Annotated in this window: 50 protein-coding genes, 1 tRNA gene and 2 pseudogenes (1 of these 53 running past the window's edge); 35 read left to right on the top strand and 18 right to left on the bottom strand. The window is 60.0% G+C overall.

The genetic code is table 11. The annotated features are described in order from the left end of the window. Nucleotides 1-276: 276 nt before the first annotated feature. The 4 genes from AACU78_RS24475 to AACU78_RS24490 are packed head-to-tail and all read right to left on the bottom strand — an operon-like array spanning nt 277 to nt 2,991. Nucleotides 277-888, bottom strand: a complete 612-nt coding sequence (locus AACU78_RS24475; RefSeq protein WP_106578255.1) for a hypothetical protein — start codon at nt 886-888, stop codon at nt 277-279. Then, a complete protein-coding gene (locus tag AACU78_RS24480) occupies nt 888-2,156 on the bottom strand; it encodes a sialidase family protein (RefSeq protein WP_106578256.1) in 1,269 nt (422 codons plus the stop codon). The genes AACU78_RS24475 and AACU78_RS24480 overlap by 1 nt, the downstream gene beginning before the upstream one ends. Before the next feature lie 23 nt (nt 2,157-2,179). Continuing rightward, complete coding sequence (locus AACU78_RS24485) at nt 2,180-2,725, bottom strand: cytochrome b/b6 domain-containing protein (RefSeq protein WP_106578257.1); 546 nt, start codon at nt 2,723-2,725, stop codon at nt 2,180-2,182. Further along, a complete protein-coding gene (locus AACU78_RS24490) occupies nt 2,725-2,991 on the bottom strand; it encodes a PepSY domain-containing protein (RefSeq protein ID WP_106578258.1) in 267 nt (88 codons plus the stop codon). Before AACU78_RS24490 ends, AACU78_RS24485 begins: the two co-directional genes overlap by 1 nt. Nucleotides 2,992-3,137: 146 nt before the next feature. Between AACU78_RS24490 and AACU78_RS24495 the strand changes: the two genes are divergently transcribed. Together AACU78_RS24495 and AACU78_RS24500 are read left to right on the top strand one after the other, a co-directional pair. Continuing rightward, a complete protein-coding gene (locus tag AACU78_RS24495; protein WP_106578259.1) occupies nt 3,138-3,800 on the top strand; it encodes a response regulator in 663 nt (220 codons plus the stop codon). Continuing rightward, entirely contained in the window at nt 3,797-5,179 is a 1,383-nt protein-coding gene (locus AACU78_RS24500) for an ATP-binding protein (RefSeq protein WP_106578260.1), read from the top strand. Before AACU78_RS24495 ends, AACU78_RS24500 begins: the two co-directional genes overlap by 4 nt. Here the strand turns inward: AACU78_RS24500 and AACU78_RS24505 are convergent. From AACU78_RS24505 to AACU78_RS24515, 3 genes and pseudogenes are all read right to left on the bottom strand, one after another. Further along, the gene (locus AACU78_RS24505; RefSeq protein ID WP_106578261.1) at nt 5,136-5,606 is read right to left on the bottom strand and encodes a hypothetical protein; all 471 of its coding nucleotides are present in this window, start codon (nt 5,604-5,606) and stop codon (nt 5,136-5,138) included. The two genes, AACU78_RS24500 and AACU78_RS24505, sit on opposite strands and share 44 nt — an antisense overlap. Nucleotides 5,607-5,610: 4 nt before the next feature. Next, complete coding sequence (locus AACU78_RS24510) at nt 5,611-5,895, bottom strand: colicin E3-like toxin immunity protein (RefSeq protein WP_106578262.1); 285 nt, start codon at nt 5,893-5,895, stop codon at nt 5,611-5,613. A 14-nt stretch (nt 5,896-5,909) separates the two neighbouring features. Then, nucleotides 5,910-7,081 (bottom strand): annotated as a pseudogene (locus tag AACU78_RS24515) (S-type pyocin domain-containing protein). Between the two features lie 122 nt (nt 7,082-7,203). On the opposite strand from AACU78_RS24515, the pseudogene AACU78_RS24520 reads away from it, so the two are divergent. Both AACU78_RS24520 and AACU78_RS24525 read left to right on the top strand, forming a co-directional pair. Then, nucleotides 7,204-7,458, top strand: a pseudogene (locus AACU78_RS24520) (DUF3077 domain-containing protein); the annotation flags it as partial. A 225-nt stretch (nt 7,459-7,683) separates the two neighbouring features. Then, nucleotides 7,684-8,319 (top strand): LysE family translocator, encoded by a 636-nt coding sequence (locus AACU78_RS24525; protein WP_106578263.1) that lies wholly within the window; start codon nt 7,684-7,686, stop codon nt 8,317-8,319. Nucleotides 8,320-8,327: 8 nt separating this feature from the next. Here AACU78_RS24525 and AACU78_RS24530 read toward each other — a convergent pair whose 3' ends face one another. Continuing rightward, on the bottom strand, nt 8,328-8,657 hold the full coding sequence (locus tag AACU78_RS24530; RefSeq protein WP_106578264.1) for a hypothetical protein: 330 nt from the start codon (nt 8,655-8,657) through the stop codon (nt 8,328-8,330). A 94-nt stretch (nt 8,658-8,751) separates the two neighbouring features. After that, a tRNA-Leu gene (locus AACU78_RS24535) sits at nt 8,752-8,836 on the bottom strand. A gap of 108 nt (nt 8,837-8,944) precedes the next feature. On the opposite strand from AACU78_RS24535, the gene queA reads away from it, so the two are divergent. From queA to AACU78_RS24565, 6 genes are all read left to right on the top strand, one after another. Then, on the top strand, nt 8,945-10,009 hold the full coding sequence (queA, locus tag AACU78_RS24540) for a tRNA preQ1(34) S-adenosylmethionine ribosyltransferase-isomerase QueA (RefSeq protein WP_106578265.1): 1,065 nt from the start codon (nt 8,945-8,947) through the stop codon (nt 10,007-10,009). A gap of 5 nt (nt 10,010-10,014) precedes the next feature. Further along, entirely contained in the window at nt 10,015-11,130 is a 1,116-nt protein-coding gene (gene tgt, locus AACU78_RS24545; protein ID WP_003175976.1) for a tRNA guanosine(34) transglycosylase Tgt, read from the top strand. 43 nt (nt 11,131-11,173) lie between these two features. Next, nucleotides 11,174-11,512, top strand: coding sequence for a preprotein translocase subunit YajC (gene yajC, locus AACU78_RS24550; protein WP_003175975.1), 339 nt, complete (start codon nt 11,174-11,176; stop codon nt 11,510-11,512). 62 nt (nt 11,513-11,574) lie between these two features. Further along, on the top strand, nt 11,575-13,443 hold the full coding sequence (gene secD, locus AACU78_RS24555; RefSeq protein WP_106578266.1) for a protein translocase subunit SecD: 1,869 nt from the start codon (nt 11,575-11,577) through the stop codon (nt 13,441-13,443). Between the two features lie 9 nt (nt 13,444-13,452). After that, a complete protein-coding gene (secF, locus tag AACU78_RS24560) occupies nt 13,453-14,367 on the top strand; it encodes a protein translocase subunit SecF (RefSeq protein ID WP_106578267.1) in 915 nt (304 codons plus the stop codon). Nucleotides 14,368-14,490: 123 nt separating this feature from the next. Beyond that, on the top strand, nt 14,491-15,033 hold the full coding sequence (locus AACU78_RS24565) for a glycine zipper 2TM domain-containing protein (protein WP_015885750.1): 543 nt from the start codon (nt 14,491-14,493) through the stop codon (nt 15,031-15,033). A gap of 204 nt (nt 15,034-15,237) precedes the next feature. On the opposite strand, the gene suhB is transcribed toward AACU78_RS24565, so the two are convergent. After that, complete coding sequence (suhB, locus tag AACU78_RS24570; RefSeq protein ID WP_003175971.1) at nt 15,238-16,053, bottom strand: type III secretion system regulator SuhB; 816 nt, start codon at nt 16,051-16,053, stop codon at nt 15,238-15,240. A 145-nt stretch (nt 16,054-16,198) separates the two neighbouring features. Between suhB and trmJ the strand changes: the two genes are divergently transcribed. The 21 genes from trmJ (at nt 16,199) to AACU78_RS24675 (ending at nt 35,012) form a co-directional block, all read left to right on the top strand. After that, a complete protein-coding gene (gene trmJ / locus AACU78_RS24575) occupies nt 16,199-16,969 on the top strand; it encodes a tRNA (cytosine(32)/uridine(32)-2'-O)-methyltransferase TrmJ (RefSeq protein WP_003210307.1) in 771 nt (256 codons plus the stop codon). Nucleotides 16,970-16,971: 2 nt separating this feature from the next. After that, nucleotides 16,972-17,757 carry a serine O-acetyltransferase gene (gene cysE / locus AACU78_RS24580; RefSeq protein ID WP_106578268.1) on the top strand — a complete coding sequence of 262 codons (786 nt, stop codon included), beginning with the start codon at nt 16,972-16,974 and terminating at the stop codon, nt 17,755-17,757. A 285-nt stretch (nt 17,758-18,042) separates the two neighbouring features. Then, nucleotides 18,043-18,534 carry a Fe-S cluster assembly transcriptional regulator IscR gene (gene iscR / locus AACU78_RS24585; RefSeq protein WP_003194020.1) on the top strand — a complete coding sequence of 164 codons (492 nt, stop codon included), beginning with the start codon at nt 18,043-18,045 and terminating at the stop codon, nt 18,532-18,534. A 50-nt stretch (nt 18,535-18,584) separates the two neighbouring features. Next, entirely contained in the window at nt 18,585-19,799 is a 1,215-nt protein-coding gene (locus tag AACU78_RS24590; protein WP_057723964.1) for an IscS subfamily cysteine desulfurase, read from the top strand. 99 nt (nt 19,800-19,898) lie between these two features. Then, complete coding sequence (iscU, locus tag AACU78_RS24595; RefSeq protein WP_003175965.1) at nt 19,899-20,285, top strand: Fe-S cluster assembly scaffold IscU; 387 nt, start codon at nt 19,899-19,901, stop codon at nt 20,283-20,285. Nucleotides 20,286-20,313: 28 nt separating this feature from the next. Next, nucleotides 20,314-20,637, top strand: a complete 324-nt coding sequence (gene iscA, locus AACU78_RS24600; RefSeq protein WP_003209680.1) for an iron-sulfur cluster assembly protein IscA — start codon at nt 20,314-20,316, stop codon at nt 20,635-20,637. Between the two features lie 8 nt (nt 20,638-20,645). Further along, a complete protein-coding gene (gene hscB, locus AACU78_RS24605) occupies nt 20,646-21,167 on the top strand; it encodes a co-chaperone HscB (RefSeq protein ID WP_106578269.1) in 522 nt (173 codons plus the stop codon). A gap of 48 nt (nt 21,168-21,215) precedes the next feature. Then, complete coding sequence (gene hscA / locus AACU78_RS24610) at nt 21,216-23,078, top strand: Fe-S protein assembly chaperone HscA (RefSeq protein ID WP_106578270.1); 1,863 nt, start codon at nt 21,216-21,218, stop codon at nt 23,076-23,078. 3 nt (nt 23,079-23,081) lie between these two features. Further along, complete coding sequence (fdx, locus tag AACU78_RS24615) at nt 23,082-23,423, top strand: ISC system 2Fe-2S type ferredoxin (protein WP_015885743.1); 342 nt, start codon at nt 23,082-23,084, stop codon at nt 23,421-23,423. A 14-nt stretch (nt 23,424-23,437) separates the two neighbouring features. Then, entirely contained in the window at nt 23,438-23,638 is a 201-nt protein-coding gene (gene iscX / locus AACU78_RS24620; RefSeq protein ID WP_003238461.1) for a Fe-S cluster assembly protein IscX, read from the top strand. A gap of 92 nt (nt 23,639-23,730) precedes the next feature. Further along, on the top strand, nt 23,731-24,156 hold the full coding sequence (gene ndk, locus AACU78_RS24625) for a nucleoside-diphosphate kinase (protein WP_003175956.1): 426 nt from the start codon (nt 23,731-23,733) through the stop codon (nt 24,154-24,156). Between the two features lie 29 nt (nt 24,157-24,185). Continuing rightward, nucleotides 24,186-25,334, top strand: a complete 1,149-nt coding sequence (gene rlmN / locus AACU78_RS24630; RefSeq protein WP_005791178.1) for a 23S rRNA (adenine(2503)-C(2))-methyltransferase RlmN — start codon at nt 24,186-24,188, stop codon at nt 25,332-25,334. Between the two features lie 12 nt (nt 25,335-25,346). Then, on the top strand, nt 25,347-26,105 hold the full coding sequence (gene pilW / locus AACU78_RS24635; protein ID WP_106578271.1) for a type IV pilus biogenesis/stability protein PilW: 759 nt from the start codon (nt 25,347-25,349) through the stop codon (nt 26,103-26,105). After that, a complete protein-coding gene (locus AACU78_RS24640) occupies nt 26,105-27,094 on the top strand; it encodes a RodZ domain-containing protein (RefSeq protein WP_106578272.1) in 990 nt (329 codons plus the stop codon). Before pilW ends, AACU78_RS24640 begins: the two co-directional genes overlap by 1 nt. Before the next feature lie 2 nt (nt 27,095-27,096). Next, on the top strand, nt 27,097-28,206 hold the full coding sequence (ispG, locus tag AACU78_RS24645; RefSeq protein WP_071485714.1) for a flavodoxin-dependent (E)-4-hydroxy-3-methylbut-2-enyl-diphosphate synthase: 1,110 nt from the start codon (nt 27,097-27,099) through the stop codon (nt 28,204-28,206). Between the two features lie 21 nt (nt 28,207-28,227). Then, nucleotides 28,228-29,517: a histidine--tRNA ligase gene (gene hisS, locus AACU78_RS24650; protein WP_106578273.1), complete on the top strand. Its 1,290-nt coding sequence runs from the start codon at nt 28,228-28,230 to the stop codon at nt 29,515-29,517. A 65-nt stretch (nt 29,518-29,582) separates the two neighbouring features. Beyond that, the gene (locus AACU78_RS24655; protein WP_177410102.1) at nt 29,583-30,200 is read left to right on the top strand and encodes a tetratricopeptide repeat protein; all 618 of its coding nucleotides are present in this window, start codon (nt 29,583-29,585) and stop codon (nt 30,198-30,200) included. After that, the gene (bamB, locus tag AACU78_RS24660) at nt 30,193-31,344 is read left to right on the top strand and encodes an outer membrane protein assembly factor BamB (protein WP_106578274.1); all 1,152 of its coding nucleotides are present in this window, start codon (nt 30,193-30,195) and stop codon (nt 31,342-31,344) included. The genes AACU78_RS24655 and bamB overlap by 8 nt, the downstream gene beginning before the upstream one ends. A gap of 134 nt (nt 31,345-31,478) precedes the next feature. Next, complete coding sequence (gene der / locus AACU78_RS24665; protein ID WP_106578275.1) at nt 31,479-32,948, top strand: ribosome biogenesis GTPase Der; 1,470 nt, start codon at nt 31,479-31,481, stop codon at nt 32,946-32,948. Between the two features lie 136 nt (nt 32,949-33,084). Next, nucleotides 33,085-34,233 (top strand): pyridoxal phosphate-dependent aminotransferase, encoded by a 1,149-nt coding sequence (locus AACU78_RS24670; RefSeq protein WP_106578276.1) that lies wholly within the window; start codon nt 33,085-33,087, stop codon nt 34,231-34,233. Further along, on the top strand, nt 34,221-35,012 hold the full coding sequence (locus AACU78_RS24675) for an amidohydrolase (RefSeq protein WP_106578277.1): 792 nt from the start codon (nt 34,221-34,223) through the stop codon (nt 35,010-35,012). Before AACU78_RS24670 ends, AACU78_RS24675 begins: the two co-directional genes overlap by 13 nt. A gap of 164 nt (nt 35,013-35,176) precedes the next feature. Here the strand turns inward: AACU78_RS24675 and leuA are convergent, their stop codons facing one another. The 4 genes from leuA to AACU78_RS24695 all read right to left on the bottom strand — a co-directional run bounded on the left by leuA (nt 35,177) and on the right by AACU78_RS24695 (nt 40,390). Beyond that, nucleotides 35,177-36,856 (bottom strand): 2-isopropylmalate synthase, encoded by a 1,680-nt coding sequence (leuA, locus tag AACU78_RS24680; protein WP_106578278.1) that lies wholly within the window; start codon nt 36,854-36,856, stop codon nt 35,177-35,179. 428 nt (nt 36,857-37,284) lie between these two features. Beyond that, a complete protein-coding gene (locus tag AACU78_RS24685) occupies nt 37,285-38,106 on the bottom strand; it encodes a peptidoglycan DD-metalloendopeptidase family protein (protein WP_106578279.1) in 822 nt (273 codons plus the stop codon). 3 nt (nt 38,107-38,109) lie between these two features. Further along, nucleotides 38,110-39,489, bottom strand: coding sequence for an exodeoxyribonuclease VII large subunit (xseA, locus tag AACU78_RS24690; protein WP_106578280.1), 1,380 nt, complete (start codon nt 39,487-39,489; stop codon nt 38,110-38,112). 10 nt (nt 39,490-39,499) lie between these two features. Further along, nucleotides 39,500-40,390, bottom strand: coding sequence for a LysR family transcriptional regulator (locus tag AACU78_RS24695; protein WP_106578281.1), 891 nt, complete (start codon nt 40,388-40,390; stop codon nt 39,500-39,502). Between the two features lie 99 nt (nt 40,391-40,489). On the opposite strand from AACU78_RS24695, the gene AACU78_RS24700 reads away from it, so the two are divergent. The 4 genes from AACU78_RS24700 (at nt 40,490) to guaA (ending at nt 45,178) form a co-directional block, all read left to right on the top strand. Continuing rightward, nucleotides 40,490-41,257, top strand: a complete 768-nt coding sequence (locus AACU78_RS24700; protein WP_106578282.1) for a sulfite exporter TauE/SafE family protein — start codon at nt 40,490-40,492, stop codon at nt 41,255-41,257. 136 nt (nt 41,258-41,393) lie between these two features. Beyond that, nucleotides 41,394-41,942, top strand: a complete 549-nt coding sequence (locus AACU78_RS24705) for a sugar ABC transporter ATPase (protein WP_106578283.1) — start codon at nt 41,394-41,396, stop codon at nt 41,940-41,942. Between the two features lie 104 nt (nt 41,943-42,046). Continuing rightward, nucleotides 42,047-43,516 (top strand): IMP dehydrogenase, encoded by a 1,470-nt coding sequence (gene guaB / locus AACU78_RS24710; protein ID WP_016977684.1) that lies wholly within the window; start codon nt 42,047-42,049, stop codon nt 43,514-43,516. An 84-nt stretch (nt 43,517-43,600) separates the two neighbouring features. Continuing rightward, the gene (gene guaA, locus AACU78_RS24715) at nt 43,601-45,178 is read left to right on the top strand and encodes a glutamine-hydrolyzing GMP synthase (protein WP_065930366.1); all 1,578 of its coding nucleotides are present in this window, start codon (nt 43,601-43,603) and stop codon (nt 45,176-45,178) included. A gap of 470 nt (nt 45,179-45,648) precedes the next feature. Here guaA and AACU78_RS24720 read toward each other — a convergent pair whose 3' ends face one another. The 4 genes in view from AACU78_RS24720 to AACU78_RS24735 are tightly spaced (at most 44 nt apart) and all read right to left on the bottom strand, a layout consistent with a single transcriptional unit that may run on beyond the window. Further along, complete coding sequence (locus AACU78_RS24720; RefSeq protein WP_017134671.1) at nt 45,649-46,554, bottom strand: PoNe immunity protein domain-containing protein; 906 nt, start codon at nt 46,552-46,554, stop codon at nt 45,649-45,651. After that, nucleotides 46,551-55,649 (bottom strand): hemagglutinin repeat-containing protein, encoded by a 9,099-nt coding sequence (locus AACU78_RS24725; RefSeq protein ID WP_106578285.1) that lies wholly within the window; start codon nt 55,647-55,649, stop codon nt 46,551-46,553. The genes AACU78_RS24720 and AACU78_RS24725 overlap by 4 nt, the downstream gene beginning before the upstream one ends. 44 nt (nt 55,650-55,693) lie before the next feature. Next, nucleotides 55,694-56,212 carry a toxin-activating lysine-acyltransferase gene (locus tag AACU78_RS24730; protein WP_106578286.1) on the bottom strand — a complete coding sequence of 173 codons (519 nt, stop codon included), beginning with the start codon at nt 56,210-56,212 and terminating at the stop codon, nt 55,694-55,696. Nucleotides 56,213-56,223: 11 nt separating this feature from the next. Next, nucleotides 56,224-57,448, bottom strand: the 3' portion of a protein-coding gene (locus AACU78_RS24735) for a ShlB/FhaC/HecB family hemolysin secretion/activation protein (protein WP_106578498.1). The gene runs 479 nt beyond the window's last position; the window shows 1,225 of its 1,704 coding nt (coding positions 480-1,704); the start codon falls outside the window, past its right edge; the stop codon is at nt 56,224-56,226.

A 57,448-nucleotide genomic window follows, 5' to 3' on the forward strand; every position in this document is an offset into this window, starting at 1 on the left:
CAGGAGCGGACCGCCATCGGTGACCCTTCCCCAATCTCCAAAACGACGCTGATCAAAGGTGGGAGCGGGCTTGCCCGCGAAAGCGGTTTATCAGTGCCAAAGTTGTTGCCTGACACGCCGCATTCGCGAGCAAGCCAGCTCCCACAGTTTGGATCGTGTTAACTCAGTGACTACGCAGTAGCCCGCCAGGAGCGGACCGCCATCGGTGACCCTTCCCCAATCTCCAAAACGACGCTGATCAAAGGTGGGAGCGGGCTTGCCCGCGAAAGCGGTTTATCAGTGCCAAAGTTGTTGCCTGACACGCCGCATTCGCGAGCCAGCCCGCTCCCACAGGTTGAGTTGCATTAACCCGGCGATTACGCAATAGCCCGCCAGGAGCGGATCGATCAGGTAATCCCAATAGTTCTCCGACGCCTTGAGCCGCAGTGCGAAGGCCAGGGTGCCCACTGCCAGCATCCACACCGCCAGCGTGTTGCGCAGCCAGAGCAGCAGCAACGCCGCCGCGCCCACCAGCACAATCATCGGCCGCGGGTTGAAGCCCCAACGGTAAGGGTCGTAATACGTCAGGCCCATCGTGGCGGGATACAGCAGCAGGCTCAGCGCGCCAAACAGCACCAGCAGCTGCACTTGATGTGGGCGATTAACCGGTTGCACCACGCCCAATCGGCACAGCGTTACCCACGCCAGCAACACCAAGGTGCTGATCGCCAGGTCATCGGTAAAGCTGCGCACGTACGCCGCCAATGGCAGTTTATTCACCGGGATAAAACTCAGCACCACCAGCATCGGCAGCAGCCATGGCCGCCAGGGTGCGGTAAAGCGAACCCTGCTCAGGAGCACAAACCCCAGCAGCACAAAACACAAATGGGCCTGCCACACAGAAACCATCACAAATGCTCCGCCAGCCAGGCTTCGTTGAAGCTGACATGTTTGATAAAGGTGTTATTCCACGAGTACACCACGTGGTACATGCCGTCCGGGCTACGGCTGAGATACGGATACTCGTACTCGAAATCACAGCCGCGCGGTTTGCACACGCGGTAATCCAGGTTGCTCAGAAAACGTTGTTCCAGCGCCAAGCGCTTGGCGCCGCTGGAGGCGCGAAAGCCCTCGCCGATGATTTCTTTGTAAGCCGCGTGGGAGAACGGCTGGCCGAGCGGGTCGGGCGACTGGTCCAGTTCCACCACCGTGCGCCATTGGCTGAACTGGGCGTTGGTCCCGTAAAGGCTGAGCTTGAAGCGACCGTCTTGCAGGTCGTTGAGGGCCACCAGCAAACCGTCATCCTCGGTTGCCACTGCCGCCAGGGATGAGTTGGGGTTGGCCGGCTCCAACGGGTACGGCTCGCTCCAGGTTTGCCCGGCATCGATGGTGCGGCTGGCGAGCACGCGGTGATGGGTTTCGCCGGCGTAGCGCAACATCGCCACGGCGCGCTGGCCGTCCTGCGCCACGATGGTCGGCTGCAGGGAGTGCTTGCCGCGGCTGATGCGAAATTTGTCGATCACCGCGCCGTCGGGGCTCAAATACAGGTACTCGGCAAACTTGCCCATGAACTCGTGATACACCGGCAAGCCAATCGAACCGTCGGCGTGAAACACCGGCGCGGCGCGCACCAGCGTGCTGATATTAAAGAACGGTGAGGTCACCAATTGCCGCGGTGTCGACCAGTTTGCGCCGAGGTCAGTGGAGACCATCACGTTGATCGCACTGGTGGCCCAGCCGCCGACCGACACCGACACATAAAACATCCACAGGCGTTTATCCGGCCCCAGCGCAATCACTGGGTTACCCAGTTTGCGAATGTAGCGCTGCGTGCCGTCGCGGGTACTTTCGCGCGTGGCCAGCACCTGCTCGGCGCCCCATTCGCCGCTGCGCGCATCAAACCGTGCGGTGCGCACCTGCACATCGGCGGCGCCTTCGCGGCTGCCGGCAAACCACACGGCCATCAAGTCGCCGCCAGGCAGGGCGGTGACGGAGGAAGCGTGCACAAAGTCGGTGAGTTGCGAGGACACAAAGCGGCTGGTGTATTGCGGCGCCGTCGAGACCTTGGATGTGCTCGGGCTCGCCTGGGCAAACGGCGCCAGCACGTGCGGCGGATGGCTTTGCCAGGCGGCGAAAAACACCGCGAGCAGGCTGCAGATCAGTAAGGCGGAGCGCATAGAGAACCTGTTGGGGAAAAGGATTACTGCGCACGCTCATCCGGCAGGCGTTTCCTGCGACCGGTGAGCATGGATAACGGCAGGTTGTCCTTCACCTGGAGACTTTCATACACGGCGGCCAGCACATGCACACAGACCAGACCCAGCAGCACATTGGCGGCGGTTTCGTGGACCTGCAGCGGCCAGTCGGCGCCCCATAACGCGTCGACTTCCTGCATCAGGAAACCGCTGATACCGAGGGTCAGCAGCGCCGACATCATCAACAGCATCACCAGCGCGCCGATGGGCGAATGACCGAGGCGGTGCAGCCCTCGTCCGTCCAACACCCTACGCACATGGGCACTGAGTCGAGCAGCCGATGGCCAGAAATCCGACCAACGTGCACTGCGCGGTCCTACGAACCCCCACACCAGTCGCACCAGCAACCAGGCCATGGCGTAGTAGCCCAGCCACACATGCCAGTCGTCGCCCGCTTCGTTAAAGAAGTAGTTGGCGACGAAAACCCCGGCGATAGACAGATGAAACAGCCTCACCAACGGGTCCCACAGGCGCAGGGATTCGCCTGCCATCAGCCCTTGATCTCAGTCTTCACGGCCTTGCCGGTGACCGGGTCGTGGTAGATCTCGACCTTGCGCTTGTCCTTGTCGAAGCCGTAGATCTCGTAGCAGTTGCCGTCGGTGACCTTGAACTTGCTGATCTCATACCCTTGAGCCTTGAGCGTGTCCTGGAAGGCTTTTTCGTCTTGCCACTGCGAGCGTTCGGCGGTGGTGCACTGAGGGCCGGCGAGGGCCATGGGGCTGGCGATAACCAGGGACAGCAGGAGAATTTTGCGCATGGAAAAGCTCTCAGCAGATGTGGGAGATTTCACAGTGCAAAACCAACCTTAGCGCAACCTTAGTTGGCAACGCGCCGTAACATCTTTCCCCGAAGGGGCCGCTGCAGAACCGGCATCATTCCGCCGTTTCCTACAGAGATTCCGCAATGCGCCTACTCCTAGTCGAAGATGATCGTGCCCTCGGCCAGGGCATTCGCGTGGCATTGGGCGCTGAAGGCTACACCCTGGATTGGCTGCAGGATGGCCTCAGCGCCCTGCACGCACTGCGCACCGAAAGTTTCGATTTGCTCCTGCTCGACCTCGGCCTGCCGCGCCTCGATGGGCTCGACCTGTTGCAGCAACTGCGCGCCGGGCAATACGACTTGCCGGTGCTGATCCTCACCGCCCGCGACGGCACCGCCGAACGTATCGCCGGCCTGGACGCTGGCGCCGACGACTACCTGATCAAACCCTTCGACGTCGAAGAACTCAAAGCCCGCGTGCGCGCCCTATTGCGACGCAGCCAGGGCCGTGCCCAGCCAATGCTGGAGCACGCTGGCGTCAGCCTCGACCCGGCCACCCAGCAAGTGCGTTATCAGGATCAAGGCATCATCGTCACCCCGATGGAATACCAGCTGCTGCACCAACTGATGGTGCGCCCCGGCAAAGTCGTGACCCGCGAGCGCCTGTCTCGCGCGCTGTATGGCTGGCAGGACCGGGTGGAGAGCAACACCCTGGAAGTGCTGATCCATAACCTGCGCAAAAAGTTATCCACCGAGCTGATCCGCACCGTGCGCGGCGTCGGCTACGTGCTGGCGCTCAACCCATGACTTCCGTTCGCGCACGCATCCTCATTCCGGTGCTGGTGTTTATTTTGCTCGGCGACGCGCTGATCAGTTGGCTGGTGCTGCGCGACAGCCACCATGAAATCGAGGAAGTCTACGACGCTCAACTCGCCCAAAGTGCGCGCCTGCTGCAAGGCGTACTGCGCCAGCGCGACCCAGGCGAAGCGGATTGGGACAGGTTGTATCAGGCGTTCGACCAGGCCATGAGCCGCGTCGGTGAAGACGGCGTCGCGCATCCGTATGAAACCCGCTTGACCTTCCAGGTATGGCGCACCGACGGTCAACTCCTCGTGCGTTCCGCCGAGGCGCCTGTGCTGGCTGCGCCGCCGACTACCCTCGGCTCCCACGACATAATGGAGAACGGCAACGACTGGTGCGCCTTCCTCCTCGCCGACCCGCAGCAGGGCTTGCTGATCTGGGTGGGCGAGCGCGACGACATTCGCCAGGACCTGATCGAACGCATCGTGCGCCACACGCTCTGGCCCACCTTGATCGGCGTGCCGCTGCTGACCGTGTTGATCTGGCTGACCATCGGCTGGGGCCTCAAACCCCTGCGCGCCATGGTGCTGTCGATTCGCGGGCGCAACACCGACACCTTGCAACCGCTGCACCTCAAGCCGCTGCCGACTGATCTGGAACCGATGCAAACCGCGCTTAATCGGTTGTTGGTGCAGATGGATGACCTGCTCGAGCGTGAACGCCGCTTTATCGCGGATGCAGCGCATGAACTGCGCACGCCGCTGGCGATTTTGCGCATTCACGCGCAGAACGCTCAAAGCGCTGCGACCGAAGAGCAACGGCGCGAAGCATTGGATTTTTTGGTGAACGGAGTGGATCGCGCTACGCGAATTGGCAGCCAGTTGCTGACCATGGCGCGCATCGAGCCGCAACTGAACAACCCCGTGTGTAAGCCTGTGCAACTGACGGAACTGGTGCGCGAAGAACTGGCTGAGCTGACGCCACTGGCGATGGAAAAGGGTGTGGAGCTGGTGCTGGAAGGTGAAGAAGAATGCTGGGTGCAAACCGAGCCGGTGGCGTTGGCGATTGCGCTGCAGAACCTGGTGACCAATGCGCTTAACTTTTCGCCTGCGGGCAGTGAAGTGAAAGTGGTGATCGGCGCTGACTGCTTGAGCGTGGAAGACCAAGGTCCGGGGATTGATGAAGCGGAAATGGAGCGGTTGTTTGAGCGTTTTTATAGCCGGGATAACGCTAACGGCGCGGGGTTGGGGTTGGCGATTGTGGAGATGATTGTGGGGAAGATTGGATGCAGGCTTACGCTGCAAAATCTGGAGCAGGGCGGTCTGCGCGCGCGGCTGAGCTTCACGGCTTGCGCGCAAGTGCCTTCGGGAATACCACACCGTTGAACGTGTGGGTGCAGCAGTCACAACTTGGCTTCATCTGTTCGGGCGTCAATTGGGGGTTAACCTTTTGCAGTAAGCCCGACTCGTCGACCCACAAACCGCTGTAATAGCTGGAGTCGCCTAACAGCACATACTCGTCTTTGTCGCTTTCATGCAGCGCAACTATCCAGAACACGGGCTCCGAGCGATCCAGTCGAGCGTTGGCTTCGCTGAATACCTTGTCCCATGGCTGACCAACTTTGGACAGGAGAAATCGGAATAGCGGTGTGTAGTCAAAACCATGTCGTTGATGGCTGTGCATTGAACCGCGGGTGGACAGTGAGCGCTTTGCTTTTTTGGTATGCCGTTCATAGCGATAAGCGAAACAGCTACCGTGGCGCACGCCGTGGGTGCGCGTGTTGACTGAGCGGTAGAGGAGGTTTTTTTTCATTGCATCAGTATTCCTTCCTAGGCTGCTTTGGAGGTGGCGGCCAAGCACCTTGGTAGTGGAAGGAAATTTGGTAGTCGAAAAGGCTTGGCTCTATCAAATGCCGGAAGTGTGGCTGAATAATTGTTATCCAATTTGGGAGAACGTTGAATCCCCCGGAAAAAATTTGAGGCTCATTGTGTAAGTCGAGTGATTTGAGAATGCTGTCCTCCTCAACGTTGGCTGAGTATTCATCCGCCTCCAAGTTTTCGGTTAGTTTGTCGAACCATTCCAGCCGTACCTTCATCACCATAATCAAATCTCCGTTTATTTTTCTATGCGTCGTTCGTCTTTTGCCGGACCTCGTTGCTCTCCGGTGTAGGGATCAAATGAGCCTAGGTGGCTGATATCGCTGTATCGATAGACCTCCAGCTCACCTTTTTCTGAGTCCCACTCGAAGAGCTTTCGCCCTTTGGCATCCTTCCAGCGCTCACGAAGGCCGCCGCCGTTCCGTTTTCGAGTCTTTTTCTTTTGTGCTATCAAACCTGGGAAGCCAGTGATGTCCTCGGTTCTTGGGGCAGGAAAGTAATCATGATCCGGGTTTTTCAACCCCTTCCGCGGCTCATTAACCACCACATACAGCGGCCGAACCCCCGATTCCACCGGGAATACCAGAATAAAATCCCGATACTGCGGCGGATAAATCGGGTTCACCAGAATCTGCGCGGCCTTCTCCGTCGGCGGGTAAATCCAAATCACCGGCGCTTGCGGCGCAGCTTCCAATGCCGGAATACCCAGCGTATCCCTCGATCAACCGCAGGCGTCCAGATCAGCTCCACGCCCTCACCCAAATCCGCCACAAACTGGTCGCCACGGCTTTGGAATTGCACCACATCAATCATCTGCCAATCGGCATGGTTGCCCGTGTAAAACCCATACCCCTTGAGCGTGCCGTCCTCACGCTGCTCCACATGCAAACGCATCTGCGACCGCGCCCGTGGCAGCGAACGCAATTGCTCCTCGCTGTAGAGCGCGCTATCACCCAGCTCCGACGGCCAAGCCAGCGCCACCAAACCGGCCAATAATCCACCGGCTACAGTGCCAGCAGCGGTGGCTGCGGTGGCTGCGGATTCCACCACCGCCGAGCGCAACGCCAACTGCCCTAACCCAACGGGCAGGGCGCTGCCGCTGATCTTGCGCAAAGCAACCGCGCCTCGGCTGTCCACCTCGCGCCCACCCAACAGGCTGAAGTGGCCGTAATCCTTGATCAGCTCCAGCGGTACGTAACCGGTGGGGTCGTTGTAGCGAATGATGCCGTCGGGCAGTTGGCAGGGTTTGGTGAACACGCAGCCCGGAAGCTTTACGGGCGTAGGCGCCGGGGCAGGTGCCGAGTTGAATAAGTCTATCGGCGGCGAATAGGGCTCCCGTTTCGGCTGCGGAATCAGGATTCGCCGTTTGAGTTGTTCTTCTTCGGTGATGGGGTACGCGCGTTCTGACATGACGGGCTCACTTCCTTGTGCGAGGGAGTGAGCGTACGAGGGGGGATCAGAGGTTGATGTCGGGTTTGTTCGGTGGTTTGCGTGGGAAAAGTCATCCTGTTAGCGACGATAATTAAAAAGGGGGCCAACAGCCCAACCTCCACCGCGTATTCCGCGTCAACTCCGGCGTACCCATCCGCGATGCCCTCGAGCACGCCTCCGAGCTGCTGCACTGTTCCAAAATGCTCGCGTTGGATGCCGCCAAGAACAACAGCGCGGATCGCTACGCCTGGGCAGCGGATTATTTGGGGGAGATGGCGAAGGCGGTGGTGGATGATTTGGCCAATGGGATGTTGCCGAATGGGGTGATGGAGGAGGGTGACGCTGTTGGTGTGTAGGCGGGTGAGTTGAGGGTGTGGCTGCTGGCGTCTTCGCAGCAAGCCAGCTTCCACATTGGAGGGTGTGCATCCGTTGAGTCAGTGTTAGCAGTAAAAGAGACCTTGGGGCGCCAAGGTCTCTTTTTTTGTCTATGTGTATGACGTTTTGCTCGCGGATCTGTATCTAACGGCCTGCTTTTCAACGCCCTACCATGGTGCCCAGCACAACTCTTAAGGAGCGACACCATGCCCGAACTGTCCAGCTGGCTGGCCTACGGCCTGATCTCACTCGGCATGGTGCTCACGCCTGGGCCGAACATGATTTACCTCATTTCCCGCTCGATTTGCCAGGGGCGCGCGGCCGGGTTGATCTCACTGGGCGGCGTTGCGTTGGGCTTCCTTGTTTATATGTTTTGCGCGGCATTGGGGATTACCGCGTTGGTGATGGCGGTGCCGTTTGCCTACGACGCGCTGCGGCTCGGCGGGGCGTTGTACCTGGTGTACCTGGCCTGGCAGGCGGTCAAGCCGGGTGGTCGTTCGTCGTTTCAGGTTCGGGATTTGCCCCAGGACAGCCCGCGCAAGCTGTTCATGATGGGCTTTGTGACCAACCTGCTGAACCCTAAAGTGGCGGTGATGTATTTGTCGTTGCTGCCGCAGTTTATCGACCCTAACGGGCATGGCAGCGTGCTGACGCAATCGCTGATTTTGGGCTTTACGCAGATTGCCATCAGCGTGAGCGTCAACTCGGTGATTGCCGTTATGGCGGGCTCCATCGCGGTGTTCTTCGTCACCCGCCCGGTTTGGCAGGTGGCGCAGCGCTGGGTGATGGGCTCGGTGTTGATGGGGTTGGCGGTGCGAATGGCGGTTGAAGGGCGGCGGTAAGTAGCGCGTCACAGGATGGCTTTGAGGTAGGCCTTGAGTGCGTTGAGCGGGGCGTCGAGTGCTTCGAGTGTCGGTGCTTGGCGCACGTCCACCGCGAGCCGTTGCAGCTCACGCCCCATCACCGTGTTTGGGCCGCCCAGGGAGTCGAGTGCTAACGTCAGGCATTCATCAAGCTTGAGCTGAATCGTGGCCAAATCCCCCTGACGTACCAACAACCCAAACACTTCCCGCTCATACCCATCCATGACCAAGTCATCGCGCAGAATCGGGCTCGCGCCTTCGGTCTCATACACCAGCTTGAGAGCAAAAAGGGCAACAGCTTCCAGCGTCAATTCCATGGTCCCTGCTCCTTAAGATCTGCGTTCGTCTGTGCCTGCTCACTTTTTCACAAGCGAAAAAAAAGACCTTGAATTTCAAGGTCTTTCTTTAAGATGGTGCCCCGAGGGAGACTCGAACTCCCACTCCTTTCGAAAACGGATTTTGAATCCGCCGCGTCTACCAATTCCGCCATCAGGGCTCAATGGCGGCGAAGTATAGAGATGAGATTACCGTTGGTCAATCACGTTTCATGGTCTATTTTCACTATTTCCGCTAGACTTCCCGGCCCTGCTAGACGAACCCCATCATGCGCGTTGCTGACTTTACTTTTGAGCTCCCTGATTCGCTGATCGCTCGCCACCCTTTGGCCGAGCGTCGCGCCAGTCGACTGCTGACCCTGGACGGGGTGAGCGGTGCCCTCGCACACCGTCAATTCACTGATTTGCTTGAGCATTTGCGCCCAGGCGATTTGATGGTGTTCAACAATACCCGGGTGATTCCGGCACGGCTGTTTGGCCAGAAAGCGTCCGGCGGCAAGCTGGAAGTTCTGGTCGAGCGGGTACTGGACAGCCATCGTGTGCTGGCCCATGTGCGCTCCAGCAAGTCGCCGAAACCGGGTTCGAGCATCCTCATCGATGGCGGTGGCGAGGCCGAGATGGTCGCGCGCCATGACGCGCTGTTCGAACTCAAGTTTGCCGAAGAGGTGTTGCCGCTGTTGGAACGCGTCGGCCATATGCCGTTGCCTCCTTATATAGACCGCCCCGACGAGGACGCGGACCGCGAGCGCTATCAGACGGTGTACTCGCAGCGCTTGGGTGCGGTTGCCGCGCCGACGGCCGGGCTGCACTTTGACCAGCCGCTGCTGGATGCGATTGCTGCCAAGGGCGTCGAAAGTGCCTACGTGACCCTGCACGTGGGGGCCGGCACGTTTCAGCCGGTGCGTGTGGATAACATCGAAGACCACCATATGCACAGCGAGTGGCTGGAAGTCAGCCAGGAAGTCGTGGATGCGGTAGCGGCGTGCAAGGCGCGCGGCGGTCGTGTTGTGGCGGTGGGCACCACCAGCGTGCGGTCGCTGGAGAGTGCGGCGCGTGATGGCGTGCTCAAGCCGTTCAGCGGCGACACCGATATCTTTATCTTCCCGGGCCGGCCGTTTCATGTGGTCGATTGCCTGGTCACCAACTTCCATTTGCCGGAATCCACGCTGTTGATGCTGGTGTCGGCATTTGCCGGTTACCCGGAAACCATGGCCGCTTATCAAGCTGCCATCGCCAACGAGTACCGTTTTTTCAGCTACGGTGATGCGATGTTTATCACCCGAAACCCTGCGCCGACTGCTCCTAAAGAAGCGGGCCCTGAGGAACAACTATGAGTCGTATGTCGTTTGAATTGTTGGCCACGGATGGCAAGGCTCGTCGTGGTCGCCTCACGTTTCCGCGCGGCACCGTCGAAACCCCGGCCTTCATGCCCGTGGGCACCTACGGCACCGTCAAAGGCATGCTGCCGCGTGACATCGTCGCCACCGGCGCCGAAATCATCCTCGGCAACACCTTCCACCTGTGGCTGCGCCCGGGCACGGAAGTGATCAAGAAGCATGGCGACCTGCATGACTTCATGAAGTGGCAGGGCCCGATCCTCACCGACTCCGGTGGTTTCCAGGTGTTCAGCCTGGGCGCCATGCGCAAGATCAAGGAGGAGGGCGTGACCTTCGCCTCGCCGGTCGACGGTTCCAAGGTGTTCATGGGCCCGGAAGAGTCGATGCAGGTGCAGCGCGACCTGGGCTCCGACATCGTGATGATCTTTGACGAATGCACGCCGTACCCGGCGGACGAAGACGTGGCGCGTATCTCCATGGAGCTGTCGTTGCGCTGGGCTCAGCGTTCGAAGAATGCCCACGGCGACAACACCGCGGCGCTGTTCGGTATCGTTCAGGGCGGCATGCACGAAAGCCTGCGCAAGCGCTCGCTGGAAGGCCTGGACAAGATTGGCTTTGACGGCCTGGCCATCGGCGGTTTGTCGGTGGGCGAGCCCAAGCACGAGATGATCAAGGTGCTGGACTACCTGCCGGGCCTGATGCCGGCTGACAAACCTCGTTACCTTATGGGCGTTGGCAAACCGGAGGATCTCGTAGAGGGTGTGCGCCGCGGTGTGGACATGTTCGATTGCGTGATGCCAACCCGTAATGCCCGCAATGGGCATCTGTTCATCGATACAGGCGTGCTGAAGATCCGTAACGCGTTCCATCGCCATGATGATTCGCCGCTGGATCCCACCTGTGACTGCTACACCTGCCAGAACTTCTCGCGCGCTTATCTGCACCATCTGGACAAGTGCGGGGAAATGCTGGGTAGCATGTTGAATACCATCCACAATTTGCGTCACTACCAAGTCCTGATGGCTGGTTTGCGCGAGGCTATTCAACAGGGTACATTGGCCGCCTTCGTCGATGCCTTCTATGCCAAGCGCGGGCTCCCTGTGCCGCCCTTGGACTGAGTTTTCCGACCCTAAGATTCACTATTTGCAACTGGAGTGCTAAATGAGCTTTTTTATCTCTAACGCCATGGCTGACGCCGCTGCGCCTGCCGCTGCCGGCCCTATGGGCGGTGGTTTTGAGTGGATTTTCCTGGTCGGCTTCCTGGTTATTTTCTACCTGATGATCTGGCGTCCACAGGCCAAGCGCGCCAAAGAGCAGAAAAACCTGCTGGGCAGCCTGCAAAAAGGCGACGAAGTTGTGACCACTGGCGGCATCGCCGGCAAGATCACCAAGGTTTCCGATGCTTTCGTGGTTCTGGAAGTCTCCGACACCGTAGAAATGAAGTTCCAGAAGGGCGCCATCGCCGCCACGTTGCCAAAAGGCACGCTCAAAGCGATCTGAGTAACAACCTTTACCAATCGACGGGGCGCGCAAGGCGCCCCGCGTTATAAGCGGGCGGCGTGATGCTGAACAAATACCCTCTGTGGAAATACGTACTGATCCTGGCGGTGCTGGCGATCGGTTTTATTTATTCCGCTCCCAATCTTTATCCTGATGACCCTGCGATCCAGATCACGGGCGCCAGCACTTCGCTGCAAGTCAATCAGGCTGACCTGGAACGCGCGAGCAAAGCGCTCACCGACGCGGGCATTCAGGTTAAAGCGGCAACATTGGCGGCTGATGCGAAGGGCGGCTTGTTGCGTCTGACCAAGGCAGAAGACCAATTACCGGCCAAAGACGTTGTGCGCAAGGTCATGGGTGACGACTACGTTGTCGCGCTGAACCTGGCACAGACCACGCCAAAATGGCTGCGCAGCATTGGCGCGCACCCGATGAAGCTGGGTCTGGACTTGTCCGGTGGTGTGCACTTCCTGTTGGAAGTCGACATGGACAAAGCCCTCGACGCACGCCTGAAAGTCTACGAAGGCGATGTGAAGAGCCTGCTGCGCAAAGAGAAGTTGCGTTATCGCAGCCTGCCGCAGCTCAACGGTGCCATCCAGCTGGGCTTCTCTGACGAAGCGTCCCGCGAACAGGCCCGTGCGCTGATCCGCAAGAACTTCAACGATTTTGACATCGTGCCGGCCGACCTCAATGGTCAACCTGTACTGCGTCTGGCGATGACCCCAGCCAAGCTGGCGGAAATCCGCGAATACTCCATCAAGCAGAACTTGACCACGGTACGTAACCGCGTCAACGAGCTGGGTGTGGCTGAGCCGATTGTTCAGCGTCAAGGCGCCAACCGCATTGTGGTTGAGCTGCCGGGCGTGCAGGACACTGCTGAAGCCAAGCGTATCCTGGGTAAGACCGCCAACCTGGAGTTCCGTCTGGCTGCTGAGCCGGGTGCTTCTCGCGCGACTGCCGAAGAGTTCGAGTTCCGTGAAGGTAACCGTCCTCCAGCGTTGATCGAGCGTGGCTTGATCATCACCGGCGACCAGGTCACCGATGCCAAGGCAGGTTTTGGCGAGCACGGCACGCCTGAAGTGAACATTCGTCTGGATGGTCACGGCGGCGAATTGATGAGCCGTGCCACGCGCAGCAACGTTGGTCGCAGCATGGCGGTGATCTTCATCGAGCAGCGCCCGATCACCACCTACACCAAGCAAGTGGTCAACGGCGTCGAGAAAGACGTGCCGGTGCAGACCTTCAAGGAAGAGAAGAAGATCATCAGCCTGGCGACCATCCAGTCGCCGCTGGGTGCTCAATTCCGCATCACGGGCCTGAACGGCCAGGGCGAATCGTCCGAGCTGGCACTGCTGCTGCGTGCCGGTGGTCTGGCGGCGCCGATGTACTTCGCTGAAGAGCGCACCATTGGCCCGAGCCTGGGTGCTGACAACATCACCAAGGGTATCGACGCAGCCTTGTGGGGCATGCTGTTCGTGTCGCTGTTCATCATCGCCATCTACCGCTTCTTCGGCATCATCGCCACCGTGGCCCTGGCGGGCAACATGGTCATGCTGCTGGCGCTGATGTCGCTGCTGGGCGCTACACTGACCCTGCCAGGCATCGCCGGTATCGTACTCACCATGGGTATGGCGGTAGACGCCAACGTTCTGATCTTCTCGCGGATTCGTGAAGAGATCGCGGCGGGCATGACCGTACAACGTGCAATCAACGAAGGCTTCGGCCGGGCATTTACCGCGATTCTCGACTCCAACTTGACCACTTTGCTGGTCGGCGGGATTCTCTTTGCCATGGGCACCGGCCCGGTCAAAGGTTTTGCGGTCACCATGTCCCTCGGTATCTTTACCTCGATGTTCACGGCCATCATGGTGACCCGCGCAATGGTCAACCTGATCTTTGGCGGGCGTGACTTCAAGAAGTTGTGGATTTAAGGGGCTGCCATGTTACGTACAATCAACTTCATGGGCGTTCGCAACATTGCGTTCGGCGTCACTGTGCTCCTTACCGTTCTGGCGCTGTTCAGCTGGTTCCATAAGGGCCTGAACTACGGTCTGGACTTCACCGGCGGTACGCTCATCGAGCTGACCTACGAGAAGCCGGCCGACGTTACCCTGGTGCGCAACGAGCTGGTCAAGGCCGGCTATCACGAAGCCATCGTGCAGAGCTTTGGTGCGACCACCGACCTGCTGGTGCGTATGCCAGGTGAAGACCCGCAACTGGGTCACCAGGTAGCCGAAGCCTTGCAGAAGGTCGGTGGTGACAACCCGGCGTCGGTCAAGCGCGTTGAGTTCGTAGGCCCGCAGGTGGGTGAAGAGCTGCGCGACCAGGGCGGCCTCGGCATGCTGATGGCGCTGGTCGGCATCATGATCTACCTGGCGTTCCGCTTTCAGTGGAAGTTCGGCGTCGGCGCGATTGTGTCGCTGATCCACGACGTGATCGTGACCGTGGGTATCCTCGCGTACTTCCAGATCACCTTCGATCTGACGGTGTTGGCGGCGGTGCTGGCGATCATTGGTTACTCGCTCAACGACACCATCGTGGTATTCGACCGGGTGCGTGAAAACTTCCGCGTACTGCGCAAGGCGTCGCTGATCGAGAACATCAACGTCTCGACGACCCAGACCCTGCTGCGGACCATGGCGACATCGATCTCCACCTTGCTGGCGATTGCTGCGTTGATGATCTTCGGTGGCGACAACCTGTGGGGCTTCTCCCTGGCGCTGTTTATCGGCGTTCTGGCGGGTACCTACTCGTCGATCTACATCGCCAACGTGGTGCTGATCTGGCTGAACCTCAACAGTGAAGACTTGATCCCTCCTGCCGCTACCGGCAAGGAGGTCGACGACCGCCCTTGACGGGCGCTTGTTGACACGCTGTTACAAAGAAGGCGCGAGTATTGAACTCGCGCCTTTTTTTTTGCTCCAAGGCTGGGTATAGCGCGGACGTTTCGGTCCGTTTGTGATGGTCAGGAGGTTCACGTGAACAAGTCGTTGCTGGTTGGTGCGGTATTGGGTGCTGTCGGTGTGACTGCCGGGGGTGCTGTTGCCACCTACAGCCTGGTAAAAAGCGGCCCTGAGTATGCGCAAGTGCTGGCGGTGCAGCCGGTGAAAACCCAGATTAAAACCCCGCGCGAGGTCTGCAAGGACGTCGCCGTAACCCGGCAGAAGCCGGTGCAGGATCAACATCAAATCGTCGGCACCGTGGTTGGTGCGCTGGCCGGTGGCCTGTTGGGCAACCAGGTCGGTGGCGGTAATGGCAAGAAGCTGGCGACTGTAGCCGGTGCGGTGGGTGGCGGTTACGCCGGTAACAAGGTTCAGGAAGGCATGCAGAACCGCGATACCTACACCACCACACAAACCCGTTGTAACACCGTCAACGACATCAGCGACAAGGTTGTCGGCTATGACGTGCGGTACACCCTGGATGGCAAAGAAGGTTCGGTGCGCATGGACCGTGATCCAGGTGGCCAGATTCCAGTGGATAAAGAAGGTCGTTTGGTCCTGGGTCAAAACCAGCAGTAATTCCAGGCCGAGCGCGGTTCAAAATGTGGGAGCGGGCTTGCTCGCGAACGCGGAGTGTCAGTCAACAGATTTATTGACTGGCTACCGCTTTCGCGAGCACGCCCGCTCCCACATTGGGTATGGGTTGACGCTGGAATTGCCGTATCGCCCAAATGACAGGCATAAAAAAAGCACCCCTCGGGGTGCTTTTTTGTGCCCGCTCGCTTAGCGCTTCAGCGAAGCCGGCAGGTGCGGCTGGATCGCCGTCAGTACTGCCTTGAAGCACTTGGTGTTACCGGCAACGACGTGGCCTTTCTCAAGGAAGTCGTGGCCGCCAGTGAAGTCGCTCACCAAACCGCCAGCTTCTTGAATCAGCAGGGCGCCTGCGGCCATGTCCCACTCGGACAGGCCCGACTCCCAGAACGCATCAAAACGACCGGCAGCTACATAGGCCAGGTCCAGGCTGGCTGCGCCAGCGCGACGGATACCGGCGGTCTGGCCAACCAAGGCGCGGAACATGCCCAGGTAGTTTTCCAGGTTGTCCATCTGGTCGTCACGGAACGGGAAGCCCGTGCCCAGCAGGGCGCCGTCCAGGCTGGTGCGACCGCTGACACGCAGACGGCGACCATTCAACTGGGCCCCACGGCCGCGGCTGGCGGTAAATTCTTCCTGGCGAACCGGGTCCAGAACCACTGCGTGTTCCAGGCGGCCGCGGTATTTGCAGGCAATGCTCACGGCAAAGTGTGGAATGCCGCGCAGGAAGTTGGTGGTGCCATCCAGTGGGTCGATGATCCACAGGTAGTCTTCGCCTTCGCCGCTGCCTTTGTGCAAACCGGTTTCTTCGCCGAGGATGCCGTGGGTAGGGTAGGCCTTGCGCAGAGCGTCGATGATTTTCTGTTCGGCGGCGCGATCCACCTCGGACACATAATCCTTGGCGTCTTTTTCGTCGACCTTGATGGTATCCAGGCGCTCGATGGAGCGGAAGATCAATTCACTGGCGCTGCGGGCGGCGCGCAGCGCGATATTCAGCATGGGCTGCATGGATGTGTCACCTAAGGTTGTTAAAGAAAGCCGGGCATTCTAGCAGAAACTTTCTTCAGGTGAAGGACGACGTTAGCTTTCATGGCATAACCTTAGGCTGTTCTGTAAGATTTGCTCCCCTTTCCCGTGTCCGAGAGCGCCTCCCTTGCTGCAAAACATTCGTGTCGTTTTGGTCAATACCAGTCATCCCGGCAACATCGGCGGGGTGGCGCGAGCCATGAAAAACATGGGGCTGACGCGCCTGGTGCTGGTCGAGCCGCGCGTGTTCCCGCACCACGAGGCCGATGCCCGTGCATCCGGCGCCAATGACATCCTGGAAAAAGCCCAGGTCGTCGCCACGCTGGAAGACGCCTTGGTCGGCTGCAACCTGGTGCTCGGCACCAGCGCCCGCGACCGTCGCATCCCCTGGCCGCTGCTGGATCCGCGCGAGTGCGGCACCAAAGTAGTGGAAGAAGCTGCCGGCGGCGCAGAAATCGCCTTGGTATTCGGCCGTGAAGACTCCGGCCTCACCAATGAAGAGCTGCAGCGATGTCATTACCACGTGCACATTCCATCAGACCCTGAATTCAGTTCGCTGAACCTCGGGGCGGCGGTGCAGGTATTGAGTTATGAAGTGCGCATGGCCTGGCTGGCCGCTGAAGGTCAGCCGAGCAAGGTAGAAAAGGATGAAGTCGCATCGACCAAGAGTGGCGAACTGGCCACGATGGACGAGCTGGAGCGATTCTATGAGCACCTGGAGCAAACCCTGGTGGCCATCGAATTCCTCGATCCGGAGAAACCACGGCACTTGATGGCGCGCCTGCGTCGCTTGTACGGGCGCAGCTCGGTCAGTCGAGCAGAGATGAATATATTGCGTGGCATCCTCACGGAAACCCAGAAAGCGGCCCGTGGCGAGCTGCTTAAGCGGAAGGATTAAAAATGTTCGAGCGTTTGCGAGAAGATATCCAGAGTGTTTTTCACCGTGACCCGGCGGCGCGCAACGCCTTTGAAGTGCTGACCTGCTACCCGGGCATGCACGCGATCTGGATTCACCGCCTGTCCGGCGCGTTGTGGGGCATGGGCTGGAAATGGCTGGCGCGCGTGGTGTCGAACTTCGGCCGCTGGTTGACCGGCATCGAGATTCACCCGGGTGCCAAGGTGGGGCGTCGCTTCTTTATCGACCATGGCATGGGCATTGTGATTGGCGAGACCGCCGAAATCGGTGATGACGTGACCCTGTATCAAGGCGTGACGCTGGGCGGCACCACCTGGAATAAAGGCAAGCGCCACCCGACTTTGGGTGATGGCGTGGTGGTAGGGGCGGGCGCAAAGGTGCTCGGCCCCTTTACGGTGGGTGCCGGTGCCAAGGTAGGTTCCAATGCTGTGGTGACCAAGGCCGTGCCGCCTGGCGCCACCGTTGTGGGCATTCCTGGGCGGATCATCGTCAAGCCGGAAGTCGGCGATGAGCAGGAAGCCAAGCGCAAGGCCATGGCTGAGAAGATCGGCTTCGATGCTTACGGCGTCAGCGAAGACATGCCTGACCCCGTGGCGCGTGCCATTGGGCAATTGCTTGACCACTTGCAGGCAGTCGACGGCAAGCTGGACGGCATGTGCGGCGCGTTGAAGGAGCTGGGCAGCAGCTATTGTGCGAAAGATCTGCCTTCGCTGCGCGAAGAAGACTTCGCTGAGATCAAGAGCGAACACGCCACAACCAAGGCTGGGTGAGCGCGGCCCCTGTGGGAGCTGGCTTGCCTGCGATAGCGGTCTGCCAGCCACCCTCTCATTGCTGATCCACCGCTTTCGAGGGCAAGCCAGCTCCCACATTTGATCTCCACTGGTCTTGGGATAAGGCTTGGGCCCTGTTCCCGCTGTTCGATCCCACCCCATCCTGCTATGATTCGCGCGCCCTTTTTACGGGTAATCCTGACTAAAGTACTAGGTCTTATAGTTGACTTAAATACTCGGGAATCGCATACTTGCTCCCATTCTGAAACACCTTGGTACTTGTCCATGAGACTGACTACAAAAGGCCGATACGCGGTAACCGCCATGCTTGACTTGGCCTTGCACGCGCAAACTGGGCCGGTGTCCCTGGCCGATATCTCCGAGCGCCAAGGCATTTCCCTGTCCTACCTCGAACAGCTGTTTGCCAAATTGCGCCGTAGCAATTTGGTTTCCAGCGTACGTGGGCCGGGTGGTGGCTACCAACTGTCCCGCGACATGCAGGGCATTCAAGTAGCCCAGGTGATTGACGCGGTCAACGAATCCGTCGATGCCACCAAATGCCAGGGTTTGGGTGATTGCCACGCCGGCGACACCTGCCTGACGCACCACTTGTGGTGTGACTTGAGCCTGCAGATCCATGAGTTTTTGAGTGGTATCAGCTTGGCTGATCTTGTGACTCGCCGTGAGGTGCAAGAAGTAGCCCAGCGTCAGGACCAGCGCCGTTGCAACACCAAGGCGCCGCGTCTGGACAAGATCGAAGCGTCCGCCGTCGAGTGACAGCCGCAGAGCTAACGGCACGCCAGCCAGCCTGATTTAGGAGAAAGTCCATGAAATTGCCGATTTACCTTGATTACTCAGCGACCACCCCGGTTGATCCGCGTGTCGCGCAAAAGATGAGCGAATGCCTGCTGGTTGACGGAAACTTCGGCAACCCGGCCTCCCGTTCCCACGTGTTCGGCTGGAAAGCCGAGGAAGCGGTCGAGAATGCTCGTCGCCAGGTTGCTGACCTGGTGGGCGCCGACCCACGCGAAATCGTCTGGACCTCCGGTGCTACCGAGTCCGACAACCTGGCAATCAAGGGCGCGGCGCATTTCTACGCGACCAAAGGCAAACACCTGATCACCACCAAGATTGAGCACAAGGCTGTCCTCGACACCATGCGCCAACTGGAGCGTGAAGGTTTTGAGGTCACCTACCTCGAGCCAACCACCGACGGCATCGTCACGCCGGCCATGATCGAAGCCGCGCTGCGTGAAGACACCATCCTGGTTTCCGTGATCCACGTGAACAACGAAATCGGCACCATCAACGACATTGAAGCCATCGGCGAGCTGACCCGTTCCAAGGGCATCCTGCTGCATGTCGACGCGGCTCAGTCCACCGGCAAGGTCGACATCGACCTGTCGAAACTGAAAGTCGACCTGATGTCGTTCTCCGCCCACAAGACCTACGGTCCTAAAGGCATCGGCGCGCTGTACGTGAGCCGCAAGCCTCGCGTGCGCATCGAAGCCACCATGCACGGCGGCGGTCACGAGCGCGGCATGCGTTCCGGCACCCTGGCGACCCACCAGATCGTCGGCATGGGTGAAGCCTTCCGTGTAGCCAAAGAAGACATGGCTGCCGAAAATGTGCGCATCAAGGCGTTGAGCGATCGCTTCTACAAGCAGGTCGAGAACCTTGAAGAGCTGTACATCAACGGCAGCATGACCGCCCGTGTACCGCACAACCTGAATTTGAGCTTCAACTACGTCGAAGGCGAGTCGCTGATCATGGCGCTCAAGGACCTGGCGGTTTCGTCCGGTTCGGCCTGTACCTCGGCCTCGCTTGAGCCTTCGTACGTGCTGCGCGCCCTGGGCCGCAACGACGAATTGGCACACAGCTCGATCCGCTTTACGTTCGGCCGTTTCACCACCGAAGAGCAAGTCGACTACGCCGCGCAGAAAGTCTGCGAAGCCGTCAACAAGCTGCGCGTTCTGTCGCCGCTGTGGGACATGTACAAAGACGGTGTCGACATTTCCAAGATCGAGTGGGCGGCACACTAAATATAGAAGCCGCCACCCAAGCTCTGTAGGAACGTGGCGGAAAACGCAGGCGTTTTTACAGGGTTCCAGAGCGGCCCTGATGAGTGAGGATTCAGTACCATGGCTTACAGCGAAAAGGTCATCGACCACTACGAAAACCCGCGCAACGTCGGCAAGATGAACGCGGAAGACCCTGATGTCGGCACTGGCATGGTCGGCGCTCCGGCGTGCGGCGACGTTATGCGCCTGCAGATCAAGGTCAACGACGCTGGCGTTATCGAAGACGCCAAGTTCAAGACTTACGGCTGCGGTTCCGCCATTGCCTCAAGCTCCCTCGCGACCGAGTGGATGAAAGGCAAGACCCTGGATGAGGCTGTCACCATCAGCAACACCCAGCTGGCCGAAGAACTGGCCTTGCCGCCAGTGAAAATTCACTGCTCCGTACTCGCAGAAGACGCCATCAAGGCGGCCGTTCGCGACTACAAGCAGAAGAAAGGCTTGATCTAAGCATTTGGCGACGAGTAAGGAGTCAACGATGGCTATCAGCATGACAGAAGCGGCTGCGCAGCACATTCGCCGCTCCCTGAATGGGCGCGGCAAAGGTGAGGGGATTCGTCTGGGTGTTCGCACCACGGGCTGTTCCGGCCTTGCCTACGTGCTGGAGTTTGTCGACGAGGTGGTCGAAGAGGATCAGGTGTTCGAAAGTCACGGCGAGAAAGTGATCATCGACCCTAAAAGCCTTACCTACCTGGACGGCACCGAGCTCGATTTCGTCAAGGAAGGGTTGAACGAAGGCTTCAAGTTCAACAACCCAAACGTGCGCGGTGAATGTGGCTGCGGCGAAAGCTTCAACATCTGAGGCTATCTGTGGGTACTCCTTGTCATTTCGCTTTATTCGAGCTGCAGCCGAGCTTTCGGCTGGACCTCGAGCAGCTTGCCACGCGCTACCGAGAATTGGCGCGTGGCGTGCATCCTGACCGCTTCGCTGACGCTTCCGAGCGTGAGCAACGCCTGGCGCTGGAGAAGTCGGCCAGCCTCAATGAAGCCTATCAGACGCTTAAAAGCCCTCCGAAACGCGCGCGTTACCTGCTCGCGATGAATGGTGGCGAGTTGCCGATTGAAGTCACGGTGCACGACCCGGACTTCCTGATGCAGCAGATGCAGTGGCGCGAAGAACTCGAAGATTTGCAGGACGAAGCCGATGTGGCCGGTGTCGCAGTCTTCAAGCGCCGTCTGAAAGTGGCCCAGGATGAGCTCAACGAAAGCTTCGCAGCCTGTTGGGATGATGCAGCGCAACGTGAACAGGCCGAACGCCTGATGCGGCGCATGCAGTTCCTCGACAAGCTCACCTACGAAGTGCGCCAGCTAGAAGAGCGCCTCGACGATTAACCCAGTGCTGCCCGTGCACGCCTGATAGACAGATAAGACCTGATTACCATGGCCCTACTGCAGATCGCCGAACCCGGCCAAAGCCCTCAACCGCACCAGCGTCGCCTGGCGGTCGGGATTGACCTGGGCACCACCAATTCCCTGGTCGCCGCCTTGCGCAGCGGCCTGTCCGAACCGCTGCCCGACGCCGATGGCCAGGTTATCCTGCCGTCGGCCGTGCGCTATCACGCTGACCATATTGAAGTCGGTGAGTCGGCCAAGCTGGCGGCGTCCTCCGATCCTTTGAACACCGTGCTGTCGGTCAAGCGCTTGATGGGTCGTGGTCTGTCCGACGTCAAGCAATTGGGCGACCAGCTGCCGTATCGCTTTGTCGGTGGCGAATCGCATATGCCATTCATCGACACCGTCCAGGGCCCCAAAAGCCCGGTGGAAGTGTCGGCCGATATCCTCAAGGTGCTGCGCCAGCGCGCGGAAACCACCTTGGGCGGCGAACTGGTCGGCGCGGTGATCACTGTGCCTGCGTATTTTGACGACGCTCAGCGCCAAGCCACCAAGGACGCGGCGAAACTCGCCGGTCTGAACGTGCTTCGCCTGCTCAATGAGCCGACGGCCGCCGCTGTGGCCTATGGCCTGGATCAGCACGCCGAAGGCCTGGTTGCAATTTACGACCTGGGTGGCGGCACCTTTGATATTTCGATCCTGCGCCTGACCGGCGGTGTGTTCGAAGTGCTGGCCACCGGTGGCGATACCGCCCTGGGCGGCGATGACTTCGATCACGCCATTGCCGGCTGGATCATCACCAGCGCCGGTTTGTCCGCCGACCTTGACCCGGGCGAGCAGCGTCATTTGCTGCAAACCGCCTGTGCGGCCAAAGAAGCGCTGACTGACGCCCGTTCTGTCGATGTTTCCTACGGTTCCTGGTCGGCCCAGCTGACGCGCGAAGCCTTCGACGCGCTGATCGAGCCAATGGTCGCTCGCAGCCTTAAAGCCTGTCGCCGTGCGGTACGTGATTCCGGTGTTGAGCTGGAAGACGTGGCTGCCGTGGTCATGGTCGGCGGTTCGACCCGTGTGCCGCGTGTGCGCGAAGCCGTTGCTGAGGCATTTGGTCGCCAGCCGCTGACCGAAATCGATCCGGATCAAGTGGTTGCCATCGGCGCCGCGATCCAGGCCGATACCCTGGCCGGCAACAAGCGCGACGGTGGCGAATTGCTGCTGCTCGACGTGATCCCGTTGTCCCTGGGGCTGGAAACCATGGGCGGCCTGATGGAGAAGGTGATTCCACGCAACACCACTATCCCCGTTGCCCGCGCCCAGGACTTCACCACGTATAAAGATGGCCAGACGGCCATGATGATTCATGTGCTGCAAGGTGAGCGCGAGCTGATCAGCGACTGCCGTTCCCTGGCACGTTTTGAATTGCGCGGCATTCCGGCGATGGTGGCCGGTGCAGCGAAAATTCGCGTGACCTTCCAGGTTGACGCCGATGGTCTGCTCAGCGTGGCTGCGCGTGAACTGGGTTCGGGCGTAGAAGCCAGCATCCAGGTCAAGCCGTCCTACGGCCTGACCGACGGCGAAATCGCCAAAATGCTCAAGGATTCGTTCCAGTACGCCGGTGACGATAAAGTCGCCCGCGTACTGCGTGAACAGCAAGTTGATGCGCAACGCTTGCTTGAGGCCGTACAAGGCGCTCTCGACACCGACGGCGAGCGCCTGTTGGACGCCGAAGAGCGCATGGTCATCGACCTGCAGATGCAGGAACTGGCCGAACTGATGAAAGGCAACGATGGTTACGCCATCGAGCAGCAGACCAAGCGCCTGTCGCAAGTGACTGATGCCTTTGCCGCCCGCCGCATGGATCAGACGGTGAAAGCCGCACTGGCCGGGCGCAACCTGAATGAAATCGAGGAATAATTAATGCCGCAGGTCATTTTTCTGCCACACGCCGAGCATTGCCCGGACGGTATGGTCGTGGAGGCTGAGACCGGCAAGTCCATCCTCGAAGTTGCCCATGACAACCACATCGAGATCGAGAGTGCCTGCGGCGGTGTTTGCGCCTGCACCACCTGCCACTGCGTGATTCGCGAGGGTTTCAACTCGCTTGAAGAAGCGGATGAGCTGGAAGAAGACTTTCTGGACCGCGCGTGGGGCCTTGAAGCGACTTCTCGCCTAAGCTGTCAGGCAAAGGTTGGGACCGAAGACATCACCGTCGAAATTCCGAAATATTCCCTCAACCATGCGGCTGAAGCACCGCATTGATTCAAGGAAATGTCATGAGCCTGAAATGGGTTGATGTACAAGAAATCGCTATACAACTTGCTGAAGCCCACCCTGAGGTCAATCCTCTGACGGTCAACTTCGTCAAGCTGCGCAATCTGGTGATGGAGCTGCCGGACTTTGACGACATCCCCGACCGGGGTGGCGAAAAGGTTCTGGAGGCGATTCAAGGCCTGTGGATCGAAGAAGCAGACTGAGCCGCCTTATTACGCAGTTAGGCAATACCCAATAACCCGCGTATAATTCGCGGGTTTAATTTTTCGTAAATTACCGTTTCTGGAGTTACACCATGGCTGTTCAACGTACTTTCTCCATCATCAAGCCTGACGCTGTTGCAAAAAACGTCATCGGCGAGATCACCACTCGTTTCGAAAAAGCCGGCCTGAAGGTTGTAGCTTCGAAACTCAAGCAACTGTCCAAAGCTGAAGCTGAAGGCTTCTACGCTGAGCACAGCGCTCGTGGTTTCTTCGGCGACCTGGTTGCCTTCATGATCTCCGGTCCTGTTGTTGTTCAGGTTCTGGAAGGCGAAAACGCTATCGCTCTGAACCGTGAGCTGATGGGCGCTACCAACCCTAAAGAAGCAGCTGCCGGCACCATCCGTGCTGACTTCGCTGAGTCCATCGACGCCAACGCTGTTCACGGTTCGGACTCCGAAGCCGCTGCTGCTCGCGAAATCTCGTACTTTTTCGCTGCTACTGAAGTAACCGCTCGCTAAGCATCGGCTTAAAGAGTGAGGGTGAATCCATGACTACATCGACTGTTAAAACCAACCTGCTGGGTCTGACTCAGCCGGAAATGGAGAAATTCTTCGACTCAATCGGGGAGAAGCGTTTCCGTGCCGGTCAGGTAATGAAGTGGATTCACCACTTTGGTGTCGACGATTTCGACGCCATGACGAACGTCAGCAAGGCCTTGCGCGATAAGCTCAAGGCTATTGCTGAGGTCCGTGGTCCCGAAGTGGTCAGCGAGGACATCTCCAGCGACGGCACCCGTAAGTGGGTGGTGCGCGTGGCGTCCGGCAGCTGCGTCGAGACCGTCTACATTCCCCAGGGCAAGCGCGGCACTTTGTGCGTTTCGTCCCAGGCAGGCTGTGCCCTGGACTGCAGTTTCTGCTCCACCGGCAAGCAAGGCTTCAATAGCAACCTCACCGCCGCCGAAGTCATCGGCCAGGTGTGGATTGCCAACAAATCCTTTGGCAGCGTCCCGGCAACCGTCGACCGTGCCATCACCAACGTGGTGATGATGGGCATGGGTGAGCCGCTGCTGAACTTCGACAACGTGATTGCGGCCATGCACCTGATGATGGACGACCTGGGCTACGGCATTTCCAAGCGCCGTGTGACCCTGTCGACCTCAGGCGTAGTGCCGATGATCGATGAGCTGGCCAAGCACATCGACGTCTCCCTGGCGTTGTCGCTGCACGCGCCCAATGACGCATTGCGTAATCAATTGGTGCCGATCAACAAGAAGTATCCGCTTAAGATGCTGCTCGAATCTTGCCAGCGTTACATGGCGACTTTGGGCGAGAAGCGTGTGTTGACCATTGAGTACACCATGCTCAAGGACATCAACGACAAGGTTGAGCACGCCGTCGAGATGATCGAGTTGCTCAAGAACACCCCGTGCAAGATCAACCTGATTCCGTTTAACCCGTTTCCACATTCTGGCTACGAGCGGCCGAGCAACAATGCTATCCGCCGTTTCCAGGATCAACTGCACCAGGCCGGCTACAACGTCACCGTACGCACCACGCGTGGTGAAGACATCGACGCCGCCTGTGGCCAATTGGTAGGGCAGGTGATGGACCGCACCCGCCGTAGCGAACGTTATATCGCCGTGCGCGAACTTAACGCCGCCGAAGATTTGCCGCAAATTGCTGTGAATCGAATCTGAGAGAGGATCTCTATGCCCTTGCGCCTTGCGCTGCTTTTGCTAGTTACCGGCCTCGCGGCCGGTTGTGTTTCATCGGGCCATGACAGCCCGCTGCAGACGGGTAAAGGCCGTGACGAGGCGCGAGTTGCCTATGTGCAACTGGGCTTGGGTTATTTGCGGCAAGGCATGAGCGAGCAGGCCAAGGTGCCGTTGAAAAAGGCCCTCGAACTGGACAGCGATGATGCCGACGCGAATGCCGCATTGGCTTTGGTGTTCCAGGCCCAGGCTGAGCCTGAGTTGGCCGATCAATATTTCCACAAGGCTTTGGCCTCGCGTCCTGCCGACCCTCGGCTGCTGAACAATTACGGCAGCTTCCTGTTCGAGCAGAAACGTTATGACCAGGCTTCCCGTTATTTCCAGCGAGCCTCCGCCGACGCCCTTTACCCGGAGCGGTCGCGGGTATTCGAGAACCTTGGGGTCACCTCGATGCGCCTCGGCCAGCGTGACAGCGCGCGCCAGCAGCTGGAAAAAGCCCTGCATTTGAACAGTCGTCAGCCACGCGCGTTGCTCGAAATGGCTGAGTTGTCTTACGAAGACAGGCATTATGTGCCGGCACGTGACTATTACGAGCGTTTTAGCCTGCTCAGCGGGCAAAATGCACGTAGTCTATTGCTCGGTGTGCGGCTGGCGACGGTTCATGATGAACGCGATACAGCCGCACGTTTTGGCCAGCAACTCGAACGACTCTATCCCGGTACGCCGGAATATCAGCAATACCTGTCGGAGCAATGATGAAAGCGGCGCACCCGGAAGTTGTAGCAGCTAATCGCGTAAACCCAGGCGAGACCTTGCGTCAGGCCCGCGAAAGCAATGGTTGGTCGCTGGCAGAAGTGGCCCTCAAGCTCAATTTGACCACGACTTCCCTGGGCAACCTGGAAGCCGGCGCGTTCGACAAGCTGCCTGGGCATACCTTCGCCCGCGGCTATATCCGCGCCTATGCCAAGCTGCTGGGCATTGACCAGACCGTGCTGGTCCAGGAATTCGACCAATTTACCGGCACCGACTCTCAGGGCAGCAATGTGCATGGCCTGGGTCGCATCGAAGAACCGGTGCGGGTTTCCCACACGATTTTGCGCATTGTCAGCCTGTTGCTGCTGATTGCCGTGATCGGCGGCGGTTTCGTCTGGTGGCAAGACCAGGCCTCCCAGCGCAGCAAGGACCTGACCAGCAACGCCATGGAGCACGTCGAAGTCGAAAGCGCCGACGGCACCACCCAGATTCACCCGCTGGACGAGCCGGAAGACCAGGCCGTTGCCGAAGGGCAAGCCGCGCCAGAAGCGCCGGCCGCCGCCGAGCAGCCCGCGCCGGAAGCGGGTACTGCAGCGGCGACTGCTGCCGTGCCGACTCCAGCCGCACCGGCGGCTCCGGCCGCGGCAACTGCCCAGGCCCATACCCCAGCCGCTGCCGCTCAGGCTCCAGCGCCAGCTGCACCGGCAGCGCCGACCGTTGCGCCGCCAACTGCGCCTGCGTTGATCGCCGGTGACGGCCATATCCAGATTACCTTCGTCGCTGACTGCTGGACGCAAGTCACCGATGGCAACGGCAAAGTGCTGTTCAGTGGTTTGAAGCGTAAGGGAGATACGCTTGACCAAGGCGGCAAGCCTCCTTTGACGCTGCGTCTGGGCTTCGCCCGTGGCGCGCAAGTGGCCTACAACGGCCAGCCTGTGGACGTAGCGCCGTTCACCAGTGGCGAGACCGCTCGCCTCAAGTTGGGACAATAGTCATGCACGGCGAATCTCCAATCAAACGTCGCGTATCGCGCAAGATCTGGGTCGGCTCGGTGCCGGTGGGTGGCGACGCCCCCATCGCGGTGCAGAGCATGACCAACAGCGACACCAATGATGTCGCCGCCACCGTCGCCCAGATCAACCGTCTGGAAGCGGCCGGCGTAGACATCGTGCGGATTTCCGTGCCAGACATGGACGCTGCCGAAGCCTTCGGCCGCATCAAGCAGCTGGTCAAGGTGCCGCTGGTTGCCGACATTCACTTCGATTACAAAATTGCCTTGCGTGTCGCCGAGTTGGGCGTCGATTGCCTGCGCATCAACCCGGGCAACATTGGTCGCGAAGACCGTGTGCGCGCGGTGGTGGATGCTGCCCGTGATCGTGGCATTCCGATCCGCATCGGTGTCAACGCCGGTTCCCTGGAAAAAGACCTGCAGAAGAAATACGGCGAACCGACCCCGGCCGCGCTGGTTGAATCGGCGCTGCGCCACGTTGAGCACCTTGAACGCCTGAATTTCCAGGACTTCAAGGTCAGCGTAAAGGCTTCCGACGTGTTCATGGCGGTAGAAGCCTACCGCCTGCTGGCCAAGGAAATCGTGCAGCCGCTGCACCTGGGTATCACTGAAGCGGGCGGTTTGCGCTCAGGCACAGTGAAATCTGCGGTAGGTCTCGGTATGCTGCTCGCCGAAGGGATTGGCGATACTATCCGCATCTCCCTGGCGGCGGACCCGGTAGAGGAAGTGAAGGTCGGTTACGACATTCTCAAATCCCTGCATTTGCGTTCCCGTGGCATCAACTTCATTGCCTGCCCGAGCTGCTCGCGGCAGAACTTCGACGTGGTGAAAACCATGAACGAACTGGAAGGGCGCCTCGAAGACTTGCTGGTGCCACTGGATGTTGCGGTGATTGGCTGTGTGGTTAACGGCCCGGGTGAAGCCAAAGAGGCGCACATCGGCCTGACTGGCGGTACGCCCAACCTGATTTACATCGACGGCAAGCCGTCGCAGAAGTTGACGAATGACAATCTGGTGGATGAGCTCGAAAGACTGATCCGCGAGAAAGCGGCCGAGAAGGTCGCGGCTGACGCAGCGCTGATCGCGCGCGGCTAAGAACGAATTTAAGGATTAGATGTGAGCAAGTCTCTGCAAGCCATTCGTGGCATGAACGACATCCTGCCGGAGCAGACGCCGTTGTGGCGCTACTTCGAAAGCACGGTCGCGCGCCTGCTGGATAACTACGGTTACAAGCAGATCCGCATGCCGATCGTCGAATTCACCGAGCTGTTCAAGCGCTCTATCGGTGAAGTGACCGACATCGTCGAAAAAGAGATGTACACCTTTGAAGACCGCAACGGCGACTCCCTGACCCTGCGTCCGGAAGGCACCGCTGCGTGCGTGCGCGCCGTGCTCGAGCATGGCATCACGGGTGGCGGCCAGACCCAGAAGTTGTGGTACATCGGCCCGATGTTCCGCCACGAGCGCCCGCAGAAAGGTCGCTACCGTCAGTTCCACCAGATCGGTTGCGAAGTCTTCAACCTGGATGGTCCGGACATCGACGCCGAGCTGATCGTGCTGACCTGGCGCCTATGGGGCCAACTGGGTATCCGCGACGCGGTCAAACTCGAACTCAACAGCCTGGGCACCAGCGAATCCCGGGGCCGCTATCGCGAAGCCCTGGTCGAGTACCTGTCCGCGCACCTGGACAAGTTGGATGAAGACAGCCAGCGCCGTCTGAAAACCAACCCGTTGCGTGTACTGGATACCAAGAACGCCGACACCCAGGCCGTACTGGTCGATGCGCCGAAAATGGCCGACTACCTGGACGACGAATCGCGCACGCACTTCGAGGGCCTCAAGGCTCGTCTGGATGCGGCCGGTATTCCCTACGTGATCAACCCGAAACTGGTGCGTGGCCTCGATTACTACAGCAAGACCGTATTCGAGTGGGTCACCGACAAACTCGGCGCCCAGGGCACCGTGTGTGCCGGTGGTCGCTACGACGGCCTGGTTGAGCAAATGGGCGGCAAGCCGACCACGGGCGTGGGCTTTGCCATGGGCATCGAGCGGCTGATCCTGCTGCTCGAAACCCTGGAGCAGGTTCCGGAAGAAATTTCCCGTCAGGTGGATGTGTACCTGTGCGCCTTTGGCGAGGCCGCCGAACTGGCAGCCCTGGCCCTGAGCGAGAAAGTACGCGACCAACTGCCGAACCTGCGCCTGCAGGTCAATGCCGGCGCCGGCAGCTTCAAGAGCCAGTTCAAGAAGGCCGACAAGAGCGGTGCGCTGTATGCACTGATCCTCGGCGATGACGAGCTGGCCCAGCAAGTGATAGGTTTCAAACCCCTGCGTGGCCAGGGCGAGCAACAGAACATTGCCTTTGATGCGCTTGCCGCGCACTTGGCCACCTGCGTCGTGCAGGGTTGAAGCTGTCGAACAGCCGAATTTAGCGATTAAGGAGTATTGGGGTGTCGAGTACTGATGATGAGCAGATGGCCGAGTTCAAGGACTGGTGGCAGCGTAACGGCAAGCCCCTGGTTACCGGCGGTCTGCTGGCTTTAGTGGTGGTGTTCGGCTGGCAAGCCTGGCACAAGTATCAGGCCAACCAGTCCCAAGGCGCCTCGGTCCTCTATCAGCAATTGCTGGAAACCACGCTCACGCCGGACGGCAAGCCTGATCCTGCCCAGGTTGCAGACCTGGCCGGCAAGCTCAAAAGCGAATTCGGCGGTAGCACCTACGCCCAGTACGGCAGCCTGTTCGTCGCGAAAGTTGCGGTGGACACCGGCAAGCTGGATGACGCCGCGACCGAACTGAAGGCCATCGCCGACAAGCCGACCAACCCGACCCTGGGTGAAATCGCACGTCAGCGCCTGGCACAGGTATTGGCGGCACAGAACAAGGCTGACGAAGCACTTAAACTGCTCGACGGCGATGCTGACAAAGCATTTGTGGCCACTCGTGAAGAGCTCAAGGGCGACCTGTTGGTCCAATTGGGTCGTACCGACGAAGCCCATGCTGCGTACCAAAAAGCCAAGGCGGCGCTGTCTGATGAAGCGGCAGTCGGTGGCTTACAAATCAAGCTGGACGACTTGGCCAAAGGGGATGCGTGACGTGATCCGTTGGAAACATGCAGCATTGCTGGCTCTGGCCGTTCTGGCCGCGGGTTGCAGCAGCAACAGTAAAAAAGAACTGCCTCCGGCCGAGCTGACCAGCTTCAAGGAAGAAGTGGTCCTGCAAAAGCAGTGGAGCCGCTCCGTCGGTGATGGCCAGGGCGACCTGTACAACCTGCTGCAGCCGGCAATCGACGGCGAAAACATTGTGGCCACTGACTCCACTGGCGTGATCATTGCCATGGATCGCATGAATGGCGACGTGAAGTGGAAGAAAGACCTCGAGCTGCCGGTTTCCGGTGGCGTGGGTGTCGGCTACGGCATGGTGCTGGTCGGTACGCTCAAAGGCGACGTGGTTGCTCTGGACTCGGCGACGGGCGAAGAGAAATGGCGCGCTCGTGTGACCAGTGAAGTGCTCGCAGCGCCTGCCACCAACGGCGATGTCGTAGTGGTGCAGACCCAGGATGACCGTGTGATCGGCCTGGACGCCGCCACCGGCAACCAGCGTTGGTTGTACGACAGCACCCCTGCGGTGCTGACGCTGCGCGGTACCAGTGGTCCGATTGTGACCAACAACCTGGCCGTTGCAGGCCTGTCGACCGGTAAAGTGGTCGCCCTGGATACCCAGAACGGCGTGCCGGCCTGGGAAACCCGTGTGGCAATCCCTCAAGGTCGTTCCGAACTCGATCGCGTTGTGGACATCGACGGCGGCTTGCTGCTGTCGGGCGAAACCCTTTACGTGGCCACCTACCAGGGCCGCGTTGCGGCGCTGGACCTGCAAAGCGGCCGCATCAACTGGCAGCGTGATGCTTCCAGTTATGCCGGTGTCGCCCAAGGGTTTGGCAGCGTCTACGTAAGCCTGGCGTCCGGCACCGTTGAAAGTGTCGATGAGCGTTCCACCACTGCATTGTGGAGCAACGACTCTCTGGCCCGCCGTCAACTGTCGGCACCGGAAGTGTTCTCCAGCTACGTAGCGGTAGGCGACTTCGAAGGTTACCTGCATCTGCTGAGCCAAGTGGACGGTCGTTTTGTCGGCCGCGAGCGTATCGACAGCGACGGCCTGCGTGCCCGTCCGCTGGTCGTGGGTAACATGCTTTACGTGTATGGCAACAGCGGCAAGCTGGAAGCCCTGACCATCAAGTAAGAACTATGCTTGGGGTAAAACCCAGGCGGCCCCGCTTCGGCGGGGCATGCGGCATTTAAATATGCTGCCCCGAGCACCAGCCGCTGCCTTGCAGCGGCTTTTGTATTTTCTGAAATAACGAAGTGGAGAGCCGCATGGTTCCCGTAATCGCCCTGGTGGGCCGACCTAACGTCGGCAAGTCCACCTTGTTCAACCGCCTGACCAGGACTCGCGACGCCATCGTCGGCGACTTGTCCGGTCTGACCCGTGATCGCCAATACGGTGAGGCAAAGTGGCAAGGGCGCTCCTACATTATTGTCGACACCGGTGGTATCTCCGGTGACGAGCATGGCATGGACGAAAAGATGGCCGAGCAGTCGCTGCTCGCTATCGAAGAAGCCGATGTCGTGTTGTTCCTGGTGGACGCCCGCGCGGGCTACACCGCTGCCGACCAGATGATTGGCGAGCACCTGCGCAAGCGCAACAAGCGTTCCTATCTGGTCGCCAACAAGATCGATAACATCGATCCTGAGGCGGCCCGTGCCGAGTTCAGCCCGATGGGCCTGGGCGACGCGATCCCGGTCGCCGGTGCTCACGGTCGCGGTATCACTCAGATGCTGGAAATCGCCCTGCGCGACTTCCCTAAGGATGACGCCGAGGAAGAAGAAGGCATCGAGGAGATCGTCGCCGAAGGTGAGGAAGCCAAGCGCATTCCTGGCCCGAGCGAAAAAGACGGTATCAAGATCGCCATCATCGGCCGCCCGAACGTTGGCAAGTCGACCCTGGTTAACCGCATGCTCGGTGAAGACCGCGTAATCGTTTATGACCAGCCCGGTACCACGCGCGACAGTATTTACATCCCGTTCGAGCGTAACGACGAGAAGTACACGCTGATCGACACCGCCGGTGTGCGCAAGCGCGGCAAGATCCACGAGGAAGTTGAAAAGTTCTCGGTGGTCAAAACCCTGCAAGCGATCAAAGACGCCAACGTGGTGATCTTCGTGATGGACGCCCGCGAAGGCGTGGTGGACCACGACCTCAACTTGCTGGGCTTTGCCCTGGAAGCCGGTCGCGCCCTGGTGATTGCGATCAACAAGTGGGACGGCATGACGCCGAGCGAGCGCGATTTCGTCAAGATCGAGCTGCAGCGTCGCCTGTTCTTTGTTGAGTTCGCCGATATCCACTTTATCTCGGCACTGCACGGCACTGGCGTGGGTAACCTCTACGCGTCCGTACAGAACTCGTTCAAGTCCGCGGTCACCCGCTGGCCGACCAACCGTCTGACCCAGATCCTGGAAGACGCGGTTGGCGAGCACGCGCCACCGATGGTCAACAACCGCCGGATCAAACTGCGTTACGCCCACTTGGGTGGTGCCAACCCGCCGATTATCGTGATCCACGGTAACCAGATCGAGAAGGTGCCAAAGTCCTATGTGCGTTACCTAGAAAACACCTACCGCCGTGTCTTGAAACTGGTCGGTACGCCGATCCGTATCGAGTTCAAAGGTGGCGAGAACCCATACGAAGGCAACAAGAACACATTGACTGACCGTCAGGTGAACAAGAAGCGTCGTTTGATGACTCACCACAAGAAGGCCGACAAAAAGCGCCGCGACAAGAAATAAGCGCCGCTTCAAGTTGTAAGCTACACGCTGCAAGAGAGGGCTCTTTTTGAGCCCTTTTTTGTGCCTGATGGATTGCTGGCTTGACCTGCTTGCAGCTTGCAGCTTAAAACTTGCAGCTCACCCGAAGGGGGCTCCCATGATCACCAGCAAGCTGCCGAATGTCGGTACGACCATTTTCACCACCATGTCGCAACTCGCTGCCGAGACCGGCGCGCTCAACCTGTCCCAGGGCTTTCCCGATTTCAATGGACCCAAGGCGTTGCTCGATGCGGTGGGCCAGCACGTTGCCAGCGGGCATAACCAGTATTCACCGATGACCGGTTTGCCAGCCCTGCGCCAGCAAGTGGCGGCCAAGATCGCCCGCAGCTACGGCGCAACGGTTAATCCCGACAGCGAAGTGACCATTACTCCCGGCGCCACTGCCGCGATTTTCTGTGCGATTCAGGCGGTGATCCGCAACGGCGATGAAGTCATCGTGTTCGACCCCTGCTACGACAGCTACGAGCCCTCGGTCGAGCTGGCCGGCGGTCGCTGCGTGCATGTGCAACTGAGCCTGCAGGGCTTCTCCCTGGACTTTGAAAAGATCAAGGCCGCGCTGTCGCCACGCACGCGCATGATCATCCTCAACACCCCGCACAACCCGACCGGCGCGCTGATCAGCCGCGCCGAGCTGGACCAGTTGGCCGAATTGGTCCGCGACCGTGATATCTATCTGGTCAGCGATGAAGTCTACGAACACTTGGTGTTCGACGGCGTGCCCCATGTCAGCGTGTTGGCCCATGAAGAGCTGTATCAGCGTGCGTTCGTGGTCAGCTCTTTCGGCAAGACTTACCACGTCACCGGCTGGAAAACCGGCTACGTGGTCGCGCCACCGGCGCTGACCGCTGAACTGCGCAAGGTGCATCAATATGTCAACTTCTGCGGCGTGACCCCTTTGCAGTACGCTTTGGCGGACTTCATGGCCGATCACCCGGAACATGTCGAACAATTGCCGGCTTTCTACCAGGCCAAGCGCGACCTGTTCTGCAACTTGCTGGCGCCGTCGCGCTTCAGCTTTGCCCGGGTGACCGGTACTTACTTCCAATTGGTGGATTACTCACAGATTCGCCCGGACCTGGATGATGTCGCTATGTCGCTGTGGATGACCCGCGAGCACGGCGTGGCGACGATCCCGGTCTCGGTGTTCTACCAGAACCCACCCCAAGGCCAGCGCCTGGTGCGCCTGTGCTTTGCCAAACGCGAGGAGACGCTGCAACAAGCAGCCGAAAAACTATGCGTGATCTGAGTGCATTACCCAACCTGAACATCGCCCTGGTGCAGACCAGCCTGGTGTGGCATGACCGTCAGGCCAACCTGGAGCATTTCGAGCTGTTGCTGGAACAGGCCAAAGGGGCCGACCTGATTGTGCTGCCGGAGATGTTTACCACCGGGTTTTCAATGGCGTCGCAGACCCTTGCTGAACGGGAAAACGGCCCGACCCATCACTGGCTCCAGGCTCAGGCGGCGAAATACAACGCCGTGATCACCGGCAGTGTAATTATCCAGGCCGCCGACGGCAGTCATCGCAACCGCCTGCTGTGGGCGCGGCCGGACGGCGAGGTGTTGCACTACGACAAGCGCCACTTGTTCCGTATGGCGGGCGAGCACGATCACTACACGCCGGGCGAGCGCCAGGTGCAGTTCGAATTGAAGGGTTGGCGTATTCGGCCGTTGATTTGCTATGACCTGCGCTTTCCGGTGTGGAGCCGTGATGCTCAGGACACTGACTTGCTGCTGTACACCGCCAACTGGCCGGGTGCGCGGCGACTGCACTGGAACCGTTTGCTGCCAGCGCGCGCGATCGAAAACCTGTGCTACGTGGCGGCGGTGAACCGGGTGGGCACGGATGGGAAGGGCTTTGCCTACACCGGAGACAGTCAAGTGCTGGATTTCCAGGGCGAGACCTTGCTGAGTGCAGGGGAGGCGGATGGCGTGTTTCAGGTGTGCCTGGAGGCGGCAGAGCTGGCGGCGTATCGCGAAAAATTTCCGGCGAACCTTGACGCAGACAGGTTTGAGTTTGTCTGAAAGACCGCTTTCGCGAGCAAGCCCGCGCCCACATTTGGAATGCATTGCGCCTGTGGGAGCGGGCTTGCCCGCGAAGAGGCACTTACTGACCCCACAAATCCTGCGCCCAACAAAAAGGCCCCTGAGTGCTCACCCAGGGGCCTTTTGCATTCCCACGAACCCGCTTACGCCGCTTTCGCTTCCTGCTGGCTCAACGAGCGGTTCAGGGCACTGAACAGCGCCTTGAAGCTGGCCGTGGTGATGTTTTCATCAATGCCCACGCCATGCACCGGACGCTCGCCATTCACACGCAGCTCAATGTAGGCCGCTGCCTTGGCGTTGGTGCCTGCCCCGATGGCATGTTCGTTGTAGTCCATGATCTCTACGCCAATCGGCAAGCCAGCCACCAGCGCTTCGAGGGCGCCGTTGCCTTTGCCTTTCCAGTGCAGGTTGGTTTCGCCCTGGCCTTTGCCCGAGACTTCCACTTCGACAAAGCTGTTGCCGTTTTCTTCCTGCAGACGATGGCTGACCAGCGCGTACGGCGTGTTGGCTTGCAGGTATTCACGTTGCAGCAAGGCGTAGATCTGTGACGCGGTCATCTCAAGACCCACGCGGTCGGTTTCAGCCTGGACCACCTGGCTGAACTCGATCTGCATGCGGCGCGGCAAGCTGATGTCGTATTCCTGCTCCAGCAGGTAGGCGATGCCGCCTTTGCCCGACTGGCTGTTCACACGAATCACCGCTTCGTAGCTGCGGCCAATGTCGGCCGGGTCGATCGGCAAGTACGGCACTTCCCACAGCGCGTCGGCTTTCTGCTGGGTGAAGCCCTTGCGGATCGCGTCCTGGTGGGAGCCGGAGAACGCGGTGTGCACCAGGTCGCCGACGTACGGGTGGCGTGGGTGCACCTGGATCTGGTTGCATTCCTCGACCACTTTGCGTACGCCGTCGATGTCGGAGAAGTCCAGTTGTGGGTCGAGACCCTGGGTGTACATGTTCAGGGCCACGGTCACGAGGTCGACGTTACCGGTGCGCTCGCCGTTGCCGAACAGGCAGCCTTCGACACGGTCGGCGCCGGCCATCAGGCCCAGCTCGGTGGCGGCTACGCCGGTGCCACGGTCGTTGTGCGTATGCAGGCTGATGATCACGCTGTCGCGGCGGTTGATATGACGACCGAACCACTCGATCTGGTCGGCATAGATGTTCGGCGTTGCGCACTCGACGGTGGCGGGCAGGTTGAGGATCATCTTGTGCTCAGGCGTCGGGTTCCACACCTCGATCACCGCGTCACACACTTCTTTGGCGAACTCCAGCTCAGTGGCGCTGAAGGTTTCCGGGGAATATTCGAAGGTCCATTGGGTTTCCGGCTGCTGGGCGGCGTATTTGACGAACAGCTTGGCGGCGTTGACCGCAATGGCCTTGATGCCGTCCTTGTCCTGGTTGAACACGATGCGGCGGAAGGACGGCGAAGTGGCGTTGTACAAGTGCACGATGGCCTTTTTGGCGCCGCGCAGGGATTCGAAGGTGCGTGCGATCAAGTCTTCACGGCCCTGGGTCAGCACCTGGATGGTGGTGTCCTCGGGGATATGGTTGTCTTCGATCAGGGTGCGCACGAAGTCAAAGTCGGTTTGCGAAGCAGCCGGGAACGAGGCTTCGATTTCCTTCACGCCCACCGCAACCAGGGTCTTCCAGAAACGCAGTTTTTTTGCGGCGTCCATCGGCTCGATCAGCGACTGGTTGCCATCACGCAAGTCGGAACTGCACCAGATCGGCGCTTCGGTGATGGTTTTCGACGGCCAAGTGCGGTCCGGGATATCGATGGTCGGGAACGCACGGTACTTCGAAGACGGGTCTTTGAGCATGCTCATCGGGAAATCCTTTGTTGTAGGGGCCGAGAAAAGGCGGCCTGCCGTAGAACTGTTTTTAGGGATAAAGCAAGAAGACGAGGCAGATCGATTCAGCCTGGCAGTCGTGCGCTGACGAGGCACAGGCTGCGGTGCTGGCGAAGCTGAATGAGGGTGTGAGAGGTTTTCATAAGCTCAACCCTAACCGCCGGGGTGAAAGATGGCAAGCTGTCGAGAAAAATTGAGATAAGTTCTGCTATCTGGCGGGCGTGCGAGATTTTATGGCGGGTTTGTAGCTGAGAGTTGATTTTAATTGCGTGGCCTTTATTAGGGGCGCAATTGTGTTGGCAGACCTGGCGCCATCGCGGGCAAGCCCGGCTCCCACAGGGAATCGCGATCACCTGTGGGAGCCGGGCTTGCCCGCGATGAGGCCGGTATGTTCAATATTTATATCAGGGCTGGAACGCGCCAATAAAGATCGCCGGGTCGACTCGTGCATCGTTGAGGCTGATGTTCCAATGCATGTGCGGCCCGGTCGCGCGGCCCGTCGAGCCGACCTTGCCCACCACCGCGCCGCGCGCCAGTTGGTCGCCCACCTTCACGTCGATCTTGGACATATGGCAGAACATGCTGATAAAGCCCTGGCCATGGTCGACAAAGACGGTGTTGCCGTTGAAGAAGTAATTGCCGGTAAGGATGACTTTACCGGCCGCCGGGGTCTTGATCGGCGTGCCGGCGCCGACGGCGAAGTCGAGGCCCGAATGCGGGTTGCGCTCCTCGCCGTTAAAGAACCGGCGTACGCCAAACTTGCTCGACAGCGGCCCATTCACGGGTTTATCCAGCAGTAAGTTGCTGGGCGTGTTTGGACTGAAACTGCGGTAAGCCTTGAGCTGAACCGCCAGTTCGCCCTCGATACGCTTGAGCTGTGCCGGGTCAGGATTGACCTGGCTTTTGTTTTTCAGGGTGATGTGCTGCTCGGGGTATTTCTTGAAGCCCACCACAAACGGCAGGGTTTGCCCACCGCTGGTGAGGCGTTGGGTGCCGGGTTTAACCGTCAGGGGAATCCCGACAATCGCCAGCCAGGTGTTCTGTTCCTTGACCACCAACACCGGCCTGTTCTGATAGGTGGCTTTGGGCGCGGTTGCCGACGCACCCAGATCGACCACTGCGACGCCGCCCGGCACCGGCTTGTTCAGCAGCCGAGTGATGTAGCTGTCGGCATGGGCATTGAAGGTGAGGCACAACAGCATCAGCAGGCTAAATAGACGGGGCATCAATCAATCCAATAACGAAAGGGTGACGGGCGTCAGGTGGTTATCTTCCACCCGCACCTGCAATTGGCCTTCACCGAGGCGCGCGGTCAGGCGCTGGCCGGTGTGGGTTTGCGCGGCGTTGCGGATCGCCTGGCCACGTTCGTCCAGCAAAATGCTGTAGCCACGGCCCAGGGTCGCCAGTGGGCTGACCACTTGCAGCGTCTGCACCTGGCTTTGCAGTTGCAAGCGACGCGCCTTGAGGCCTTCGCGCATGGCGCGCGGCAGGCGTTCGGCGAGGCTGTCCAGGCGCTGGCGCAGCAGGGCCAGTTGACGGCCGGGGTGCTGACCGGCGAGGCGGGTTTCCAGGCGGATCAGGCGTTCGCGGCGGGTATTGAGGCTGCGTTCGAAGGCGCGGCGCATGCGCATGTCCAGGTCATCCAGGCGCTGGGCCTGTTGACGCAGACGTTCGCCGGGGTGACGCAGGCGGCGGGCCATGCCTTCCAGGCGCAGGCGCTCGTGACTCAGGCGATTGCGCATCAGCATCACCAGGCGGCGGTGCAGGTTTTCGACCTGGCGCACCAAATGGCTGGCATCGGGGGCGAGCAATTCGGCGGCAGCGGAGGGCGTGGGCGCGCGCACGTCGGCCACGAAGTCGCAGATCGACACATCGGTTTCATGGCCGACGGCGCTGACAATCGGCGTCACGCACGCGTCCACCGCACGCGCCACGGCTTCTTCGTTGAAGCACCACAGATCTTCCAGGGAGCCGCCGCCGCGAGCGAGGATCAATGCGTCGAAGCCGCGTGCGTCGGCCAGCTTGAGGGCGCGCACAATCTGCGACACGGCCTCGCGGCCTTGCACGGCCGTCGGGATCAGCGTTAATTCAACGTTCGGCGCGCGGCGGCCGAACACGCTGATGATGTCGCGGATCACCGCACCTGTGGGCGAACTGATGATGCCAATGCGCCGAGGATGCGCCGGCAGCGGCACCTTGCGTTCGGCACTGAACAAGCCTTCGGCGCTGAGCTTTTCCTTCAACGCATCAAAGGCCAGGCGCAGCGCGCCATCACCGGCGGGCTCTACGGTGTCGAGGATCAATTGATAGTCGCCACGGCCTTCGAACAGCGAGACCTTGCCGCGCACTTTGACCGCCAAACCATCCTTCAAGGCTTGGCGCACCCGTGCGGCGTTGTTGCGAAACAACGCGCAACGCACCTGGGCGCCGCTGTCCTTGAGGGTGAAGTACACATGGCCGGACGCCGGGCGGGCGAGGTTGGAGATCTCGCCTTCGACCCAGATATTGGTGAACACGTCTTCCAGCAACACCCGCGCGCGGCCGTTGAGCTGGCTGACAGTCAGGACTTCGCGGTCCAGGCCCAGACGGGCAAAAGGATCTTTAATCATGGGCGGCAGTTTATAGGCATTCGCGCAAGGTTTGGCAGAATTGCTCGACCAGCGCGCTCGGCGTCTGCGCGCAGGCCAGGGCCACGGTACTGAGGCAGTCCGGATCAGCCAGGGGCAAAAAGTGCAGGTTGGCGGGTGCGATGTCCTGCATGGATTTTGGTAACAAGGCAATTCCGAAACCGGCCTGGATCAGTTGCAGCTGCGTGGTCTTGCGTGACATCACCCGTGCAGCCTTGGGGAAAAATCCTGCGCGCATGCAGAGTTCGGCTGACAGATAACTCAGGCCGCCGCGTTGGGGATGGGGGATCGAGATAAACACTTCGTCCTTGAGCTGTTCCAGGTCGACAGGTGCATTGCTGCGCGCCAGCGTGTGATCAGGCGGCACAGCCAGCACCAACTGTTCGTTGTACAAGGGCACCACCCGGACACCTTCGCGTTGGCGCAACACCGGCAAGCGCAACAGCCCGACTTCAAGCCGACCCTCGGCGATTTCCTCAAGTTGCACCTCGGAGGACAGTTTGACGATGTCCATCGACACGCCAGGGCAGCGCTCCAGCCAGGTGCTGATGGCTTTCAACACGTGCCCGCTCATCGGCACGGTGCTCGAATGGCTCAGGCGCAACGTGCCCAGCTGGCCATGGCCCACCTGGGTGGCCATTTCGCCGGCCTTGAGCAACTCGCTCAGCAGGTTGCGCGCCCGTGGGTAAAAGGCTTCGCCGGCCGCCGTCAGCCGGGGTTGGCGCGCGGTGCGTTCGAACAGTGGCGTTTGCAGCTGGGTTTCCAGCTCTTTGATCTGTCGGCTCAGGGCCGATTGCGCCACAAACAGGCGTTCGGCGGCGGCGCTGAAGCTGCCGCTGTCGACGATTTCGACGAAGTAGCGCAGTTGGCGAGTGGAAATCACGCGTCATGCCTTTTCGAGATGAGTGGAGGGCTTTGAAGATATTAGTCGCAACACTCGCCGATGGCTAAAGTGCACGTCATCTCTTTCAAGGAAGTGCCCATGAGCCCGGTTGAGCTGATGAGTCAGTGGTCGTTTAGCGGCGTTGATTGGCTGGTGATCGGCCTCGGCATTGTCGTGGCCTACATCGTGTTTGGTATCGCAGGCTTTGGTACGGCGCTGGTCGCGGGGCCGATCCTGATTGTGTTTATGCCGTTGTCGAAAATCATCCCGCTGCTGGTGTTGCTCGACTTTGTCGCGGCCTTTGGCAACCTGCTGCAATCGCGGCGGGAGGTGAACAAGCCGGAGCTGTTGCGATTGCTGCCGTGTATGGCCGTCGGTTGCACGCTTGGGGTGGTGTTTTTGCTCAATCTGCATTCGGACCTGTTGCTGCTGTTGATGGGGCTGTTTATCAGCGCCTATGCGATTTACAGCCTGGCGGTAAAGGCACGGCCGACGCAGCTGGCGGCGGGCTGGTCGATTCCCATGGGCACGGTCGGTGGGTTGTTTGGTGCCTTATTTGGCAGTGGCGGCTTTTTATATGCGATCTACCTGAACAGTCGTTTGCCCAAGGACGCGGCGCGCGCCACGCAAAGTGCGTTGATCAGTTGCAGCACCGTGGTGCGCCTGAGCCTGTTCCTGATTGCCGGGGTGTATGCTGATTGGCCGCTGTTGATGTTGGCACTGTGCCTGTTGCCGGCGATGGCCCTGGGGCTGTGGGTGGGGCGCAGGCTGACGATGCGGATGTCGCGTGAGGCGTTTGTGCGGTGGGTGACGTGGCTGGTGTTGGCGAGCGGCATTGCGTTGATCGCCCGTTACTTGAGTACTTGACCTGTGGGTGTCAGGGATTAAGCTGCCGGGCTCTAGGGCCTCATCGCGGGCAAGCCCGGCTCCCACAGTTGATCGCATTCCAATGTGGGAGCGGGCTTGCCCGCGATGGGGCCAGTAGCCACACCGCAGGACTCTCATGAACTCCCAAAGCATCCTTGTCCCGAAAATTTCCACCTTGCTCGTCCACGAACCCCGCGCGCGGGCGATCGTGCGCTGGCTGGTGCGCAAGAACATCATCAAGGAAGAGCTGACCACCTGCGGGCGCACCGGCAATCGCATGGCCTACGCCCTGGCCGACGGCGCCCGTGCCGTGGTGTTGCACCCCGAAGCGCTGCCGTTCAACGAGCCGATCAATGGCCTCGAGATTATCTACAAACGCTGCATCTATACGCCGGCCAAGGGCTTTCTCGAAGAAGCCGGCTGCCCGGAGTGCCTCAAGGAAGTCGGCGAGGCGCTGTTCGAAAGCCTGGAAGACTGGATGCCCGGCCACACCGACAACTTCACCTGCCCTTTGTGTGGGCATGAAGACGACATCAACGGGTTTCTGTTCCTGCAGGAATGCGGGTTTTCCAACCTGGGTTTCATTTTCAACAACTGGGCAGAGGCGGGCTTCAAGCAGAGCTTTATCGATGAATTTGCCGATTGGCTGGACCAAAAGATGAGTTGGGTCAAAGTCGAGCTTTAACCCTTCTATCAGTATTACCAAGTTTGTCAGAGTTTTACATTGAGCCTGACAGGGTGCATGTATATAATGGCGCGCTTCCATTTTCCCGCTCGGGAGCCCCCGCGATGCTGCGTATCAGCCAAGAAGCTCTGACATTCGACGACATTCTCCTAGTGCCCGGTTATTCCGAGGTGCTTCCTAACGAAGTCAGTCTCAAGACCCGCCTAACCCGTGGCATCGAGCTGAATATTCCCCTGGTTTCCGCTGCCATGGACACCGTCACCGAAGCCCGTTTGGCAATCGCCATGGCTCAGGAAGGCGGCATCGGCATCATCCACAAGAACATGACCATCGAGCAGCAAGCTGCCGAAGTGCGCAAGGTCAAGCGTTACGAAGCCGGTGTGGTGAAAGATCCAATCACCATCGAAGCCGACGCTACCGTGCGTGACCTGTTCGACCTGACCCGCCTGCACAACATCTCCGGCGTCCCGGTACTGCACGATGGCGACCTGGTCGGCATCGTCACCTCCCGTGACGTGCGTTTCGAGAACCGTCTTGAAGTCACCGTCCGCGAAGTGATGACGCCTAAAGAGCGCCTCGTGACTGTCAAGGAAGGCGCCGACAAGAACGATGTGCGCGAGCTGCTGCACAAGCACCGCATCGAGCGCGTGCTGATCGTCGACGACAAATTCGCCCTCAAAGGCATGATGACCGTCAACGACATCGAAAAAGCCAAGGCTTACCCGCTGGCCAGCAAGGATGACCAAGGTCGTCTGCGCGTTGGCGCTGCGGTCGGCACCGGTAAAGACACCGGCGATCGCGTTTCGGCCCTGGTCGCTGCCGGCGTTGACGTGGTGGTGGTCGACACTGCCCACGGTCACTCCAAAGGCGTGATCGACCGCGTGCGCTGGGTCAAACAGAATTTCCCTGACGTGCAAGTGATCGGCGGCAACATTGCCACCGGCGCTGCCGCCAAGGCCCTGGCCGAAGCAGGCGCCGACGCCGTCAAGGTCGGTATCGGCCCGGGCTCGATCTGCACCACGCGTATCGTCGCCGGTGTGGGCGTGCCACAAATCAGCGCCATCGCCAACGTCGCCGCTGCCCTTGAAGGCACCGGCGTTCCGTTGATCGCCGACGGCGGCATCCGTTTCTCCGGTGACCTGTCCAAGGCCATCGTAGCCGGTGCTTCCTGCGTGATGATGGGCTCGATGTTCGCCGGTACTGAAGAAGCGCCGGGCGAGATCGAACTGTTCCAGGGTCGTTCGTACAAGGCTTACCGCGGCATGGGTTCGCTGGGCGCCATGTCCCAGGCGCAAGGCTCTTCCGACCGTTACTTCCAGGACTCCTCGGCAGGCGCCGAGAAGCTCGTACCGGAAGGCATCGAAGGCCGTGTGCCGTACAAAGGCACCTTGAGCGCGATCATCCATCAACTGATGGGCGGCCTGCGTTCCTCGATGGGCTACACCGGCAGCGCCGACATCGAAGAAATGCGTACCAAGCCTGAGTTTGTACGGATCACCGGCGCCGGCATGGCTGAATCCCATGTCCACGACGTGCAGATCACCAAGGAAGCGCCAAACTACCGCGTAGGTTGAGGCTTCCAGCAAAATGTTAAGTAACCGGGGCTGTTTTATTCAGCCCCGAGTTGTTTCTGAATTACATAGACGAGACTGATCCTCATGGCCCTCGACATTCACGCCCACCGCATCCTGATCCTCGACTTCGGTTCCCAGTACACCCAGCTGATCGCCCGCCGCGTGCGCGAAATCGGCGTGTACTGCGAACTGCACCCGTTCGACATGGATGACGAAGCGATTCGCGAATTCGCCCCTAAAGGCGTCATCCTCGCCGGTGGCCCCGAGTCCGTGCACGAAGCCAACAGCCCGCGCTGCCCGCAAGCCGTATTCGACCTGGGCGTGCCCGTCTTCGGTATCTGCTACGGCATGCAGACCATGGCCGAGCAACTGGGCGGCAAGGTTGAAGGTTCCGAGCTGCGTGAATTCGGTTACGCCCGTGTTGATGTGGTCGGCAAGAGTCGCCTGCTGGACGGCATCGAAGACCACATCGACGCCGACGGCCTGTTCGGCCTCGACGTGTGGATGAGCCACGGTGACAAGGTCACCAAGATGCCGGAAGACTTCCACATCCTGGCCAGCACCCCGAGCTGCCCGATTGCCGGCATGTTCAACGACGAGCGCGGCTATTACGGCGTGCAGTTCCACCCGGAAGTGACCCACACCAAGCAAGGCGGCCGTATCCTGTCGCGCTTCATCCTCGACATCTGCGAGTGTGAAGCCCTGTGGACTCCGTCGAAAATCGCTGAAGACGCCATCGCCAACGTGCGTGCCCAGGTCGGTACCGACAACGTATTGCTCGGCCTGTCCGGCGGCGTTGACTCCTCCGTGGTTGCCGCGCTGCTGCACAAAGCCATCGGCGACCAGCTGACCTGCGTGTTCGTCGACAACGGCCTGCTGCGCCTGCACGAAGGCGAGCAAGTGATGGCCATGTTCGCCGAGAACATGGGCGTCAAGGTGATCCGCGCCAACGCGGAAGACCAGTTCCTGAACAACCTGGCCGGCGAGTCCGATCCAGAGAAGAAGCGCAAGATCATCGGCCGCACCTTCATCGACGTATTCGATGCCCAGTCCAACAAACTGGACAACATCAAGTACCTCGCCCAGGGCACCATCTACCCTGACGTGATCGAGTCGGCCGGCGCCAAGAGCGGCAAGGCCCACGTGATCAAGTCCCACCACAACGTGGGTGGCCTGCCTGAGGAAATGAACCTCAAGCTGGTAGAACCGCTGCGCGAGCTGTTCAAAGACGAAGTCCGCCGTCTGGGCCTGGAACTCGGCCTGCCGTACGACATGGTCTACCGCCACCCATTCCCAGGCCCGGGCCTGGGCGTGCGGATCCTCGGTGAAGTGAAGAAGGAATACGCCGACCTGCTGCGTCGCGCCGACCACATCTTCATCGAAGAACTGCGCAAAGCCGACTGGTACCACAAAGTCAGCCAGGCATTCGTGGTGTTCCAGCCAGTTAAGTCGGTGGGTGTGGTAGGCGATGGCCGTCGTTACGCCTGGGTTGTTGCCCTGCGTGCGGTGGAAACCATCGACTTCATGACCGCCCGTTGGGCACACCTGCCGTACGAACTGCTGGAGACTGTCAGCGGCCGTATCATCAATGAGATCGAAGGTATTTCGCGCGTGACGTATGACGTGTCGAGCAAGCCGCCGGCGACGATTGAGTGGGAATGAGCCCATAGCGAGGCATGAAAAAAACCGGCTTTTGCCGGTTTTTTCATGCCCGCGATAAGGGCTTATTCTTGCTCATTAAAGAGTCGCATTATGTGGGTGGTCCTGGCTTTTGTGCTCGTCGCGGCCATTCCCGTGAGCTTGTGGGCGTGATCTCTGTGCTCAACACCCGGTCCGAAGCTGTCAACCAGTCCATGGATGGCAGCACCCCACTGGGGAGGTCGATCAGTTGCTCAGCGCCCTCGGCGGCAAGACCCAGCAAGTGTCAAAGAAGATGGAAAGCTGCCTGGACCTGTCACGCGCCAGGGTGTCCGCTATTGAAAACGCACCTGAAAGCTTTGAAGGCATTCAGCTGTCGGTGAATCAAACCAGGTGCAAAGCACCTTATTCCTCCCATCGCCGGCATCGACGTTGGCACTTCTCGGCGGGTGCTTGCCTTGCGATAGCCGTGTCTTGCTTGATCACACCGGCGCTTATCTATCACTGGATCGGGTGAAAATTCGGGCCCAAAAGCCGGCTTTCTTTGCTGAAGCCAACGGTGGATGTGGCTCTGTTGTCTCTCTTGCCGGGTGAGTGCTAGGGCCATCAGGTCTCAAAAGGTCTCCCGGATAATGCTCTTGACCTAGACATGGCGAGTCATCCATTCCAAACGCCTTCACGGCAGCGACGGCTTCTACACACCAACGACCAAAATAAGCCCCGCCTTCAAAGTTCTGGTCGCCATAGGTATACCAATAAGGATGCCGATAGCTGACCGCTTGCGGGTCTGATCCGGATTTCGCGCCAGTGCGCACTTCCAGATACCAGTGCTCGACAAAGGCTTTGAGCAGCGGCGGCTGAGAGTCTGCGGGTGCGTCCACGGCCTTCAACAAACGACCATACGGCTTGGGATATAGAAGCACGGCTCCTATCTTGCGGTCTGGACTGCGGCTGGCAATGATCCGATCAAGAAGTACGTCTTCGCCATCATTGCCGATCAAGGCCAGCAAGCGATGCCATTGCTCGTCTGGAATGTCGAGTGCGAGTGCCAAGCCGACCAGCCAGAAGCAAATGATGTAGTGGTCGTAGTTGACGCGCCAGTGGTGCCGGGTGAATTGCTGCTCTGCAGTCCACACTGCTGCTCCGAGCCGCTCAGCTTCTTCCCAAGCATCTAACAGACCGGGGAAGTAATGCGCCAAGTTAGTAATTGGGCATCCGGCTGAGTATTTGCGCAGAATTTGGTGCCAGTGTTTCTGAGCAAGTGTAAATTGGAATTGGGGCGCGTAATTCTGATCACCCGAGTTGTTATCAGCGGCTACAGATTCTTTTTTTATGTAATCGTCGTTGTACTCAATCCACTCAGACCAGTAGCTTATTTCCCCTAATGGTGCGCGAATCATTTAGCGGCCCTTCCTAATAGTTTTGATGTGGCAACTGGATCAGCTACAAATTTTCCATTTTTTTCCAGGACGCCGACAGTGACATTTCCAAACGGGTCTGTATGGACTAGCCATTTTTCGACACGGCCTGCCTGTAGTGCTTTGTTGATGCTATCAGCAGCTTTCTCATTACCGTTGACAGACTCCAGAATCCGATTGTAGTTAGTAGAGCTACCTTGTAACCAATCATCACTCATCTGCAGCCCATCTCGGGTGGGCTTCAGCTTGGACGAGCCAAATTTGTACTCAACAATCAGGTAGTCGACACCAGGCTTATCTACCTTGTACAAATCGTCAATGCCTGTCTGGCCAATATCGGGAGCCCGGCCAATTTTTTCAGCACCGGGCACCAACGTCTTGATTTGCTCTCCACCCATGATGTCCCCGACGATGCTCTTCTGCGCGTTGGTCATGGCGCGGAAGTCCATCAGCGGCGTGCCGTTAGGGTTGAACTGCCCGCCGCGTGCTACAAGCTTGTCGAATTTGGCGAGGCTCGCCACCTCAGCCATCTTTTCAAGCTGCTGCGCTCCAACCTTGATCCCTGCCTTGGCCAGCGCCACACCACCTTTCGCAGCCCCGCCGACGCCCGTTGCAATGCTGCCGACCTGCCAGGCGATTTCGCCGATGGCCTTGCCCAATGCTTCGGCGTTTTCGTCGCCGCCGACTTCCAGCGCGGTCTTGATCGTTTCTATCTTGACGTTGAGTTCGTTGACGACGCTGTCGCCAAACTGCTTTCTGGCCTCCGGGTTATTAATCAGTTGGCCAAGGCCGGTAAGCCCTTCGATGGGGTGCGCAACAAATTCGGCGAGGCCCGTGACGTCATTCCAGCCTGACTGGGCCAACCCCTTGCCGATGCCGAACTGGGTCAGAACATCCTGCCTGCCGCTGATGTACGACCATTTGGCAACGACTTTGCCAGCGGCAATCAGGCCTTTTGCTTCGTCGTATTCCTTCTTGAACTGCACGATCTGCTGTGTCGCCAGCCAGTTGTTATCCACCGCCGCACCCGCCGCGGTATTGGCGGTGGTCGGGTCGATGGAGGCGCTGGTCGCTGCCAGGCCGGTCACCAGGCTGACGATCAGGTTGCGCTTGGCTTCGCGTTGTTCTTCGCTTTCGTCGGGGCTGCTTTGTGAGAACAGGCCGGTGAGCAGGCTTGATGCCGCCGCGCCTGCCGCGCCGCTGCCGCAACTTTGGCTGCTGGCGGCGGCACCGGCACAAGCGACGATGCCGTGCAGGGCCGCGTGCAGTGGCGAGCCTTCGGTGAGTTCGCCTTTGGCCACCAGGTCGCCTATGTAGCCGGCGCCCCGTTGCTGCACATAATTGACCACCAGGCCTTGCACGAAGGCAGCGTTGCCCGCGCTGATATTGCCGCCTGCAGCACCGATCAGGGCGGTGGTGATCTGGCGATAGGTGCCGCCTGCGCCCCAGTTTTCGGAGATCGCGTTGGCCTGTGCCGAGTACTCCCGCGCCTGGAGCTGCAGTTGCAGGCGCGCAGCGTCACTCATTGGCGTGTCACGATTGTCTGCTTTTGACTGCAGCTCTTTTGCCTGTTTGCGTTTGAGGTCCGCTTCCCTGGCTTTGTTCGCAAGGAAGGTACTGGCTTCGTTGGAGAACGCGCTGACGATCTCAAAACCGGCGCGGATTTCATCTTCGTCGAAGATCGGTTTGAGCGAGTTGCTGCCATCGCGATCACTGGACACATCACGGTTGAGGCTGGCGATGGTTTGTTCAGCGGTCTGGCCGGTGCGTTTCTGCTGCTCGGCGTCGTCGGTAATGACGACGGCACCGCCACTGATGCCGCTGCGTGTCACGCTGCTGGCCTTGTCGCTGGCGCTGATGGCGATCGGCATATTGGCGCCGATGTTGTTCTCGTTTTTGGCCAGGTCGGTGCCCGGGTTAACCTTGCCGCCAGTCTGCGCGTTGCCCTTCTGGTCCTTGCCGACTTCGTTGTAGCCGCCGCCCAGGCTGACGGTATTGGCGTCGTAATCCGCCTTGTTTTTGATGTCGCGGCTGGTGAGGCTGGATGTGACCAGGCTGTTTTTGCCGTCCTGCACGGCCTTGTCGCTGCTGGCGATCACGCCGCCGACCAAATCGGTGTTGCCCCGCACGTTGATGTCGAAACCGTCATCACCGGCCTTGATGCCTGACTGCTCGGTGACGCTGGCATAGTTGGAGTCGATGTTGGTTGCGCCAAAGTTTGCGCTGGCACCGCTTATCGAGCTCATGCCGTAGCAGAACGGTGGAATACAAAGACTGATGCCGATGCCCAGGCTCTTTTCATCGACTTTGTACGTGTTGGTGTCTTGCAGGCTTTCGATATTAAGATCGCCGCCGACGTCGGCGATGACTTTTTTGCCACTGGCCACCGCCCCCTTAAGCTGCGTGTCGCCGCCGGATGACAGCAGCAACTGGTTGCCAGCCTCCACTTTGGTATTGGTATAGGTCAGCTCGTCGCCGTCGGCCTGGCCCCGGTTTCCGGTGGCACCCAGGTCCAGGGTAAAGCCGTTTCTGCTACCGCCCAGCGAGAGGCCGATACCGATGCTGGCGCTGCTGCCTTTGCTGTCGGTGTTTTGCTGGCTGGTGTTGTTGGCGGCGAGCAGGTTGATGTCGCCGTCGGCCATCAGGCTGGCGTCACGCCCGGCCTTGATCTGGCTGCCTTGGACCGTGATGTTGCTGTCTGCACCTGCGCCGGTCGCGCGCAGGCGCACATCTTGACCTGCGGTGATGGTCGAACCGGCGGCGCTGTCGCTGGTCTGGGTGGTTTTGCTTTCGTTCTTCTTGGTGCCCAGCGACAGGCTGATGTTGATACCGCCTGCCGCGCCAGGGTCCATTGCCACCGCCGTGGCGGCGTTGTTACCGCCCAGCAGGACCGTGGCCGCTGCCAGCGCCTTCATGCGCCCGTCATCGGTTTTCTCCGATGCCTGCTTCATCTGCTGGGTGGTCTGGATTGCACTGATGACAGGGTTAGTCACCGTCAGAGTGAACCCGGTCTGTTTGAACAGGGTTTCACGTTCGCGTTTGCTGGTGTTGCGGGCTTCAACGACATCGATGGTTTGCCCGGTGATATCGACGCTGCCTTCGGGCGCGCTCACCTGGCTGCCCACCTGGCGGTAGCCTTTGCCCGCTTCCATCAGCACATCGCCCTTGGTTGACCCCACGGTACTCGCCGCTGCGGTCTGGCTAGTGGTGAGGTCCTTGACCGTTTGCTGCTGGGTGCCGAGGGTGACCGCGATACCGCCGCCGCTGAACAGGCCGCTTGTCTTCACCGACTTGTCGTGACGTTCGCTGCTGCTTTCCGTCGCGGCTTCGATATTGATGTTGTTGTCAGCCGCCAGCACGGTCTGGTTGGTGGACACCACGTTGCTGCCGCTGACGTTTATGTCGCGACCGGCCTGCACATAGGTTTTCTCGGCACTCAGCGTCGAGCCCTGCGCCTGGGTCTGGTTGACGGTGTCGCGTGTGGTAGTGGTCTTGCTGGAGAACAGGCCGTTGCTGCCTTTGAATTTGTGCGCTTCATCGGCGAACTGGGTGTTTTGCGCAGCGGTCAGGTTCACGTCGCGCCCGGCGTCGGCGATGATTGCACCTTGCTGACTGGTGACGCTCGTGCCTCGGGCATTGAGGTCCTGCCCGGCGCTGAGGCGCACATCGCCTTGGCCTTGAATGGTTGAGCCGACTTCGGTCTGGCTGGCGTCTTTGCGCCAGTTGCTGCCGTTCCAGTTAACCGATTGCTGATGGGCTTCGCCAACGGTGGTCAGGTTGATGTTGTTGCCTGCTTGCAGCGAGGTACTGCCGCCTGTACCTGCGTTGACCACCTGAGCGCCGGTCAGGTTGAGGTCTTTACCCGCGTTGACGTCCATGGTGCCGCCAGCGCCGCTGACGAACAGCCCGGCCACCCGTGACAGGTTGGTGCGGGTGCCTTGGGCACTGCTGCTGTCGCGACTGCTGGACACGACGTTGACGTTTTGCCCGGCGTTGATGGCGAGGCTGTCTGTCGCGCCGATCAGGCCGCCGAGGTTGTCGAGGTTTTCCCGTGCCGTCAGCGAGACCTTGTCAGCCTGGATGCGGCCGCCGAGGTTTTCGATGTTCTGCGCGGTAATCGCCATCACGCTGCGCCCGGCCAGGCTGCCGCTGTTGACCAGATCACCGGCAATGTTCAGGTTCAGGCGTTGCCCGGCAATCAGCGAGCCAGAGCCGTTAAGGTCGCTTTCCTGCACGCGCACATAGACCTGCGGCACCAGCACGTTGCGGGTTTCGCCGCTGGCGAGGGTGACTTTTTTCTGTACCAGCCAGACGATATCGCTGGTCAGTTGCGCCATCTGCTCAGGGGACAGCTCGATGCCTGGCACCAGTTGCCATTGATTGGCAAGGGTGACGGCATTGTCGATCAGCGCTCGGTACTGCGCTTCGTCATTGGCATAGCCATCGAGGAAGCGCCGACCGGTGAGTTGTGCAACCTGTTCGCGAATCAGTTTTTGCTCATAGAAGCCATCGCCGAGACGCTGCTGGGTGAGCGCAGGGTCGACTTGCAGGCGCTCCAGCATGTAATCCGAAGACAGCCAGGTGCGATAACTGGCGAAACGCGGGTCGGTTTCGATCAAGTAATTGCTGGTGGTCTGCGGGTTGGTGGTGAACAGGCTGTTGTTCGGCAATTCAAGGGACGGACCGCCGGTGCGAATCTGCTCGGCCACGCCTTGTGCGTTCTGGGTGGTCTGCGCTGCAACCTGAACGATCGGAGCTACTTGAAAGGTACGGGCGGCCGGAGCGCTGACCGTACCGGTGGAAGCGATCTGCTGGCCGACGGCCTGAGTACCGCGTGCGCTGATCTGGGTGCCCGTGCCGCTGACCGCTGTGTTCTGCGCGAAGACGGTAGGTTGCAGGGAGATATCCTGAATCAGCGGGGCAGGGGTATAGGCTGCGGTGTTCGCGCCTTGCCGGTCGCGGCCCTTGCGCTGGATGCGGTAGAAGTTGGTGACGCTGCCGCTGTCGACGGTGGTGCGCTGGCCCGACACTTCGGTGTTGGTCAGGCTGGTGACGTCTGCCTGCAATAGTCCGCCGGCGATGATGCGGCTCTTGTCGTTGAGCACGTCGCCGGCGCTGATCTGCATTGTCCCGCCAGACAGGATCTGCGCCGGGGCCGAGGTGGCGATCTGGGTTTCGTTGACGACGCGGGCGTAGTCGTAGCGGTTCCAGTTGTCGCGCTGGCCCTCGGGGGTGACCAGGTAATTCACCTCATCGTGACGCAGGGAGATCTCGTTGGCCTGGTAGCGGTTGGTCGAGCCGGTGAGTTGAAACTCCTGCTCGGGTGTTCGACTGACCTCAACATCGCGCGTGCTGAAATGTTCGTTGGTGTTGCGCACGCTTTGTACGTTCAAAGACAGATCGCCAAGCGCTTCGAGGGTCGCGCTGGCATTGGTCAGCAATTGAGCGCGACCCTCAGCGGTGTCGAGCGTGCTCAAGGTTCCGCCAATGGCGAGGTCGCCGGCACTGAAGACCAGCGATTGCTCGCGGTTATTCAGGGTTGCGGTGCCGATATTCAGTGACTCACGGGCTGCTATCGTTGCTGCGGTGCCATTTTCATCGAGGTTGTTCAACGTCGAGGTGGCTATCGCCAGTTGGTCGCCATACAGGCGCGCGGTGCCGAGGTTATTGAGCGTCGCTGCCTGCACGCGGACTTGCTGACCGTCGATCAGCCCGCGGTTGGTCAGGGTGTCAGCGACGTTCAGGCGAACCTGGCCCGCGCTGATTTCGGCGTTGGCGCTGTTGTCGAGCGTCTGCGCGTTGACCAGCAGGGACTTGCCCGCCAGCAAACGCCCGGTGTTGTTGAGTGCACCGGCGGTGCTCAGATCAACGCCGTCGTTGGCTTGAATCTGCCCGCTCAGATCAAGGCCGCTCTGCACCCTGAAGTTGATGTCGCCCAGGCTCAGCGCCCGGCCCGTGCCGCTGTAATACGCGGCGTTGAGCGACAGCAGCTTGCCCGCAATCAGCGTACCGTCGAGGTTGTTCACCGACTGGCGACGCTGTGCGGTATCGCGGTCGCTGATCGTCAGGTCGCCGGTCGAAGAGATCAGCCCGCTCTGGTTATTCAGCGTCTGGCTCACGCCCAGCAGCAGGCCTTCATCGGTGCGCACGGCACCAGTCTGGTTGTTGAGGGTGTTAACCGCCAGGTTCATGCTGCGGCCTTCAAGGCCCAGGTTGGTGCCCTGGGTGGCGCTGTTGTCGAGCACATCGGTGCTCAGCTTCAACGCGCCTGCGCTGCGGACCAACCCACCCTGATTGTTGAGGGCCTGACCCAGCGCCAGTTCGACGTCGCCGAGGCTTTGCAACTGGCCGCCACGGTTATCCAGGCGTGCGCCGTCGACGTGTACGGTTTTCTCGCCAATGATTTGGCCGCCGTTGGTGTTGACCACGTCGCTGGCGGTGAGCAACAGATTGCCCTTGGTGCTCAAAAAGCCGGTGCTGTTATTGACGCTGGCGCTGCGGATTTCCACGGCATCCTGACCGCTGATGCCTTTGGTGGTGCCGGAGTCGAGGTTATTGAGGGCCTGATTTCCGGTGTCGATAAACAGTTTGCCTGCAGACTGAATCAAGCCCGCCGCGTTACGCAATTCGCCGCTGCGCAAGTCGAGCGTGGCGCGTGCGTCGAGCGTGCCATCGCTGTTGTCAAACAGATTGCCGTTGCTGTTGAGGTCCAGTGCCAGGCCACTGATCACACCGCTGTGGTTGTTCACACCTTGCGCCGCCACGGCGATGTCGCCCTGGGCTTCGAGACGCCCTGCGTCGTTGTTCAGTGCGCCATCGGTCACGTTCACCGACAGCCCGGACTGCACCGAACCCAGCACGCCATGGGTGTTGTTGAATTGCCCGGCGATGATCGCCATGCGCTGGGTCGAGGCGAGCGTGCCGCCGATATTGTTCAGTTGACCGAAGCGGGCTTGCAGCGTGCTGCCGGCGCTGAGGGTGCCCTGAGCATTTTCCAGGCGCGCGCCGCTCAGTTCAGTGCCGCCGCTGGCAGCCAGCGTTCCGCCGCTGTTGTCGATCAAATCACTGGCGGTCACCGTCAGCAGGCCGCCGTCGGTTGCAACCACTTTGCCGTTCTGATTATTCAGCGTGCCAACGTTGATCGCCACAGCGCCAGGGCTGCTGACTTGGCCGTTCTGATTGTTGAATTGTTCGCTGACATTGATCTGTAAAGGCTCCAGCCCCGTTTGCAGAATGCGGCCGTATTGATTGGACAGGGTGCGGGCCTGGAGCGTGAGCTGTTGGCCCTGGGCCAGACCTTCATTCAGCACCACGTCGTCAGCCTTGATCGACACGCTGCCATTACTGGCAATGCTGCCTTTGGTACTGCCGAGTTGGTTGGCCTGAATGCCCAGCGAACCCTTGCCTGCGTGTTCGATGCTGCCGCTGCCGTTGTCGATGCGACCGGCGCTGATCCGGGTATTGGTCGCGTTTGAGGCAATTCGTCCGCTACGGTTGTCGAGGCTCGTGGTGGCGTTTATCGATGTGTCGGCGACGCCGGTCTGCACCAGCTCGCCGCCGACGTTGGACAGATCACCGGCGTTCAGTTGCAGGTTGTCGGCGTTGACGCTGGCGCTGTCTGTGCGCAGGGTTTTTGTCGCGTTGGCCGCGAGGGTCTGGCTGGCATCCACGCGGCTGCCACTGAGATTGCTATCGCCGTTGTTGGCGGTCAGGGTGACATTGCGGCCTTGAGTCTGGCTGCCGCTGAGGTCCAGATCATCGGCCTGGATGCTGACATCGCCTGCCGCCAGGTTTTGACCCTGCGCTTTGATGTGGGTGGCGCGCACCGCAAGGTTGCCGCTGCTGCCCAGTCTGCCGTCCACGCCTGCGCCCGCCGCCAGGCTTGAGCCCTGGGTGCTACGAATCGATTTGGCGCTGAGGGTTGTTTGATTCTGGCTGGCAATCGTGCCGCTGTTGTCGATATCCCCGGAGCTGGTGAGGTTCAAATCGCCCTTGGCGTAAAGCGAGCCGCTATTGTCAACGCTTGTGGCAGTGATACGGGTGGCCGTGGTGCCGCTGATTGTGCCCATGTTGTGCAGTTTGCCGTCTGCGCTGACGACCACTTCACCCGCCATGGCGCCAATTTGCCCGGCATTGCGCATGCCGACACCCGATTCGGTCCCCACCAGCACGATCTTCCCGGCGTACATTCCGCCCAATTGCGCCACGTCGATGCCGACGGCTGGCTTGTCGCCGTCGGCGCCGGCCTGAGGCTTGGCCTGGGTGTTATCGGCGTTGACCTGATTGCGTCCGGCAGTGACCTTAAGGTCATTGGCCCAGATACCCGCATTGACCTGCACGGTACGGGCAATCAGGTCGGTGTAATCGGCGTCGCGGCTATCAAGGCCCTTGCCCTGAATGTTCAGAGTGCCGCCGTTCACGGTGTAGCCGCTGATGCTGCCGTTCTCCAGCTGCACCTGACCGGTGCTCAGGGTCGCACGGTTGGCGTTGATGAAGCCGCAACCGTCGCAGGTAATGCCGGCCGGGTTGGCGATGACCACCTGGGCGCGTTGCCCGGCGACTTCGACATAGCCGCGTAACTGGCTGGGGTTGCTGGCGTTGACCTCATTGAGGATGACCCGCGCGCTGCCTTTGGCCATCGCTGCGTTGCCTTCGATCCAGCCACCCAGTTGCGTTTGGGTGTTGGCGCCGCTGTTGTTGAGGATGACGCCGCGCGGGTCGACATCGAACTGATTGTAGGTGTTACGCGAAACCCCGGCTGCGCTGGGCGCTTGAATATTCACCTGCGGCGTGCCGTTGGCGCTTTGAATCACCGTCGGACGCTGGCCGGCTGCGGCGGCAGGATCGGCCACAATCGTGCCCGCCGCCCACGCCGGTACAGCGCTCCAGGACACCAGCCCGAGCGCGATCATCAATGCAAAACGCATCGGCCCGAGCGTTGCCGTACAGCCCGCGTCGGCGGTGGTAAGGCTGACGCGGGTGCCCGGCGCCTTGACCTGGCTGGTGACGTTCTCCGCCACCACCATCAACAGCCCGCGTGCCTTGTTGAAAACAATTCGGTACAGGTGCTTGTTCATAGCAATTCCATTTGCGGAGCCGGCCCGCGATACAAAAGTTGAAGTTACGGTGCTGTGGCAACCGGGTGAGCTGCAAACCAGGCTCTGGCCTGTTCAGGGATCACACCGATGCCCTGGAATGTTTTGATTTGCAGGCCTCGCTCGTCGCCCCGGTGATACAGCGCGCGACCGCATCGGTTGGCGAACAGGTGGCGCTGGAGGATTCGGGTAAAGGTGGCTGTATGGCCAAACGGCGCGACCCAGTCGTTGAGCCAGAGACGCTCGCCGCAATTCCAGTCCGCGTCGCTCAATGTCAACGGTGATTGCTGCAAATAGCGCTGTTCCGCTGCTTCATCGACGTTAAGCCAAGAGAGGTAGCACACCGGCTTGCCGTACTCGCTGCCCAGCACGAATTGGCGATGCTTGAGCGCCGGCAGCAGAAGTGTCGGTAAGCTGTGCAGTGGCGCATCACGGTGAGCGCTGGAATGCATCCACAACCAAGTGACCGAGCCCAGCACTGCCGCCTCGTTCCAAGGCTCGTCGATCAGGCCGGGTGCCGTGATGTCCAGGGTTTCAAAACGCATGGCATTGCCCCTCAGAACGACCAGATGACGGTAAAGTCGCTGGTCACGTTGGCGGTCTTGAAGCCATCGGGCTTCTTGAGCGGCGTGCCTACCGACCAGTCATAAGACAGGCCCTTGTAACCACCACGCACACCCACCACAGCCCCCGCCAGTCGTTTACCAATCAGGAACTTACTGGCCTGACCGCTGACTTCGCCGTAGTCGACACCGGTGTAAAGCTCCTGGCCGGTTTGCCCCAGCGCCAGGCCGACTTCGTTGCGCAGTGTCCAGCCGCGATCGGCAGAAAGAATGTTTTCGCCGTCAAACCCGCGCACGCTGTAGCGTCCGCCAATCGAGAAGCGGTCTTGCGGCACCAACGGTGTGCGGTTCCATTGCGACCGCCAACTGCCGATATAGCGCAGGCGCTGGTCGCTTATGGCGAATGGCACTTGCAGCTGGGCGTCGGCGGTGATGATCTGCGAGCGGGATGTGCCTGCACCAGAGGCTTCTTCGGGGGCCGGCAGCGAGTCATGTGCGCCGGTGCCGCGACGGTAGGCGACGCCAAGGTCCAGAATAGAGGTGCCGATAAATTCCCGGTGATCCAGGCCGAGCTGCCAGCCCGCCATGCGCCGATCCTGGTTGCCGATCTCGGTGTCGTCGATGAAGTTTTCAGAAGACCGTGTCCACAGGCCACCCCACGCCGTGGTCTTGCGCACGGCATCGCGGTAAATCAGGCGAGACAGGCGCAGATCGTTGGTACGGCTTTCGCCTCGATACTGGTACGTCTGGGTGGCGCCGGCGACCGACTGCTCGTAGTTATACTCGCTGGTGGTGAACGCCAGTTGCCAGTAATCCATCGGCAGCGAGTAGTGGAGCGTATTGCCATTGGAGCCGTGTCGGCCGGACTCGCCGCCGCCCAGGTCGTGGTTGAAGCTGGCGTAGAACAAGTCGTTGAGCGACAGCAGGTTGTCCAGCGACAGCGAAACATTGCCCTGATATTTGCCTGTGGATTTGCTGCCCGAGTTGTCGAAGGACAGGCTCACGCGTGCCGGAAACTCCTGGCTCCATTTGATCACCACATCGCTTTCGCCGGGCTTGGCATCAGCCGCCAGGGTAGGTGTGATCTGAATGTCGGCGTCGGCAGTGGGCACGCGCTTGAAGTTTTCCAGCGCCTGTTCGATATCGCGCAGGTTAAGCAGGTCGCCGGGGTTGGCAGGCATCGCATTCCACAGGGTAGCGCGACGGCTGGTGCCTTCG

The organism is Pseudomonas sp. R9.37 (genome assembly GCF_963878885.1).
Taxonomy (GTDB): Bacteria; Pseudomonadota; Gammaproteobacteria; order Pseudomonadales; family Pseudomonadaceae; genus Aquipseudomonas.

Coding starts and splice junctions, on each gene's coding strand:
- leuA (WP_106578278.1), bottom strand. CDS start 36,856: ATGAGCATGCTCAAAGACCCGTCTTCGAAGTACCGTGCGTTCCCGACC.
- guaA (WP_065930366.1), top strand. CDS start 43,601: ATGGCCCTCGACATTCACGCCCACCGCATCCTGATCCTCGACTTCGGT.
- bamB (WP_106578274.1), top strand. CDS start 30,193: ATGCGTGACGTGATCCGTTGGAAACATGCAGCATTGCTGGCTCTGGCC.
- AACU78_RS24730 (WP_106578286.1), bottom strand. CDS start 56,212: ATGCGTTTTGAAACCCTGGACATCACGGCACCCGGCCTGATCGACGAG.
- iscX (WP_003238461.1), top strand. CDS start 23,438: ATGAGCCTGAAATGGGTTGATGTACAAGAAATCGCTATACAACTTGCT.
- xseA (WP_106578280.1), bottom strand. CDS start 39,489: ATGATTAAAGATCCTTTTGCCCGTCTGGGCCTGGACCGCGAAGTCCTG.
- AACU78_RS24525 (WP_106578263.1), top strand. CDS start 7,684: ATGCCCGAACTGTCCAGCTGGCTGGCCTACGGCCTGATCTCACTCGGC.
- AACU78_RS24725 (WP_106578285.1), bottom strand. CDS start 55,649: ATGAACAAGCACCTGTACCGAATTGTTTTCAACAAGGCACGCGGGCTG.
- ispG (WP_071485714.1), top strand. CDS start 27,097: ATGCACGGCGAATCTCCAATCAAACGTCGCGTATCGCGCAAGATCTGG.
- AACU78_RS24700 (WP_106578282.1), top strand. CDS start 40,490: ATGAGCCCGGTTGAGCTGATGAGTCAGTGGTCGTTTAGCGGCGTTGAT.
- AACU78_RS24505 (WP_106578261.1), bottom strand. CDS start 5,606: ATGAAAAAAAACCTCCTCTACCGCTCAGTCAACACGCGCACCCACGGC.
- iscU (WP_003175965.1), top strand. CDS start 19,899: ATGGCTTACAGCGAAAAGGTCATCGACCACTACGAAAACCCGCGCAAC.
- AACU78_RS24530 (WP_106578264.1), bottom strand. CDS start 8,657: ATGGAATTGACGCTGGAAGCTGTTGCCCTTTTTGCTCTCAAGCTGGTG.
- AACU78_RS24685 (WP_106578279.1), bottom strand. CDS start 38,106: ATGCCCCGTCTATTTAGCCTGCTGATGCTGTTGTGCCTCACCTTCAAT.
- secD (WP_106578266.1), top strand. CDS start 11,575: ATGCTGAACAAATACCCTCTGTGGAAATACGTACTGATCCTGGCGGTG.
- suhB (WP_003175971.1), bottom strand. CDS start 16,053: ATGCAGCCCATGCTGAATATCGCGCTGCGCGCCGCCCGCAGCGCCAGT.
- AACU78_RS24720 (WP_017134671.1), bottom strand. CDS start 46,554: ATGATTCGCGCACCATTAGGGGAAATAAGCTACTGGTCTGAGTGGATT.
- iscR (WP_003194020.1), top strand. CDS start 18,043: ATGAGACTGACTACAAAAGGCCGATACGCGGTAACCGCCATGCTTGAC.
- AACU78_RS24705 (WP_106578283.1), top strand. CDS start 41,394: ATGAACTCCCAAAGCATCCTTGTCCCGAAAATTTCCACCTTGCTCGTC.
- AACU78_RS24640 (WP_106578272.1), top strand. CDS start 26,105: ATGAAAGCGGCGCACCCGGAAGTTGTAGCAGCTAATCGCGTAAACCCA.
- AACU78_RS24670 (WP_106578276.1), top strand. CDS start 33,085: ATGATCACCAGCAAGCTGCCGAATGTCGGTACGACCATTTTCACCACC.
- AACU78_RS24480 (WP_106578256.1), bottom strand. CDS start 2,156: ATGCGCTCCGCCTTACTGATCTGCAGCCTGCTCGCGGTGTTTTTCGCC.
- cysE (WP_106578268.1), top strand. CDS start 16,972: ATGTTCGAGCGTTTGCGAGAAGATATCCAGAGTGTTTTTCACCGTGAC.
- AACU78_RS24655 (WP_177410102.1), top strand. CDS start 29,583: ATGGCCGAGTTCAAGGACTGGTGGCAGCGTAACGGCAAGCCCCTGGTT.
- guaB (WP_016977684.1), top strand. CDS start 42,047: ATGCTGCGTATCAGCCAAGAAGCTCTGACATTCGACGACATTCTCCTA.
- secF (WP_106578267.1), top strand. CDS start 13,453: ATGTTACGTACAATCAACTTCATGGGCGTTCGCAACATTGCGTTCGGC.
- queA (WP_106578265.1), top strand. CDS start 8,945: ATGCGCGTTGCTGACTTTACTTTTGAGCTCCCTGATTCGCTGATCGCT.
- iscA (WP_003209680.1), top strand. CDS start 20,314: ATGGCTATCAGCATGACAGAAGCGGCTGCGCAGCACATTCGCCGCTCC.
- rlmN (WP_005791178.1), top strand. CDS start 24,186: ATGACTACATCGACTGTTAAAACCAACCTGCTGGGTCTGACTCAGCCG.
- pilW (WP_106578271.1), top strand. CDS start 25,347: ATGCCCTTGCGCCTTGCGCTGCTTTTGCTAGTTACCGGCCTCGCGGCC.
- AACU78_RS24475 (WP_106578255.1), bottom strand. CDS start 888: ATGGTTTCTGTGTGGCAGGCCCATTTGTGTTTTGTGCTGCTGGGGTTT.
- fdx (WP_015885743.1), top strand. CDS start 23,082: ATGCCGCAGGTCATTTTTCTGCCACACGCCGAGCATTGCCCGGACGGT.
- der (WP_106578275.1), top strand. CDS start 31,479: ATGGTTCCCGTAATCGCCCTGGTGGGCCGACCTAACGTCGGCAAGTCC.
- AACU78_RS24495 (WP_106578259.1), top strand. CDS start 3,138: ATGCGCCTACTCCTAGTCGAAGATGATCGTGCCCTCGGCCAGGGCATT.
- hscA (WP_106578270.1), top strand. CDS start 21,216: ATGGCCCTACTGCAGATCGCCGAACCCGGCCAAAGCCCTCAACCGCAC.
- AACU78_RS24485 (WP_106578257.1), bottom strand. CDS start 2,725: ATGGCAGGCGAATCCCTGCGCCTGTGGGACCCGTTGGTGAGGCTGTTT.
- AACU78_RS24490 (WP_106578258.1), bottom strand. CDS start 2,991: ATGCGCAAAATTCTCCTGCTGTCCCTGGTTATCGCCAGCCCCATGGCC.
- AACU78_RS24675 (WP_106578277.1), top strand. CDS start 34,221: ATGCGTGATCTGAGTGCATTACCCAACCTGAACATCGCCCTGGTGCAG.
- ndk (WP_003175956.1), top strand. CDS start 23,731: ATGGCTGTTCAACGTACTTTCTCCATCATCAAGCCTGACGCTGTTGCA.
- AACU78_RS24510 (WP_106578262.1), bottom strand. CDS start 5,895: ATGGTGATGAAGGTACGGCTGGAATGGTTCGACAAACTAACCGAAAAC.
- yajC (WP_003175975.1), top strand. CDS start 11,174: ATGAGCTTTTTTATCTCTAACGCCATGGCTGACGCCGCTGCGCCTGCC.
- tgt (WP_003175976.1), top strand. CDS start 10,015: ATGTCGTTTGAATTGTTGGCCACGGATGGCAAGGCTCGTCGTGGTCGC.
- AACU78_RS24500 (WP_106578260.1), top strand. CDS start 3,797: ATGACTTCCGTTCGCGCACGCATCCTCATTCCGGTGCTGGTGTTTATT.
- AACU78_RS24590 (WP_057723964.1), top strand. CDS start 18,585: ATGAAATTGCCGATTTACCTTGATTACTCAGCGACCACCCCGGTTGAT.